The organism is Silvania sp. (genome assembly GCF_051656365.1).
Classification (GTDB): Bacteria; Pseudomonadota; Gammaproteobacteria; order Enterobacterales; family Enterobacteriaceae; genus Enterobacter; species Enterobacter hatchlandensis.
Window position 1 is genome coordinate 1 of sequence record NZ_JBOGBT010000013.1, and the last position, 44,839, is coordinate 44,839.

A 44,839-nucleotide genomic window follows, 5' to 3' on the forward strand; every position below is an offset into this window, starting at 1 on the left:
ATTGCGGTAATGAACGGCACCCCGACAGCGCAGCAGACATCCCTCATTAGCCCCGAAGATACCCGGCAGCTGGTGGGACAGTTTAACGCCGTGGATCCGGAAGGTGATGTACTGACCCTGCTCTCCGTGACCATCGACAATGTCACCACGCCGCTTAGCGGCGCGAACGATCGCGTGGTGGATATTCCGGGTGTCGGCACGTTGCATGTCTTCGCCAACCGCGACTTTACCTTTACTCCGGTGGCCGACTGGAACGGCGTGGTGCCGCAGATCACCTACACCGTCACCGACGGCAAAAACAACGGGATGACGGACGGCACCCTGTTTATCGTGGTGACCCCGGAAATCGACGCCGTCGCCGACAGCTACACCCAGCACGCCGGGGATTCGGCCCTGCACAGCCCGCTGGATAACGACAGCTTCAGCAACCCCGATAAGCTGATTACCGGCGTTACGCAGGGTCAGCACGGGCGAGTGGAGATTAGCCCCGACGGGCAGCATACCCGCTATATCCCCGATCCGACCTTTGTCGGCCAGGATGTCTATTCCTACACCGTCACCAGCGGCGGGCGCATTGAAGTGGCGTATGTCACCGTTGAGGTGACCAACACGCGGCCGGTGCTGACCCCGCTGGTTCCGGTCAGCGGGCCGGAGGACAGCGTGCTGGCGGGCAACGTGATTGACAACGTTACCGACGCCGACTCGAGCGACAGACTGACCGTGGTGAGCTGGAACCTGCCGGGCGAAACCCGTCCGCATCTGCCGGGTGTGGGCTACGCCATTCCGGGCCAGGGCACCTTCACCCTTAACGTGGACGGCAGCTACACCTTTGAACCCCTGGCGGACTGGAACGGCAGCGTGCCGACCCTCACCTTTGTGGTTAGCGACGGCCACGACGGCGGCCAGGTGACCGGGGAACTGAACCTGACGGTCACGCCAGTGGCGGATATCCAGCCTGACTATGCGCGGATCCACGCGGGCCAGCCGCTGATTATCGATGCTCTCGCCAACGACAGTTTCAGCAACGGCGACCGACAGATTGTCGCCACGGGTAACGCCCTGCACGGCCAGGTCACGATCCAGAACGGCAAAATCACCTACCTGCCGGAGCCGGGCTACGTCGGCATCGACACCTTCACCTACACGGTGATGAGCGGCGGGGTGCGGGAAACCGCAACCATCACCGTTGAAGTGACGAACGCCGCCCCGCAGCCGCGACCGGATCGCGATGTGGTGGCGGAAGATACCCAGGCCCGCGGCAACGTGCTGACGAACGATCAGGATAACGACGGGGATGCCCTGCGGGTAGTGGACTTCCGCGTCGGCACTCTGGCGGGGGTGTTCCTGCCGGGCACCACGGCGGTGATTGCCGGGGTCGGTGAAATCACCCTGCAGGCCAACGGCGACTATCTGTTCCGTCCGGTAGCGGACTGGAACGGCGACGTACCGCAGATTATCTACACCGTCTCGGACGGTAATCAGAACGGCCTGGCCTCGCAGACCCTCGATCTGAGCGTCAGCCCGGTGGCCGATGCCCGACAGGATGTAGCCTATATCCACTCCAGCTTCCCGGGCACCCTCGACGTGTTGGCGAACGACACCTTCAGCAATCCGAATGCCACCCTCGTCGGGGTCACAACCCCGATGGAAGGCTCGGTGACGATTGTGAACGGCAAAGTGGTCTACACGCCGCGCCCGGGATTTGTCGGCTTTGACAGCTTCGAATACACCGTGCGCAGCGGCGGCGTGGAGGAGACGGCGGCCGTGGTGGTGTGGGTCACCAACCAGGCACCGGTCGCCCGTGACGTTAGCGTGCAGATGGATGAAGACGGTGGCACGGTGCAGGGCTCGCTCCCGGTGACCGACGCCGATAACGACGCTCTGCGGGTGACGGGCTTTACCCTCGACGGCGACGCCACCCAGTATGACGTCCCGGCCAACGGCAGCCGCACGATCCTGATCGCAGGCAAGGGCACATTAACCCTCACCAGCGATCGGCAGTTCACCTTCAAGCCGCTGGCGGACTGGAACGGCACGGTGCCGGTCATCAGCTGGCAGGTCACCGACGGCAACGATAACGGGGCCACCGGCGGCAGGCTGGCGATTGTGGTAAATCCAGTGGCCGACGGCATCGACGACCGGGGCGCACTGCTCAAAGGCGGAGAGCTGATTAGCGACGTGCTGGCGAACGACACCTTTGAGGATCCGACCCGCCAGGTGACCGCCGTCAGCCAGGGCGCACACGGCGCGGTAACGCTGCTGCCGGACGGGCGCATTCGCTACGTGCCGGATCCGGCCTACGTGGGGCCAGACAGCTATACCTATACGGTGACCAGCGGCGGCGTGACAGAGACCATTACCGTGCAGGTGGTCGTGAAGCCAGTGCTGGAACTGACCGTCCGCGAGCAGGGCCTGCGCGACAGCAGCGGGAGCCAGACAGCCAGCGGTTCGCTGCAGGTGACCGCGTTCGACCCGGCGCAAATCCTCACCATCAACGGCAAATCCTTCACCCTGGCCGAGCTGCAGCAGTTCACGCTTCAGCGGCCGGGGAGCGTGGACTTTGGCTTTGGACATCTGGAGCTGACCGGCTATCAGGCGACTGACGCCACCCACGGGGTGCTGAGCTATCGCTATGTGCAAACTCAGGCAGTAGCGCATCAGGAATCGCAGCCTGTTCAGGTGACCTTTAGCTTTACGGTGAACGGCGAAATCGGCGGCCTGCTGCGGGTCAATATTGTTGACGATGCCCCTCAGGCGCAGCCCGATACCGCCGATATTTATCAGGATCGGGCCCAGTACAGCCAGAGCGGCAACCTGTTCGCCAACGATACGGTAGGCGCAGACGGCCCGGCCATTCGCGGTCCGGTGGTGGATGTGATGTCCCAAAACACCGGCGCGGCGGGACACATTAACGGCGTGACCACGGGCCAGTACGGTGTGCTGCGCCTTGATGCCAACGGCAACTGGCAGTATGAGGTGAACCGCAGCGACCCGCGCGTCGCCGCGCTGGACGCCAACGCCAGCCTGCAGGAGGTGTTCGTTTACACCCTCGAAGATGCGGACGGCAACACCCGCCAGTCCACGCTGACGGTAATCATCCACGGCGTGACGGCAATGCCGCAGGTGGCCGATCGCGACGGCTGGCACGAGCTGCTGTTTGGTCTGCGCGACGAGCCGGAGCAGCCGCGTCTGAGCTTTACCCCGGGGCTGTTTATCCTGCCGATGATCTATGGCTTCGAGAGCAGCGAACATCGTCACGCCGTACAGGCCAACGTCAAAATGGCGATGCTCGGCTACGGCGTCGAGCAGGCCAACGCCCCGGTGCTCGAGCAGGCGGTGCTGTTCCCGCGCTGGTTCACCAGCACTCGCGAGCAGCGCGATATCCGCGAGTTGGGCGCCAACGGCATCGGGCAAAATATGCTGCGGGATGCATTTAGCCCGTTCAGCATTCGCCACACCGATGAACGCGAAACCCTGCACGCACCGGCAGAACCGCCGGTGCCGGTGGTCAACGCGCCAACCCTCGAATCCGCTCAGGGAGCCTTATCGCTGACAGCGCAACTTGCCGCGCTGCACCGCCAGGCTCCGGAAACAACCATCGTCCTGCCCGCTGTGTCGGCTAAGCAGGTGAAGTGATGAATTATGGGAATGTAGACATGCTAAATGCTTCTGTGCCGGTCATGGCCGTAACGCCGCGCCGTTTTCGTTTTGCGCCTCTCGGGGTGCTGGTGGCCGCGGTGATCCTCAGCGGATGCGGCACCATCAAGCCGACGCCGCTGACTCAGGATGAAATTACCGCCCGGGTGAATCAGGATCGCGCTGCCATGTACCAGGGGCAGGAGGCCGTAACGGGCACCCTGACCCTGTCTGATGCGATGGCGCGGGCGCTGAAATACAACCTCGACTACCGCCTGAAGATGATGGAAACCACCCTGGCGCGCTCCCAGCTGGATCTCTCTTCCCAGGACATGCTGCCAAAATTAATGACCGACGCGGGCTACCGCTGGCGTAACAACGACTCGGGCGGCACCAGCGTCGGCATTGACGACGGGGTGATCAGCCTGCGTCCGTCCACCTCCGAAGAGCGTGAGCACTACCTTGCCGACGCGACCTTCTCCTGGGACGTGCTCGATTTTGGCATGAGCTATTTCCGCGCCCAGCAGCAGGCCGACGAGGTTAACATTGCCGAAGAGCGCCGCCGCAAGGTGCTGCAAAACATCGTCCAGGAGGTGCGGGACGCCTACTGGCGCGCGCTGGGCGCCCAGCGTCTGCTGAAAGAGACCGAGCCGCTGGCGGACCAGATCGCCTCGGCGCTGGCGAAAACCCGCGAAGCAGAGCAGGCGGGTATTCTGCCGCCGATTGAAGGGCTGGAGTACCAGCGCGCCCTGCTGGATGCGATGACCACCCTGAATCAGAAACGCCAGCAGATGCAGATGGCGAAAAGTGAGCTCAACGCGCTGATGAACGTCCCACCGGGGAGCAACATCACCCTCGACGACAAACCGCTGCCGCTGGCGAGCGTCCCGCAGGACATGGACAAGCTCGAGCAGATGGCGCTGGAACGTCGGCCTGAACTTCGGGAAGAGGATTACAAAGCGCGCATCGACAGCTATGAAACCAAACGGCAGATCGCCTCGCTGCTGCCGAACCTGAATCTGTTTGCCGGGGTTAACTACGACTCCAACGACTACCTGTACAACGACAGCTGGGTGCAGGGCGGCGTCGGGGTGTCGATGAACCTGTTCAAACTCCTGAGCATTCCGGCGATCAACAATAACAACGATGCGCGCAGGATGACGGACGATGCCCGCAGGATGGCGCTCAGCATGGCGGTGATCACCCAGGTGCGGGTGGCGACAGAGCGCTATAAGCTGGCGGTGTACGATTTCCAGATTGCCGACCAGTCCGCGCAGGTCGATCAGCGCCTCGCCAGCATCTCGCGCGCCGGGTCGGATAACTCCCTGACCAGCGATCTGGAAACCCTGCGCACCGAGGCGCGCTCGATTGTCTCCCGCTTCCAGATGGCCGGTTCCTACGCGGAAGCTCAGGCCGCCTATGGCCGGGTGCTGAACTCGGTGGGGATCGACCTGCTGCCGGATCAGGTCCAGCAGACCGATGTCGCCAGCCTGTCGAACGCCATCGCCAGCAGCCTGCGGCGGGAAGAGCAGACCGTCTTCGCCAGCGTAGCCCTGAAAAGCGCGCCAGTGCAGGCTGTGCGGGTGGAAGTGGGTCGCCTGCCGGGCGGTGCGGATCGCGCGGCGATCACCCGCTCGGTGAGCCAGGTGCTGACGGCCAACCAGATCGAGATGGGGGAGACCCCGCAAAGCCTGCGCTTGCGGATGCAGTTTAAAACCGTCAGCAGCAGCACGGCGCGCAAAGGGCAGTGGACGATGGACGTGATCGACAGTGACGACAACGTGCGCCTGTCGCGTCAGTACCAGAGCTATTTGCCGGATGACGCCAGCACCCGTACCTTAAGCGCCCTGGCCCAGGCCGCCGCGCTGTCGGTGACGGATGATATTCAGCGGATCAGCGGCGCACGTACGGCCCCGCTGGCTCGCCCTTAATGGCATGACAGGAATTGCGTATGAAGTCGATGTTTATGGTGGTATGTGCGCTGATGGGGGCCACGGCCCTGCCGCTGCAGGCCGAAGAGACGCTGCCGGGCAACAGCCCGGTGCGTTTTCTGGTGCAGGCGAACCGCGAAAGCCCGCTCTCGAGCGTGGTGGCGGGGCGGATGGCGAAAGTGAACGTGCAGCTCGGCGATAAAGTGGCAGCAGGTAAAGTGCTGGCGACGCTGGACTGTAGCGATCTCACCGCCCGACGTGCGGCGGCGCAGGCCGAGTATCACGGGGCACAGCTGCGCTACGAGGCGAAGGCCAAACTCCAGGGGCTGAACTCCGCCGCCCAGCTTGAAGTGGGGCTGGCGGCAGCGGAGGTTAACCGCACCAAAGGCCAGATGGGGATCTTCGATGCCCAACTGGCTCAGTGCCGCTTTGTCGCACCCTTTGATGGCCGGGTGGCACGCGTCTACGTCAAAGAGGGGCAGGGCGTGGCGGCAGGCGGCGGGGTGGTTGATCTGGTCGGCAGCGGCACGCCAAAAGCGCGACTCAACGTGCCGTCAGGCTGGATCGTCTGGCTGAAACCGGGCGTCACCCTTGAGGCGACGGTCGGGGAAACCGGAAAAAAATACCCGCTGACGGTGACCAATATCAGCGCCCGGGTGGACGCGGTAAGCCAGACGGTGGAGATCGAGGCCCGCTTCCCGGATAACGTCGACGGCGTGCTGCCGGGCATGAGCGGGCAAGCGGTGCCGCTGTGCGCTGCGGGGGATACTGCCTGTCCGGGCAGCGGGGCCGCGTCGTGATCGCAGGTGCTCAGGGCTGGCGTCTTGCTGCACGCATCGCCCGCATCAAAGAGTACAGCGAGCTGGGCTTTGTTATCTGCAACGATACGCGCCAGCTGGTGGAGTACCGCCAGGCGGCGCTGATGCGCGTCACGGGTGAGAAGCAGGCCCGGCTGGTGGCCCACTCCGGCCTCAACGATGTGGATCGCAATACCCCTTACGCCCTCTGGCTTGCGGAGGTCAGCGCCGAGATTATCCCACGCTGCCGCAAGCTGGCCGAGGGGGCGCGGCTGCTGCCGCTCTCCGCTGTGATGTTGAGTGAGCCGCTGCAGGCGGCGTGGAACGAGTGGCTGCCGGAGTACGTGTGGGTCTTTCCGCTGACCGGCCCGCAGGGCGAACTGCTGTCGCTGCTGTTTTTAGGCCGGGACAATCCCTGGCCGGGCACCCTGACGCCGGATTCCGCCGAGTTTGCCCTGCTGCAGCTCTGCGGCCTGTACGGTTACGCCACCTGGGCGCTGACCGCCAGACCCTCAGCACTCAAGCGGCTGTGGCAGCGCAGCGGCGGCAAACGTCTGCTGTGGGTGCTGCTGGCGCTGATTGCGATTTTCTGCATTCCGGTGCGGGAATACACCCTGGTCCCGGCGGAGATCGTCTCCCTGGAGAGCGAGGTGATCGCCTCCCCGGAACAGGGAGTGATCCAGCGGATGGTGACCATGCCAAATGCGACGGTGAAAAAAGGCGACGTGCTGGCCGTGCTGGACGACACCACCCTGCGCAACCGGCTGGCGGTGGCAACCGCAGAGCTGGCTACGTCGGACACCACGCTGCATCAGGCAACGCAGAAGGCGATTGAAGATCAGCAGGCTAAATCCGAGCTGGCGATGGCGGAAGGGCGCTGGCGCGAGAAGCAGGTGGAAGTGGCCTCCCTCCAGCGCGAGCTGGATAAACTCACCATTCGTGCGCCGCGCAACGGCGTGTTTGTCTACTCCGATCCCGACGACTGGGCCGGGCGTCCGGTGCAAACCGGGGAGCGCATCGGCCTGCTGGCGGATCCGGATAAGCCGGGCGTCAGGGCCTGGGCCCCGGCCAGTGAATCCACCAACCTCAAGCAGGGCGCACCGATGACGGTGTTCCTGAAGGTTGCCCCGCTGAGCCCGCTGAGCGCGACCCTCGACTATGCCGGGTATCAGGCCGTCGAAGCCCCTAACGGGGTGGCGAGCTACGTTCTGCGCGGCTCGCTGCAGGGCGATACCGCCGAGGCGCGGATCGGCCTGCAGGGTACTGCCCGCGTCTCCGGCGACTGGAAGGCGCTGGGCTATCTGCTGCTGCGCCGTCCGCTGGCGACCCTGCGCGCCTGGGTGGGCTGGTAATGGCACAGATCCCTGGCCTCAGCCCGGTGTGGCCCGCCCTGCGCGAAGAGCTGCAGCTGCGCGATGCTGGAATCAACCGCGACGGCTCCCCGGCCTGGCATCTGAACGATCCGGTCAGAAACCTGTGGTTCCGGCTGGGGTGGCTGGAAATTGAGATCCTTAAGCGCTGGCCGCTGGGCAAACCGCAGGCGATTGCCGACGACATCAATGCCCGGACCACCCTGCAGGTACTGCCCGAAGACGTGGACGAATTCGTCGGCTTTTTGCAGCAGCACCAGCTGCTGAAAATCCCGCGCTATCGCCCGGAAAAGAGCCTGTGGACGCACCTGCTGCACAGTTATCTGTTTATCCGCATCCCCCTGGTTCATCCGGGCAAGATGCTGAAAACCCTCCTGCCGTGGGTGAGCTTTCTCTTCTCGCGCACCTTTTTACTGCTCACCGTCCTGGCGGGCCTCACCGGGCTGACCTTAGCCGCCCGGCAGTGGGATTCCGTTGAAGCGACGCTGCAAAATGCGGTGAGCTGGCAGGGGGCGCTGGGCTTTATGCTGGCGTTGGTGTTGTCCAAATGCTGGCACGAACTGGGGCACGCCTTTATGGCGACGCGCTACGGCGTGCGGGTTGGGCATATGGGCGTGGCGCTGCTGGTGATGCTGCCGATGGCCTATACCGATACCGGCGAAAGCTGGAAGCTCAGCCGTTCCCGGGAGCGGCTCAAAATTGCCTGCGCCGGGATCATGGCCGAGCTGGTGCTGGCGGCATGGGCGACACTGCTGTGGTCGTTCGCGCCGGAAGGGGCCTTTAAAAATGCGCTCTTTTTCCTTGCCACCACCGCCTGGGTGATGACGGTAGCGATCAACGCCAGCCCGTTTATGCGCTTTGACGGCTACTTTATTCTGTGCGACTGGCTGGACTTTCCGGGGCTGCACGAGCGGGCCGGGGCGTGGGCCAAACGGGCGATGCGCAAGGTGCTACTGGGGCTGGAGGATCCCCTCCCGGACAACGTCTCGCGCGGGTTTTCCCGCGCCCTGACCCTGTTTGCCTTCGCGACCTGGTTCTACCGGCTGATGCTGTTTATTGGCATCGCCATTGTGGTCTACCACGCCTTCTTTAAGGCGCTGGGCGTGTTCCTGTTTGTGATTGAGATAATGACTTTTGTGGTGCTCCCGATGATCCGAGAATTAAAAGTCTGGTGGCAGCGTCGGGCGGAGATCCGCCGTACCCGGCGGCTGCGTATCGTGCTGGTGCTGGCGGCCCTCTTCGCAGTGCTGCTGCTCCCGTGGTCGCGCAGCGTCTCGATGCCTGGCGTGATTGACGCGGCGCTGGTGCAACCCCTGTACACCCCGTTTGGTGCGATGATGCTCAAAGCGCGGGTGCAGGATGGCGAGACGGTCAAAAAAGGGCAGTTGTTGTTTGAGCTGGATGCCCCACAGCCCGAAACGGACGAGCATAAGGCCATCGCCATGCGTCAGGCCTGGGAAGCCAGCGCGCGCGGGGCGCAGGGGCTGGATAAAGAGAGTGCGGCCAGACAGGTGCTGGCCGAGCAGATGGCGCGCCAGTTCGCCCTGCAGCAGCGGGCGGGCAACATGGAGCTGCGTCGGCTTCAGCTGTTTGCCGCCATCGATGGCCGCATCGAGGAGCGTAATCTGACCTTGCAGGAGGGGAGTTGGGTTTCGCCGGGCGATCGGATTGCCACCGTGATCGACGCCAGCCGCTGGCGGGTGGATGCCCTGGTCACCGAGGACGATCTGCAGCGCATTAAGCAGGGGGCTTCTGCTAACGTCTTCCTGCCCGGCCAGATCCAGCCGTTAAGCGGAACCGTTGTTTCCGTGGACCAGCACAGCCTGGCGAAGCTGCCGTCAATGGCGCTGGCGAAAGAGTTTGGCGGCACCATCACGCTGGCCCCGCGAGTCCCCCCGAAAGAGCTGAAGCCAGAGAAGGTCTGGTATCGGGTGTCGATTCAGGGTAACGACGGGCAGCCGTCGATCGCCCGGGAAATGCCGGTGCAGGTGGTAGTGAAAAGCGACGGTCAAAGCCTGGCCCATCGCTGGATTAACAGCGCGATGCTGATGCTTATCCAACAGAGCGGGATGGGGAAAGAGGGCTAACATTTTGTAAAAAAAGAAATGTTCCCACAGCCTGGATTTTTTCACCCTTCTTTATCATGCTGATTAGACCTTACTCACCCGAGTGGGGGAGCCGTAGCGCATATTCACAACAAGGAATCAGGTTATGAAAAAGTCGATCGCCATTTTGCTGGGAACTGCTGTGCTGTTTACCTGCAACGTCTTTGCTGCTGAGCTGATCACGCGTGAGAACTTTAAAAAAGTCGAAACGCAGTATGAAAAAATCGGTACGGTGTCGACCTCGAATAAAGTGTCGCCATCCGATGCGAAGAAAGAGCTGATTGAAAAAGCCGACAAGAAAGGCGCTGACGTGCTGGTGCTGACGTCCGGCCATACCGAAAACAAAATCCACGGTACGGCGGATATCTATAAGAAGAAATAATGCTGATGCCACCCCTGTGCGGGGTGGCACTTATTCACCCCGCAGCAACCTGATGAATCAACTCACTGGCCGATAACGGCTTGCTGAAATAGTACCCCTGCAGATAATCGATATGTTTGTTGCGCAGATAGTCGGCCTGCGCCTTGGTTTCCACCCCTTCGGCAATGATCTTAAGGTGCATGTTTTTCGCCAGATCAATCAGGCTATCCACCAGTCGCGTATCGTCACTGACCCCAATCTGGCTGACAAACAGCTTATCAATCTTAATGAATTCCGGATTGAGGGCAGAAATATAGGCCAGATTGGAATAGCCGGTACCAAAGTCATCCAGCGCCAGCGAGATATTGGCCCGGCGCAGGGCGGCAAACCATTCACTGAGCTGCGGGGTAAAGTGCAGCGGGTGCCGCTCGGTGATCTCTACCACCACATGGCTCTGATTGGCGTTAAGCTTGCGCACCATGTCGCGGGAATCGCATTCAAAGCCCGGATCGAGGCAGTTCTGGGCGCTGATGTTGATACAGATATAGGTCCCGAGCGGGAAACGGTGGATCTGATGCTGCAGATCCGCCACCACCTGCTCCATTAGCAGGTGGGTCAGGGGCACAATCAGATGGTGTTGTTCCGCCAGCGGAATAAAAACATCCGGCGAGACATAGCCGTACAGCGGGTGACGCCAGCGGGCCAGTACCTCAATCCCGGCAATCTGCCCGCTGCGGGCATCCATAAACGGCTGGTAAAATGGCGTAATCTGCCGCTGGGCAATCGCCATGCGCAGCGTATTAACCGGTGAGCGCAGGTGCCGGGAAAAATAGCGCGCTAACCCGGCGTTGAGCCCCGCCAGCACCGCGTTGACGCTTTTATGTGCCCGCTTCATCCCGCTACCCTCTGTGGAAATCAAAATTTGACCCAGTCGGCTGGTGAGTGAGCAGGGGCCTTTTTCATGAGTGCCGTGGCCGGGGCCCGGACAGGGGCGCGAGGCGCTGCGTCCGGCACCTGGAAAATCGCCACCACCTGTTCCAGCTGAACGGCCTGATCCTCCAGCGAACTGGCGGCGGCGGAAGACTCTTCCACCAGGGCGGCGTTTTGCTGGGTGGTGGTGTCCATCTCGGTCATCGCCTGGGCAATCTGTGAAATTCCCCGACTCTGCTCGTCGGTGGCGGCGGCAATCTCGCTCATGATGTCGCGCACCTGCGCCACGGAGGTCTCGATGCGTGACATCGCCTCCCCGGCGCCGCTGACCAGGGTGAAGCCGCTGTCCACGTGCTCCACCGATTCCTGGATCAGGTTTTCGATCTCTTTTGCCGACTGGGCGCTGCGCTGGGCAAGGGTGCGGACTTCTGCGGCCACCACCGCGAAGCCTTTGCCCTGATCGCCCGCGCGGGCCGCTTCCACGGCGGCATTCAGCGCCAGAATATTGGTCTGGAAGGCGATGCTGTTAATGACGGTGGTGATCTCAGAGATGCGGTGCGAGCTGCTACGCACGTTCTTCATGGTGTCGATCACCTTCTGCGAGATCGCGCTGCCCTCGCTGGCATGGGTCGACGCCTCCTGCGCCAGCAGGCGTGCGTGGTTGGCGTTTTCGGCATTCAGCGCCACGGTGGACGTGAGCTGCTCCATGCTGGCGGCGGTTTCGACCACGGCGGCGGATTGCTGCTCGGTACGCGAGGAGAGATCCATATTCCCGGCGGCAATTTCGGATGCCGATCTCGCCACGCTTTCCACCCCTTCACGCACGTCATAAATGATGCTTTTCAGGTTCTCATTCATGGTGGCGACCGCCTGCATCAGCAGGCCCGGCTCGTCCCGGCGGGTGCTGGTGAGGGTACTGGTGAGATCGCCTTTGGCAATCAGCCCGGCTACCCGTAAGGTTTCACTCAGCGGACGGGTGATCGACAGGGTGATCCCCAGCGCCAGCAGTACGCCCAGCATGATGCCGATAGCCGCGACAATGCCCATCTGGATCTGAATGCTGTCGACGGTATCCGCCACCTTTTTCTGCTGCAGGTCAAACAGGCTCTGGATGGCCTGAGTCAGGCCGACCGCTTTTTCGGTTAAGGCGTCGGACAGGGCCGACTGGGTTATCCAGACGGTGCGGTAATTTTCCAGCTCCGGCCCGATGCGTTGCATATTGTCGATGCTCGCCTGCAGCATTGGCTGCTGGGTTTCGGGCAGCATCGGCAACAGCTGAACGGCATCGATTTTACCGGCCTCCAGACGGGCCTGAACCGCTTTTTGCAACTCTGGCGTCGGGTGCTGTTTATAGAGCGCCATCTGGGAATCAATGTCGCTCATGATAAAGGCCACCTGCGCGGCCAGCAGCGACTGTGATACGGATAACGACGGGTCCCGGCTCAGTCTGATAACCAGCTCGGCGTTATCACATAACACCTGAGAAGAGAGGGTCTGCTCACTGTGTTTTTTTTCCGACAGGGCTTTGGTAAACGGCGTCAGCGTAACAATGTAGCTATTAACGGCACTGGCGGTGTTGTCCAGCGCCGATTTGCCCTCTGGCGACCAGCTAAAGGTATTAAGTGAGGCAATTGTCGCCTGCATCTGCGCCGTAGCGGCATTTGTTTGATCCAGGTACTGTTGATCCAGGGTGTACTGGAAATTTGTACGCCCCAGACGCACTGACGAAAGAGCGTTAAACAGATTGGTGGTTAAGCCATTTTTTTCCACTTTATCCTGAATATTATTCAGCCCCAGTAAACCCGATGCCAGAATGGCCAGTGTTACCAGTAAGACGACGGAAAAACCGAAAAATAATTTCCGGCTGACTTTTAAATTTACAAAGTGATTTATTATATTCATGTACTCTTCCAGTATCGACGCAGATCGAAGAAAAGGTTTTTGCTATTTCGCCATCATTAAGCGGGCAGGAATTGTGGATCATACGATGTAAAAAAAAGCCCTTTGCACAGCGTGCTCAGGGCAAATGTCTGAGTTGACATCACTCACTCAGACTATCTGGGTTCTCCTCTTTTTTATCAGGGAGAGTAGGGAGCTCACTCAGTCTGTAATAAACGGGAGTGACGTTGTTATAATTAATCATATAACCGCGGCCTTTAATGTTGCGGATAAAATCATCCGGCAAACCGAGCAGGCACAGTTTTTTATTCAGGTTATGCAGCACTTGCCATAAACGCTGGGTGGAAGGCGATAAATTATTTTCCTCCCAGATTTTTTCGAACAGCTCTTCTTTGGCGATAACCTTTCGGCGGCCATGCTCCAGCAGATAGAGAAATAGCCTGAGCATCGTTTCATTAAAATAGATCGACGCAAATGCCATGCTTTTGTCGGTGTGGCTACCCGTGAGTCGGTACAATCGGCGATTAGAAATATCAAAATGAATTTCTTCGCCAATCATAAAGCCATAGAGTCGATAACCCATCTCATTTATTCCTGCATGATGTTAAATCGGATAACCACCCCAACATTGATTCCACACATTTACCCACATCATTTATGTGGTGGATTATATGGTTGCTATGAATGCTTTCCAATACACACCCCTGTGCACTATAAGAAACGGGTGAGCAAACCCCCCGATCTCGTGTTTTCGTTTATGTAATTCATATCCACAGAACAAAAATCTGCTATTCATCACTATTGTGTGTTTTTGTATTGGGTTCAGGTGATGGGTCCATGCATCAAGATGAAATGGCGAATTTACGCGCCGAATCAGCATTTCACGCTGATGACGAGAGGAAGATGCGGTGCTGACTCGCCATCACCTCTTCAGCTGCATACACAATGTGTTCTGGCGGGTGAAAAGAGGAGTGAAGTTATATGATTTATACTGAATCAGACGCGCTTCGTTACCCTCTGGCCACGCTTTGCATTGGCGGGAGATGACGGCTATATTTTTGATAACTAATCTAAAAAAAATGAATCAGAAATTTGATTAACCGTATCCCTTTGAAATGCAGCCTGTGGTCACAACATGAAAAATGCTTTTTTGATTAACGAGATGGTGCTTTTTGAACCCGATGCGCGACGAGTTTGCTCGCGGACCCATTACCCTGAACGCGCAGTGATCATGCATGGCCCGGTGAGTGAGTGCCTGCTTCAACTCCTTGAACACAATGACCAACTGCTGACCCAGCGCTATCTCTTTGCCACGGTATGGGAGAAACAGGGCGCCGTAGTGACCACTAACGCGCTGTATCAGACTATCGCCTCAATCCGCAAAGCGCTGAAAACAGCCGGGCTGGCGGACAACGTTATTATCACCGTTCCTAAAGCGGGGTTTAAATCCATCGCGCAGCTGCGTACCGGCACGGTAGACGAGCTAATGGAACGGAATAAAACAGTTCCTTTACCGGTTTTACCCGACATATATACCGAAGAACAGCAACACGTCGCCACCCCAGCGGCGTCGCGAGTCTGGACCTCCCGAATAGCATACTGGCTGGCCGCAGGCTTATTTTTACTCTCGTGCAGCGTGCTGATTCTTACCCTTAGACAGGGCGGGTCGGTATTCGCCCGCTATCAATCGATCGGGAAGAGTGCGGGTTGCGAGGTCTATTCTTCCTGGCATGATAAAGAGAAAAGTCACAGCATATTGGCCGCGCTGTCACAGCGCTTTCCGCTACCCTGTAAAAGCGGGGATGTTGCGTATCTGACGCTGAATCATTCGCAGCAGGGGATATCGGTCATTATTTGCGACCGGATACCGGTAAACAGCGCCGCCCGCTGTCAGTCTATTTTTTACAGGCAGCCGTATGATGAAAATGAATAACTTAACTCTCCGCTGGGGACTGATTATTCTGGCGATTGTCGCCCCACTGCTGACAGCGGGATATATTCATTATCAGCGCGATAATTTTAGCTGCGAATCGCACATCACCATTGTAGAAAATCATGCTGTTGTCGATGTGCTGATGAATTTTTCTTTCAACGATGGCAGCGGTATTTATCAGACCACCGGTGAATATAGTAAAGAGAATCAGCCGCCGATTTCGCTCAGTAATAATGTGACCTTTGATTACTGGCGTGAAGAGGGCCGAATGATTATGGTCTCCAGCGAAACCAATGAATTACCGAAAGTAACCTTACCCTTCAGATTATCTATTCCGGATTTCTTCCGGCACCGGGAGCGTGGAATAAGGCTGCAGATCGTCCCGGCCAATTCCGCCAGCTATTATTTTATCTACAAGAATTCCCCGGTCTTCTATTGCACTAAAGGGTAATAAGGCGCGGCAGGGGACTGCTTTACTTGGCTTTTTTTACCTTGTTGCGCATATTTACACTTGATCACAGATAGATAATGAGTATAGTTCTCATTCTCTTTAGTGTTTGCGGGCATGTAAGGATATTTCCCGCACGTTAAGTGAGCGTCGATCTCACATGGAACACAGAGTGTTAACGGTGGACGCTAATGGCCTGACGGCCTCATATCACAATCCTAATCGCAACGCATAAGCGGCGCAGGCGTCCTCCTCAAATTCGATTTGTACGGTAAAGGATGTTCCTGATGACCAAAAAATTGTCTGCCCTGGCGCTGCTCGTCGCCGTCTCCCTGAGCGGCTGCGCGGCTCAGCACACCGCGACAACCACGCCTGCCGCCGACGCGCCGAAACCGGCAACGGCCCCTGCGCAAACCAACGTTGTGAAGCGCGATCTCGCTGATGGCCTGTATGAGATGGTGCTGAGCCCGAAAGGCGATGCGCTGTACGTCGCCAGCGCTGAAGGCTTTAAGGACGTGCAGGGCGGGGTGGTCTACAAGCTCGACCCGAAAACGCTGAAAACCCTGGGCCGCAGCCATACGGATCTGAAAAACTTTGCCCTCGCCATCTCCCCGGACGGCAGCACCGTATATGCCACCAACTCGCTGGACGGCGGGATCAGCGCCATCAGCACCGCCGACGGCAAAGTGAAACAGCGCCTGCTGTTTACCGAACGCAACAAAGAAGGCTACCCGTACGGCGCGCGTCAGGTGCTGCTGCATAACGACGTGCTGTACATCGGTGGCGTAGGCGACCCGGCGGTGGTTTGGGTAGTGGATGCGAAAACGCTGAAGCTGAAAAAGACCATCAAAAACGCCGGACAGTGGGTCACCGGCCTGATGTGGTCTGAGCAAACCCAGCGCATTTACGTCGCCAACGGCGGCGGCGAAATTCTGGTGCTGGATCCCGTGCGCAACCGCATCGAAAAACGCTGGAAGCCGCTCGGCGACAAACCGGCCCTGCTGCTGAACCTGGCAGAAGACAAAGCCACCGGCCGCCTGTTCGTGACCGACAACTCCAAAGCGAAAACCACCCTGGTGCTGGACATCCGTACCGGTGAGGTGATTAAGCAGCTGGATGTCGGCGACTCGATGGGGGTGAAATTCAACCCGGCGCGTAACGAGCTGTACATCACCCAACGCGAAAGCGGAAAAGTACTGAGCCTTGATGCCACCACCTTTGCCGTGAAGCAGAGCTGGGATCTGCCGCCGAACCCGAACAGCCTGCTGCTGTCGGCGGACGGTCAGACTCTGTACGTCACCGTCAAGCAGGCGTTCAACAAAGATCACTCGACTAACGGGCCGGACAGCGTAGTGCGTATCGCCCTGAAATAATTTTATTACCTATAAAAATTAAGGCCCGGCAACGGGCTATTTTGCGCTGATTTTGAACGAGTTAATTATGAACCACACCAGAATAATGAACAAAACGCTGCTGGCGCTCGCCATCGGTGCCATTACCTCTTCCGCTATGGCGGCGGAGAGCAAAAAAGAAGACACCATCGTGGTGCAGTCCGCTGCCGCCACTGCGTTCAAACCCGGCGGCGACCAGCTGGTGCCGGCCTTCCTTGACGGGCAGGTGGCAAACGGCGGACGCATGGGGATGCTCGGTCAGCAAAATGCGATGGATGTGCCGTTTAATATCATCAGCTACACCTCCAAACTGGTGGAAGATCAGCAGGCGCGCACCATCGCCGACGTGGTGGCGAATGATGCGGGCGTGCAGTCCGTGCAGGGCTACGGCAACAGCGCCGAGAGCTTCCGTATTCGCGGCCTGAAGTTCGATGGCGACGACATGACCTTTGGCGGCCTCTCCGGCGTACTGCCGCGCCAGGTGGTTGACGCCCAGATGGTGGATCGCATTGAGATCTTTAAAGGCGCCAACTCCCTGATGAACGGCGCGGCCAGCTCCGGCGTGGGCGGGATGATCAACCTTGAGCCGAAACACGCGGGCGCGACCCCGCAGGCGAAGGTAGGGGTCGATTACACCTCTGAATCGCAGATTGGCACCACCCTGGATGCCGGTCGTCGCTTTGGCGACAGCGACCAGTTTGGCGCGCGCGTTAACCTGGTTCACCGGGAAGGCGAAGCGCCGGTCGAAAACGATCGCCGCCGCACCACGCTGCTCTCGACCGGTCTCGATTACGCGGGCGAAGACTTCCGCACCTCCGTGGACCTGGGGTATCAAAAGAAAACCTTCCACGGTTCAGAGACCGGGGTTAACGTTTCCGGCGTCAACTTCGTGCCAGAGCCGCCGAAAAACGATCGCAACTACTCCCAGAAATGGGCTTACAGCAATATCGAAAACGAATTCGGGATGTGGCGCAGCGAGTACGACATCACCGACAGCTGGACCGCCTATACCGGTCTGGGTGCGCAGCACGCCCATGAAGAGGGGCTGTACAGCGGGGCGAAGCTGGTGGACGCCAGCGGTAAAGCCACCGCCACCCGTCTGGATACCAACCGCATCAGCGACAGCGTGAGCGGCATGGCGGGCATTCGCGGCAACTTTGATACCGGATTTGTTTCGCACAAGGTTAACGTCGGCTACTCGGCGATGACCAAAAACGAGAAAATCGCGTGGAAGATGTCAGCGGCGGCGAATAACCCGGTGACCAACATCTACCACAACACCGGCGTCAATGCGCCGCCAAGCACCAACTCCAACGGCGCAGGTGGCAACTACAGCGATCCGCTGACCAGCGGCCGGACCCGCACCCAGGGCTGGCTGTTGAGCGACACCCTGGGCGTGCTGGACGACAGCCTGCTGTTCACCGCCGGTGCCCGTCATCAGAAAGTGGTGATCCGCGGCTATAACAAAGTCACCGGCCTGGAAAACGCGGGCGATAGCTTCGACGGCGACCGCTGGATGCCAACCTACGGCGTGGTCTACAAACCGTGGGAGCAGCTGTCCCTATACGCGAACCACACCGAAGCGCTGCAGCCGGGTAAAACCGCGCCCAACACCGCCACCAACTACGGGCAGAGCACCGGGATTGTCCACTCTAAGCAGAACGAAGTGGGCCTGAAGGCCGACTTTGGTCGCGTTGGCGGCTCGCTGGCGCTGTTTGAAATTAAAATGCCGACGCCGATCCTCGACAGCAACAAACACTATGGTCTGGATGCTGAACAGCGTAACCGCGGCGTTGAGCTGAACGTCTTCGGCGAGCCGATGCTGGGCCTGCGTCTGAACGCCAGCGCCACCTGGCTGCAGGCGGAGCTGACCAAAACCAAAGACGGGATCAACCAGGGCAACGATGCGATTGGCGTGCCGAACTTCTACGCCGTACTGGGCGCGGAATACGACATCAAGCCTGTTGACGGTCTGACCGCCACCGCCCGCGTCAACCACTCCGGTTCCCAGTATGCGGACCTGGCAAACAGCAAAAAGCTCGACAGTTACACCACTCTGGATCTGGGCATGCGTTACCGCTTCGCGGTCAACAATAACCAGAACCAGATGACCGTCCGCGCCGGTATCGAGAACGTTACCGACGAGAACTACTGGTCAAGCGTAGATGACAGCGGCACTTACCTGTTCCAGGGTGAGCCGCGTACCGTTAAGGTTTCCGTCGGCTACGAGTTCTGAGTTCCACCCTCGTTATCCGGGGCAAGGATGCCCCACCTTCATACCCGCGCCTTTACTTGCTACCACCTGGCTGAAGTGTTAAAAGGTGCCCCTTCCATAGAAAGAGACAGGGGTCAGACGTGAAAAACGCGTCATCCGCTTCAGACAACGGTGTTGCTGAAGCCTCGTCGGAACAGATTCCGACGCTGCATCGTGGTTTACAAAACCGACATATTCAACTTATCGCCCTCGGGGGCGCTATCGGCACCGGGCTGTTCCTCGGCATCGGCCCTGCCATTCAGATGGCAGGGCCTGCGGTGCTGCTGGGTTATGCCATTGCGGGCGTTATTGCGTTTCTGATCATGCGCCAGTTGGGTGAGATGGTGGTTGAAGAGCCGGTATCAGGCTCCTTCGCCCATTTTGCCTATAAATACTGGGGACCGTTCGCCGGCTTCCTCTCCGGCTGGAACTACTGGGTGATGTTCGTGCTGGTGGGGATGGCGGAGCTGACCGCTGCCGGTATCTACATGCAGTACTGGCTGCCGGACGTGCCGACCTGGATCTGGGCGGCGGTATTCTTCATCATCATTAACGCCGTCAATCTGGTGAACGTGCGCCTGTACGGCGAGACTGAGTTCTGGTTTGCGCTGATCAAAGTGCTGGCGATTATCGGCATGATTGGCTTTGGCCTCTGGCTGCTGTTCTCCGGCCACGGCGGCGAGCGCGCCAGCATCGACAACCTGTGGCAGCACGGCGGATTCCTGGCCACCGGCTGGAAAGGGCTGGTGCTGTCGCTGGCGGTGATCATGTTCTCGTTCGGCGGGCTGGAGCTGATTGGCATTACCGCCGCCGAAGCGCAGGATCCGCATAAAAGCATCCCGAAAGCGGTTAACCAGGTGGTGTACCGCATTCTGCTGTTTTACATCGGCTCGCTGGTGGTTCTGCTGGCGCTCTATCCCTGGGTGGAAGTGAAATCGGACAGCAGTCCATTCGTGATGATTTTCCACGACATGAACAGCAACCTGGTGGCTTCTGCACTCAATTTCGTGATTCTGGTGGCGTCCCTGTCGGTGTACAACAGCGGCGTGTACTCCAACAGCCGAATGCTGTTTGGTCTGTCCGTGCAGGGCAACGCACCGAAGTTCTTAACCCGCGTCAGCCGTCGCGGCGTGCCGGTGAATTCGCTGCTGCTTTCCGGGGGGATCACTTCGCTGGTGGTGCTGGTTAACTACCTGCTGCCGCACGAGGCCTTTGGCCTGCTGATGGCGCTGGTGGTGGCAACGTTGCTGCTGAACTGGATTATGATCTGCCTGGCGCACCTGCGTTTTCGCGCGGCGATGCGGCGCAAAGGGCGCGAGACGCAGTTCAAAGCGCTGCTCTATCCGGCGGGGAACTATCTCTGTATCGCCTTCCTGGCGATGATCCTGGTGCTGATGTGCACCATGGACGGGATGCGTACTTCGGCAATCCTGCTGCCGGTGTGGATTGTGTTCCTGTTTGCGGCGTTTAAATTGTCCAGAAGGTAAACGCAAAACGGCAACGCCAGTTGCCGTTTTTGGTGTTTGCACCCTCTCCCTGTGGGAGAGGGCCGGGGTGAGGGCATCAGGCCGCACAACACTCTGTTCGCCGGGTAAGTGAAGCCGCCACCCCATTCCTTTCCACACCGAATTTCATCTTTATCGTGATCGCCTTCCCAGATCTCCATCAACGTGCAGGATCTTTATTTTGTAATCGATTACTTTATGTTTGATACGGTTTGTAATCGATTACTTTTTAAGGGTGGGGATCAACATGGTGTCAACAACTGAAAGTAGTGGAAAGGTGATGGGGCAGCATCGGCTGCTGGTTCCGCGCCTCTCTTTAATGATGTTCCTGCAGTTCTTTATCTGGGGCAGCTGGTCGGTCACGCTTGGGCTGGTGATGACCCAGCACAACATGTCGCTGCTGATTGGCGATGCATTCTCGGCGGGGCCAATTGCCTCGATTTTGTCACCGTTTGTCCTTGGGATGCTGGTCGACCGCTTCTTTGCCTCGCAAAAGGTGATGGCGGTGATGCATCTGGCAGGCGCGGCAATCCTGTGGTTTGTCCCGGGCGCGTTGATTGCTGAAAACGGTGCCCTGCTGATTGGCCTGCTGTTTGGCTACACGCTTTGCTATATGCCAACTCTGGCGCTGACCAACAACATCGCTTTCCACAGCTTGGCGAACGTCGACAAGACCTTCCCGGTGGTGCGCGTGTTCGGCACCATCGGCTGGATTGTGGCTGGAATCTTCATCGGTGTCACCGGTGTGGCCTCCAGCGTCACCATCTTCCAGGTGGCGGCGGCCAGCTCCGTTATTCTGGCACTCTACAGCCTGACGCTGCCGCATACACCCGCCCCGGCCAAAGGCCTGCCGGTGAAGATGCGCGATCTGTTGTGCGCCGACGCCTTTGCCCTGTTGAAAACCCGTCACTTCTTCATTTTCTGCCTGTGCGCAATGCTGATCTCGGTCCCGTTGGGCACCTACTACGCCTACACCGCGTCATACCTGGCGGATGCCGGTATCGCTGATGTCAGTACCGCGATGTCGTTCGGCCAGATGTCTGAAATATTCTTCATGCTGGTGATCCCGCTGCTGTTCCGTCGTCTGGGCGTGAAGTACATGCTGCTGATCGGCATGCTGGCGTGGTTTGTTCGTTACGCCATGTTTGCCATGGGCGTGAGTGAAGAGGGCCGCGTGCTGCTGTATCTCGGCATCCTGCTGCACGGCGTCTGCTACGACTTCTTCTTTGTGGTGGGCTTTATCTACACCGACCGCGTGGCGGGCGACAAGGTGAAAGGCCAGGCGCAGAGCATGATCGTGATGTTCACCTACGGCATCGGCATGCTGCTGGGCTCACAAATTTCCGGCGCGCTGTACAACCGTCTGGTGGCCGGCCAGCCCGTGCCTGAAGCATGGGTCACTTTCTGGTGGATCCCGGCGGTTGCTGCTGCCGTGATTGCACTCGTTTTCCTTGTCTCGTTCAAATATGAAGACGACAAGGCGTAATATCTGGAGGTGGTATGAGGACAATTAAAGGTCCGGGGATTTTTCTGTCGCAGTTTATCGGGGGGGACGCGCCATTTAATACCCTCGATGGACTGGCAGGCTGGGCAGCGGAAAAGGGCTACAAAGCCCTGCAAATTCCCTGCAACCATAAAGCGATTTTTGACGTAGAGCGGGCGGCAGAAAGCCAGGCCTACTGCGACGAAATTCGCGGTACGCTGGCGGCGCACGGGCTGGTCATCAGCGAGTTGTCGACCCATCTGGAAGGGCAGCTTGTTGCCGTGCACCCGGCCTACGACGAGGCCTTTGATAACTTCGCTCCACCGGCGGTGCGCGGTAATCCCGCCGCCCGTCAGGCGTGGGCGACCGATATCATCAAAAAGGCGGCCGTGGCATCGGCCCGGCTGGGGTTAACCGCCCATGCGACCTTCTCCGGATCGCTGGCCTGGCCGTTTATGTATCCCTGGCCGCCGCACAATGAGGCGCGTTTTGAAGCCGCATTTGGCGAGCTGGCCCGTCGCTGGCGGCCCATTCTGGACCTCTTCGACGAGCAGGGCGTTAACGTCTGCTTTGAACTGCACCCGGGTGAAGACCTGCACGATGGCGTGACCTTTGAGCGTTTTCTGGCGTTAGTGGATAACCATCCCCGCTGCAATATTCTGTTTGATCCCAGCCATCTGCTGCTCCAGCAGATGGATTACCTGGCGTTTATCGACCACTACCATACCCGCATCAAGGCGTTTCACGTCAAAGATGCGGAATACCGCCCTAACGGGCGCAGCGGCGTGTACGGCGGGTATCAGAGCTGGATTAACCGCGCCGGACGTTTCCGCTCGCCGGGCGACGGGCAGGTGGATTTCAAGGGCATTTTCAGCAAGCTCACCCAGTACGACTATGACGGCTGGGCGGTGCTGGAGTGGGAGTGCTGCATGAAAGATGGCGACACCGGCGCGCGCGAAGGACGCGAATTTATCTCCCGCCACATTATCCCGGTATCCGCCCGGGCGTTCGATGATTTTGCTGCAGGAGAGCGTCATGATTAACGTCGGCATTATCGGCAGTGGTTTTATCGGCCCGGCGCATATCGAAGCCCTGCGCCGCCTCGGTTTCGTGCAGGTCGTCGCCCTGTGCGACGGCTCGCAGACGCTGGCGGAAGAGAAAGCCAAAGAATTAAACATTCCCCACGCGTACGGCAGCGTTGAGGCGCTGCTGGCGCACCCGGATCTGCACGTGGTGCACAACTGCACCCCGAACCATCTGCATGCCCAGATTAATCGTCAGATCCTGCGCGCCGGGAAGCACGTGTTCTCGGAAAAACCGCTGTGCATGACCCCGGAAGAGGCGCGCGAGCTGGTGGCGCTGGCGGAGCAGGCGGGGGTGATCCACGGGGTCAGTTTTGTCTATCGTCAGTTTGCGATGGTGCGCCAGGCGGCCAGCATGCTGGAAGCGGGTGATCTCGGACGCTTGTTCGCCGCCCACGGCAGCTATCTGCAGGACTGGATGCTGCTGGAAACCGACTATAACTGGCGGGTTGATGCGGCGCTCGGCGGGGCGTCGCGTGCAGTGGCGGACATCGGTTCCCACTGGTGCGATACCATCCAGTTTATCACCGGGCGACGCATTACCGCGGTGATGGCCGATCTCTCTATCGTCTGGCCAACCCGCAAGTCCAACGTCGCCGGGAACCAGACCTTCAGCGAGGCGCAGGAGGCGGTGTACGAAGACAAGCCCGTCAGCACCGAGGACTTTGGCTCGGTATTGTTCCGCTTTGACGACGGCAGCAAAGGCAGCTTTAACGTCTCGCAGGTCAGCGCCGGGCGTAAAAACCGCCTGAGCCTGGAGGTCAACGGCAGCGAAGCCTCCGTGGCCTGGGATCAGGAAGTGCCCCAGCAGCTGTGGGTCGGGCATCGTGCCCAGCCGAATCAGACGCTGACCGACGATCCGAGCCTGATGAACCGCGACGTCGCCAACAGCGCCCACTTCCCGGGTGGGCATATTGAGGGCTGGCCTGATGCCTTCAAAAATATGATGGCGCAGTTTTATCGCGCAGTGCAGGCAGGTTTTATGCCTGAGAAACCGGTGTTTGCCACCTTTCATGACGGAGCAGATGTGATGTATATCATTGATGCAATAGTGAAAAGCCATCGGCAGCAGGGCTGGGTGAGCGTCGAACGTTAACCCGTTGCCCGGTTCGCCGGGCTGCGAATTTATGGTAGCCTGCACGGAACGCTCATTGCAGGATTTTTCGTCGCTATGTCAATTCAGAAAATCGCCCGGCTTGCGGGCGTCTCGGTGGCGACGGTATCGCGGGTGTTGAATAACAGCGATACCGTTAAAGCCAAAAACCGCGATCGCGTCTTGCAGGCCATCAAAGAGGCCAACTACCAGCCCAACCTGCTGGCCCGTCAGCTGCGCACGGCGCGCAGCTCCATGATTCTGGTGATGGTGTCCAATATTGCCAACCCGTTCTGCGCCGAAGTGGTGAAAGGCATTGAGGAGCAGGCGGAGAAAAACGGCTACCGTATTCTGCTGTGCAACTCCAGCTCGGACATCGAACGCTCCCGTTCCGGCCTGAGCCTGCTGTCCGGCAAAATGGTTGACGGCATTATCACCATGGACGCCTTCTCCCGCCTGAACGAACTGGCGGCGCTGATAGGCGATGCACCCTGGGTGCAGTGCGCCGAATACGCCGACGCCGGGGCAGTATCCTGCGTCGGTATCAACGATGTCGACGCTTCCCGGCATGTGGTCAGTCGTCTTGCTGACGCGGGCCGCCAGCGCATTGCGCTAATCAATCATGACCTGAGCTATAAGTACTCCCGCCTGCGCGAAGACGGCTATAAAAGCGTGTTACATCAGCGGGATTTTGCCTGGCAGGCGGTGGAGTACGCCAGCGATCTGAGCGCCGCAGCCGGGATGGCGGCAATGACCAGACTGTTGGCCGCCGAGCCGCGCCCGGATGCGGTATTTGCCGTGTCGGATATGCTGGCAGCCGGAGCCCTGCGTGCCATTGAACAAGCGGGTTTGCGGGTGCCGGAGGATATCGCCGTCGTGGGATTCGATGGCACTGAACTGGCCGGGCTGGTTTCGCCGCCGCTCAGCACCATTGAACAGCCGTCGCGGGATATTGGACGCAAGGCAGTGGATCTGCTGCTGAATAAAATTGATAACCCCGATGCGCCCACCGAACGGGTGATGATGAACTGGCGCTATATCGAACGCGCCAGCTCCTGACTTATTTCGCCAGCACGCCAGCCAGGGAGCGAATATCGTTCCCGGTTGGCGTCTGGTGAATACGCAGACCAAATTCATCGATCACAGCGAAAATATGGTCGAAGATATCGGCCTGAATACCTTCATATTCCGCCCAGATAACCGTATTGGTAAAGGCATATATTTCAATCGGTAAACCGTTGGCGTCCGGCGCAAGCTGGCGCACCATTAAGGTCATATCGTTGCGGATCCACGGATGGTTGCGCAGATATTCATTCAGGTAGGCGCGGAAGGTGCCAATATTGGTCATTTTGCGCAGATTCAGTGCCGATCCACCTTCACTATTCTGCTGATTCCATAGCGTAATTTCTTCATGCCGCGCGGCCATATAGGGCTTTAACAGCCGGGCCTGAATCAACTGCTGCTGCTCATTGGCATCAAGAAAATGAATGCTGGTGGTGTCAATGTTCAGGCTGCGCTTAATGCGCCGCCCGCCGGAGGCTGACATTCCGCTCCAGTTGATAAAGGCGTCTGACACCAGCGCCCAGGTGGGAATGGTGGTGATGGTGTTATCAAAGTTACGCACCTTGACGGTGGTCAGGCCGATATCCGTTACCGTACCGTTGGCACCGTATTTGGGCATCTCCAGCCAGTCGCCGAGCTTGAGCATATCGTTGGCCGAGAGCTGGATCCCGGCCACCAGGCCAAGGATCGGGTCTTTAAACACCAGCATCAGCACCGCGGCCATTGCCCCCAGGCCGCTAATCAGAATAGCGGGGGACTGACCAATCAGCAGGGAGATAATCAGAATCCCCGCCAGAATGGCGCTCACCAGCTTAATGCCCTGGAAAATGCCCTTCAGCGGCAGCTGCGAGGCGGTGGCCATTTTTTGCGACAGATTGAAAATCACGTCCAGCAGCGAGAAGAACGCCAGCAGGGCGTAAACCATCACCCAGAGCCTGGCGCAGGTGGTGAGGATTTGCGCGGCGTCGCTGCCTTTTTGCAGCCACAATACCGCCTGAACGTTGACAATAATTCCCTGCAGGGTAAAGGCCAGACGGTGAAATAACTTATTCTGGGTAATGATTTGCAGCCACAAATGGCTGCTGGCCCGGGCGCGTTTTTCAAAAGCGCGCAGCACCATTTTATGCAGAATAAAATGAATAACGATGGCGGTAAGAAAAATAATACCAAAGATAATCACAAGCGAGGTGGTGTGATTAATTTCAAGGCCTGACTCTTCTAACTGGGCAATTAATTCCTGCATAACGTCTCCTGTATTGATGCAGCCGCCATAATGGCGGCTGTGGATCTATTATGCAAATTCGCAAGAGCTTACTTTGCCGCGTGGCAGGGCTTCACCACCGACAGACAGAGACGATGGCGCATGCGCAGCGTGGCGAGCGCCAGCACGACCATCATCACCGTTTCCACCACCAGGAACAGCGTGATTGCCTGGGCATAATCCCCGTGATGGTTTTGCAGCGCATGCAGCAAAATGGCCCCAAAAATGGCCGGACCAAGGCCAAGCGCCGCCTGCTGGAGGGTGCTCAGAATCGCGCTGGCGGCACCGGCGTCGTCGGGCTGAATGTCGCGCATCCCGATGCGGTAAAAACTGTTCACGATCAGCGCCTGACCGTAGCCCACAAGCCCGGTGGCCGGGGCCAGCGTCAGGGCGGTGTTAGCGTTGCCCCAGACGCGGAAGGTGACAATCAGCGCCAGCAGGCCGGTTATCTGGATTGCCAGGCCCATCAGCAAAATGTTACTGGTGCTGTAGCGGGCAATCAGACGCGGGGCGAACCACGCCGAGATAAAATAGGTCACCCCGAGAGCGATAAAGCTGTTGCCGGACTGCCACGGGGCCATACCGAGACCGGTCTGCATGGTCAGCGCCATGCAGAACATAAACCCGGACCACACGCTGAAAAACAGCACCGCAATCAACACCCCAAAGCGGATGCTGCTGAGCTGCATTAAGCGCGGCGGGATCAGCGGGTGGGCGTTCTCACGCTCTTTCTTGCGCGCATTGGCGGCCATCAGCAAGGCCAGCGGAAGAATGGCGAGAAGCATCGCTTTCAGCGGCCACGACCAGTGCCACTGCGGGCCAAGCGCCATCGGGAACAGCAGGCAGCACAGGATCGCTGCAAGCCACGCAGTGCCCTGCCAGTCAATGCGCGACGGTAGCTCCCGGCGGGTTTCCGGCACGTAGCGAGGACTCAACGCCAGCACCAGCAGACAGATGGGGACGTTAATAAAGAAGGCGTTGCGCCAGCCGAGCCCGGCGATATCCGCCGACACCAGCCAGCCGCCGCCCATCTGTCCGACGATAAAGGCGATCCCGCCGATACCGCCAAACAGGCTGATGGCTTTGGCGTGAGCAGAGCCTTTGAGCGTCACGTGCAGGGTGGCGAGGATCTGCGGCATAATCAGCGCTGCACCCGCGCCCTGAACGATGCGCGCGGCAAGCAGTTGTTCGATGTTGCCTGCCATCCCGCACAGCAGCGAGGCCAGGCCAAAGCTCGCCACGCCCCACATAAACAGACGACGACGGCCAAGGTTATCCCCGAGCTTGCTGCCGAGCGCCAGGCAGACGGCAAACGCCACGCCGTACAGGGCGACAATTAGCTCGAGTTCCGTGGCGGTGGCATGCAAAGATTGCGTGATAGATTCCAGCGCCACGTTGGTTATTGAGGTATCAATCAGCGGTAGCATCTGGCCGGTTAACAGCAACATCAGTCCGGCGCGACCCGGTGAAACAGCAGACGAATTCATGGTAACTCCATTGCGTCATTCAGCTAAGAGCCGTAGCATCGTCTATCTTATAAACGGGTACCAGTTCCTGCTTATACTGGTATTGGCACTACCCTGCTGGAGGGCTTATGTCGCAGATTATTGAACCCGCCCTGTCGTTACAGGAAGAGAATCGCCGGCAGCTGGGGGCGTTTTTGCGCGCCCGTCGGGAGAGTCTCGACCCGCAGCGCCTGGGCCTGCCGCGCAGCGGACGCCGCCGCACCCCTGGCCTGCGCCGGGAAGAGGTGGCGATGCTGGCTGACGTGGGTGTGACCTGGTACACCTGGCTGGAGCAGGGCCGGGACGTGAACCCGTCCAGCGTGGTAATGACGGCGGTGGCAAAAGCGCTCCAGTGTTCGCCGACCGAAGCCCGCCACCTGTTTGTGCTGGCCGGGTTACCCCCGGGCGAAGCACCGCAGGCGGCCTGCTGTGAAGGCATCAGCGAGGGCACGCGGCGTCTGCTGGATACCTTGATGCCGAAACCCGCCAGCATCCAGAAACCGAACTTCGACATCGTGGCGTGGAACGACAGCTTCGGCCATCTGATGGGGGTCGACTTCAATGACATCCCGCCGGAAGATCGCAACTGCATTTACCTCTTCCTCACCCATCCGGCGTGGCGAGCCCGGCTCGGTAAACGCGATGACGTACTCGCAATTTTTGTCTCTTATTTTCGCGCGGCGATGGCCGAACACCGGGGTGACCCGGCGTGGGAAGCTAAACTGGCGCGTTTCTTTGCCGTTTCGCCTGAGTTCGAAGCGCTATGGCACCAGCGTAACGACGTGCGCGGCGTGGAAAATCAGCTTAAGCTGTTCTCGCATCCGCAGCTCGGTGATTTTCAGCTCCAGCAGATGTACTGGTATTCCGCCCCGCGCAACGGTTCGCGCCTGCTGGTCTATCTGCCGGTGGATGACGCCGGAGAAAAGGCGCTGGCATGGCTGGAGGAGCAGGCAAAATGAAGGTTACCCGCAAACAGGAACGCACGATCCGTCGCGCACTCGACGAATGGGAGCAGGAGGGGGCGCTGAGCGCCGCCGATGCGCAACGGCTCACCGGCACGCTTAAGCGCGTCGTCCTCGACTGGCAGCGCCTGAGCCGCTACGCCTTCTGGACGGCACTGGCCTGCGCCATGATTGCGCTGGGCAGTCTGTTCGCTGACAGCGAGCTGATGACGTGGATTATCGATCTCATTTCCTTCTCGTCCTTCGCCCGTATCGGGCTGCCTGCGCTGCTGGCCGTCGGGTTTTATCTGTGGGGGTTCAGCCGCCAGCGACAAGAAAGCCAGTGGCACTACAGCACCGAAGCCATTTTGTTTCTCGGGGTGCTGTTTACCGCTATTGCCCTGTGGCAGCTGGGGGAGCGACTGGATAACGGCAGCGGCCATATCGCGCCGCTGTTCCTGGCGGGCTGTGCGGTGTACGGGCTGGTGGGCTACTTTGGTCGTTCCGGGCTGGTATGGCTGTTCTTCCTGCTGTCGCTCGGCAGCTGGCTGGGTGCCGAAACGGGCTACATGTCCGGCTGGGGCGCCTACTGGTTGGGGATGAACTACCCGGTGCGCTTTATCTTCTTCGGCGGTGCGCTGCTGGCGCTGTGCTGGGGATTGCGAAGCATTCTGCACCGTCGGCATCTCTACACCACCAGTAAAGCGACGGGGCTCATGTACCTGTTTATCGCCCTGTGGATCATGTCGATTTTCGGCAATTACGATATCGATAGCTGGTACGGCACCACCCGCGCGGCCTTACTGCCGTGGGCGCTGCTGTTTGCCGTGGCGGCGGTAATCTGTATTTACATCAGCCTGAAAACCGACGACGGCATGCTGCGCGGTTTTGGCCTGACGTTTCTCGGCATCAACCTGTATACCCGCTACTTCGAATACTTCTGGGACGGCATGCACAAGGTGCTGTTCTTCCTGCTGCTGGCGGTATCGCTGGCGGTGATAGGACGCTATGCGGAGCGGATCTGGCATGCGGGGAGTGGGGGGAAGTAAGGTTTTTGCGAGGCGCTTTCAGGGAATTGCGGTGATTTCGTTCTGGCCTGGATAAAGCGTGTAAGGTAAACCACGAAAGGCAAAATTAGCCTTTAATGCAAATTGCCTTACATGCTAATATCTTCAGGGATGAAAAAACGTGTTCAGACTCATCGTTCATCAGGCAGTCAGAGAAGAGATCCTCTCGCTGCCTGCAGGTGTACAGGCGAAGCTGATTCGTCAGCTTGATAAATTGCGCGCTAATCCAACGGCGCTTCGGGAGCCCGACAGCAAACCATTACCGCACGGTTTGTTTGAAATAAGAACTGTTGGCCTGATCCATAGTCGCGGGATCTATGTGTATCAGCGGGAAAAAACAATTTATCTGCTGCGTGTATTTATCAAGAAAACGCAGAAAACGCCTTCTGCTGAAATCCGTCTGGCACTGAAACGAAAACAGGAGATGTTGGATGAGCAAGAAGATAATTGACTGGGACGAGTTACGTGCTGAGTTGCTGAGCGATTCTGACGTACAGGCAGTGTTCGATGCCGAAGCGCGTAAAGATCGCTTACAGCAGATGCTGGCGCAGTGGCGTGAGCAGGCCGGACTGACGCGCGCGCAGGTTGCGGAGCGAATGGGTGTGAGTGCGCCCACTGTTTCCAGAATGGAGGCCAATATCACCCGCGCCAGTCTCGATACTCTGACCCGCTACGCGCTTGTGTGTGGAGTGAAACATCCGCAGGTCTTACTTTACTGACTCTGGCACGCCGCAGAACGGCGTGCACAGAACCATTAGCACTCGGTAACGGTGGTGCTTAACGGCAGGCGGGATTTTGGCAGTGCGGCGTTAAAATCTTCCACGCTGTGATGGCCAACCGGCACCACTACTACGCTGGTGAAGCCCTGTTCGGTCAGGCCGAACTCGGCGTCCAGCACCGCGGCGTCAAAGCCTTCGATCGGCACCGCGTCCAGACCCAGCGCGCCTACGCCCAGCAGGAAGTTACCGACGTTGAGGTACACCTGTTTTGCCATCCAGTGATGATCGTCTTGCAGATCAACACGGTGCATGTCGGCAAAAAAGGTGCGGCCTTTGTGGTTCGCGGCTTTCGCTTCCGGGGTAGCAAAACGGCCGTCGGCCTCTTCCTGATCCACCACGCGTTCCAGCCAGGCGTCGTCCATTGCAGTTTTAGCGCAGAACACCACCACGTGAGACGCATCCAGCATTTTGCGTTCGTTAAACACAAATCCACCCGCCGCTGATTTGGCGACCCGCGCTTTGCCTGCTTCGGTGCTGGCAACGATAAAGTGCCACGGCTGTGAGTTGGTGCTGGACGGGCTGAACTGCAGCAGGGTTTTGATTTTTTCGGCCTGCTCGGCGGTCAGTTTTTTTGTTGGATCAAAGGCCTTAGTGGAGTGACGTTTTAAGGCAACCGAAATGATATCCATAACTACTCCTGGGGTTAAGTTCGCCCGGTAGGGCGCAAAAGGAAAAAGTAGACGTGCTTACCCGCCGGGGCGCATCTGCTTCTGGGTGCGTTTAGGCAGTTTATCCACCACCTGATTCCAGGAATCGTTCACCAGGTCGGCAATCAGCCCCGGGCTGATGTCGTCTCCGGCGTAGACTGAGATCCAGTGTTTTTTATTCAGGTGGTAGCCCGGCTCAATGCTGCGGTAAATCTGCTGATTAAGCAGCGATTTTTGCGGATCGGATTTCAGGCTGACGTGCGGGCGACCGTGCACCACACCCATCAGCATAAAAATTTTGCCGCCGACTTTGAACACATCGTACTCCGGGCCAAAAGGCCAGCAGTGCTCGGTAAAGGGCAGCTCCAGCGCCAGGCGTTGGGCGCAGGCCAGCAAGGATTTACTGTCCATTGCCATCCTCGTCGGCGAGGGCGCGCCACATGGCTTCAAACCCCAGCGCTTTAAATTCGTCGGCGCGCGCCGGCTCGCGGGTGGCAAAAGACATGGTGGTCTCGGCCAGCGACAAGAACAGGGCGTCGCCAAACAGGCGGAATTCTTCGGACATAAATACCGGGCGGATCTGGCGACGGCAGAGCTCATGCAGCTCCGGAAACATCTCATGCACCGCCTGTTCGGTTTCGGCGTTGATCTTCTCACTTACCCCGAGCTGGCGAATGGCACCGTGGGCGACGGGATTGCGGATCCCCCAGTCAACGTAGCTGTTCCAGATATTGCGGGTATGTTCTTTCGGTTGGGTGAGGGCGCGATCCATATTCGCCAGCATGGTCTGGCACAGATCCTGTTTCAGGTGCAGATAGAGGGCATTAAGCAGATCGTCTTTGGTGGCAAAATAGCGAAACAGGGTGCCTTCAGCGACACCTGCGCTGCGGGCAATTAACGCGGTAGAAGCCGCAATGCCCGAGTGGGCAAAGGCGGCGGTTGCCGCGTCCAGCAACGCCAGTTTTTTATCTTCACTCTTCGGACGAGCCACTGCATTTCCTCCAGTAATGTTCAAAAACCTTGATTGAATCATGCCGTTTGCGCACCTGCAACGCGGAATGTCAAAGAATTAAAAGCTTCTTGACGACTTTCACATCCCTCCTATAATGAGTGCTTACTCACTCATAAGCAAGTTTTTGCCCGCGCAGGCCATCGGATGGGGCGCGAATTCGGGTCGGGATATGAAAAAGCGTTTCATTGTTTGCATGGTGGTAGTGATGATTATAGCGTCAGCGGCGAGTTTACCCTTTGTCCTGAATCCCGGATTCGGCCAGCCGCCACAGGGTGTGCAGTTGAGTGAGATTGAGACCTCGCCGCAGTATCGCGACGGTCAATTCCATAACGCGTTGCCGACGCCGGAATACACCGGCAGCAAGAGTCTGCTGGCGGCGTGGTGGGGCTTTTTGATGACCAAAACCCAGAATGCCCGGCCTGCCGCGCCGTTGCCGCTGGTGAAGACCGATCTCGCCAGCCTGCCGCTGGAGCAGGAGACGCTGGTCTGGCTGGGGCACTCGTCGTGGTATCTGCAGCTGGCAGGCAAACGCATCCTGATCGATCCGGTCTTCAGCAACTATGCCGCGCCGTTCTCATTCCTGAATAAAGCCTTTGCCGGGGAGTATCCGTGGCGCGCAGAGACAATGCCCGATATCGATCTGCTGATTATCTCTCACGACCACTACGATCACCTCGATTACGCCACCATCAAGGCGTTGATGCCAAAAGTGAAGCGCGTCGTCACGCCGCTCGGAGTGGGATCACACCTGCGCTACTGGGGAATGGATCCGACCCTCATTGAGGAGCGCGACTGGGATCAGTCGGTGCGCATCAGCGACGCCTTAACCGTACACGTGCTGCCCGCGCGCCATTTTTCCGGTCGTGGACTGAAACGCAACCAGACCCTGTGGGGCAGCTTTATGTTTGTTACCCCACAGAAAAAGGTGTTCTACAGCGGCGATTCTGGCTACGGCCCGCACTTCCGCGCCATTGGCGAGCAGTTCGGTCAGGTTGATCTGGCGATCATGGAGAACGGACAGTACGACATGGACTGGAAGTACATCCATATGCTGCCCGCCGAAACGGCGCAGGCGGCGGTGGATCTCAATGCGCAGTCCGTGGTACCCGGTCACTCCGGCCGCTTTGTGCTGGCCAAACACACCTGGAACGATCCGCTGATTCAGCTGACGCTGGCGAGCAAAGATAAAAACTATCGGCTGCTGACGCCTGAGCCCGGCGAGCCGATTCGGGTGGATGATGCAACGCAGCAATTTCGCACATGGTGGGAATAATGTTAAATCGAAGAGCAGAGGGGGAGAGCGATATGACAATTTCCGCTCAGGTTATCGACACCATCGTCGAGTGGATCGACGACAATCTCCATCAGCCGCTGCGGATCGACGAGATCGCCCGGCATGCGGGCTACTCCAAATGGCACCTGCAGCGGTTATTTATGCAATACAAGGGCGAGAGCCTGGGGCGCTACATTCGCGAGCGCAAGCTGCTGCTGGCGGCGCGGGATCTGCGTGAGTCAGATGAAAAGGTGTACGACATCTGCCTGCGCTACGGCTTTGATTCCCAGCAGACCTTTACCCGCATCTTTACCCGCACTTTTAACCAGCCGCCCGGCGCGTATCGCAAGGATAACCACAGCCGGGCGCACTGAGCGCATCGAACACAGGCCGGGTAATGACCCGGCATTTATGTTGGCACGGTGCCGACATTGCCCGTTGAGGTCTACCAGCGATAATTCACGGTCGCCGTTACCGTACGGCCAATCCCGTAGAAGCATGCCGTATCGCTTGCGCATGATGCCACATACTTCGTATCCGCGACGTTATTCACGTTGAACTGCACGCTGGCGCCTTTCAGACTGCGGTTCATCTCACCCAGATCGTAGCTCAGCATCGCATCGTACAGATCCACTGACGGTACTTTGAAGGTGTTCTTCGCGTCGCCGTAGCTGGTGCCGATGTAACGCATCCCCACGCCTGCGGTCAGACTCTTCAGCGCGCCGCCCGGAATGGTGTAGCTGGCGAAGGCAGACGCCATATGCGCCGGAATGCGCGCAGGCGTTTTACCTTCGGTTCCCGCCACCGTGGTGCTCTCGGTTTTCGCGTCGGTGTAAGTGTAAGAGCCAATCAGGTTGATATTGTCCATCAGCGTGGAGTGGATCTCCGCCTCAACGCCTTTCGAACGCACCTTGCCCGCGTTCTCGAACCAGCCTTCCGCGCTGTTATAGGTCGCCACGTTATCCTGGGTTAAATCATACAGCGCCAGGGTCATCAGCGTGGAATCGACCGGCTGATACTTCAGGCCAACCTCCGTCTGCTCGCCGATGGTCGGTTTAAACGGTCCCACGCCCGGTGCGCGGTTGGTTTGCAGATTCGGTTCAAACGAGGTGCTATAGCTGATGTACGGCGACAGACCCACGTCGAACGCGTACAGCAGGCCGGTACGCCAGGTGAACTTGCTGTCGTTCTGCTGGGTGACGCTGCTGTCGGTGAAGTCGCTGGTGCGCACTTCGCTCCAGTCATAGCGCCCGGAAACCAGCCATTCCCAGCTGTTCCAGCTCATCTGATCCTGCAGATACAGCCCCATCTGATCGAGATTTTGCTGTTCGTCCGTCGCCGTTCTGAAGGTGCTTTCATCCACGTTTATGCCGTAAACCGGATGCTGCCAGTCCAGGTCGTACTGCGAACCGCTCCCACGCGCCAGCAGCTGTTTATCTTTGCTGGTCTTGTAGTCGAATCCGCCGAGCAAGGTATGGCTGACGCCAGCGGTATCGACCAGATATTCCAGCTGGTTATCGAGACCAAACTCGTTGGTGGTGCGTTCTTCATGCTGGGCGCGGCGGGTCAGCACCGAGCTGTTGGCGGCGCTGGTGGCATAGACCAGATAACGATACTTCTGCTTGATGGCGGCGTAACGCGCGTTCTGGCGGAAGGTAAGGTTATCGGCGAACTGATGTTCCAGCTCGTAGCCGATCGTCGTTTGCTCGCGCCAGGATTGATCGTAATCCGGATCGCTGACGTTAAAGTCGCGCGGGATGTATTGACCGTCGACGCTCTTCACCGTGCCGTACACGGGAAGGAAGTTTCGGTAGCCCGCATCGGGATCTTTCTGGTAGCTGGTCAGCAGCGTAAAGCGGGTCTGATCGTTGGGATACCAGGTGATCGCTGGCGCAATCGCCATCCGCGTCTCTTTGTAGTCGTCCACCTGATTATGCTGGGTGCGGGCGATACCGTTCACGCGATACAGTACGCGGCCATCGTCGCTGAGCTTGCCGCCGAAATCAAACGCCCCTTCAGCGAGATCGTTATTGCCGGTGCGGAACTGAACGTTGTGGATGGACTCCGTGGTCGGACGTTTACTGGTCATGCTGATCAACCCACCCGGGTTCACCTGGCCAAACAGCACCGAAGCCGGGCCACGCACCAGCTCCACGCGTTCCAGCAGCCAGGGATCAACCGTGCCCGTCTGTGACGAGGCGGTGGCCCCGAAGCTTAATCCGTCGAGGAATTTCGGCACATAGCTAAAGCCACGGACAAACACCTCATCGTTACGGTTGGACGAGCCACGGTACTCGGTAAACACGCCCGCGGAGTAGCGCAGCGCCTGCGAAACCGACGTCACGTCCTGCATCTCCATCTGATCGCGGGTGATCACCGACACCGACTGTGGCGTCTTCACGATCTCCGCGCTGGTTTTGGTGGCAGAGAGAGTTCTGGTCGCCACAATTCCCTTAACGGGGGCGGTGGGTTCTTCACGTGTTCCCTGCGTCACGGTAATGGTTTCTTCTTTTACATCTGCCTGAGCCGCCACGCTAACCGTGGTCAGACTCAGAAGCCAGAGCTGCATTATCTTATTATTTTTAAACATTTTTATTTAACATCCTTGGTTGCTATCGCCATAAAACACCGGTAAATCCGCTTTGATGATATTGCAAATCATTACCATTTGCATTAGCGTTGGTAACAAATTTCGTCGGGGAACATGCGGTAATGAAGAGGGTATGGAGTGGGTTGTTGTTAGGGATTGGCACGCTGCCTGCCGTGGCGGCGACCTGTGAGCAGTCTTCCCTGCAGGGCGACGTGCGGGGGAAGTTTGATGCCAGCGGCGAAGTCTGTTTTGTGCTGCCTGAGCTCAGTGAAAATTATGTCTCTGCCACGCTGAACGGCGTGACAGATGCGCGCCTGCTGGATGAACAAAACCGCCGTATTCGCACCCTGATCGAGAAGGGGCCCGCCGACGGTGAACATACCCTGCTGTTTGCCCTACCGGTGAAGCAGAACAGCTCGCTGGTGCTGCACGGCGAAGCAGGTAAGCCCTGGCGTTTTCAGTGGCGGATGAAAGAGACCTCTGCGCTAGCGCGCGGACAAATGCTGGAGCCTGAAAGCCCGACGCTGCAGGCGCTGGCAAAAGCAATTTCTGCCGGTGGGAGTACCGATGCGTTCTGGCAGGCGCAGATTCGGCAGGGAACGCCGATGGTGGAGCCGGTTGACGCAAGCCACAAGCGCGTGACCTTTCTGTGGCGCGGGGCCCGAGATAACGTCTTTATTCTCGGCTCGCCGGCGGGCGACCACGATCCGCTGTTCCGTCTGGGCAACAGCGACGTCTGGTTTCGCAGCTACGTCGTGCCCGCCGATACGGTGATGCAGTACAAGCTCGCGCCGGATGTGCCGCTCATCGACGGCTCCTCGCGCGATCAGCGACGGGCGATCCTCGTAAGCGCGCAGGCCGATCCGCTCAATCCGGACACCTTTGGCGAACAGCAGACGGATCGCTGGAACCGCTATTCGCTGCTCGATCTCAGTCCGGCTCGCTATTGCTCCGTTCAGGCCAGGACGCAACCACTCGTGCACGGCACGCTGAGCCACCAGATGCTTAACAGCAGAATCCTCGGCAATTCACGCGAAGTGACGATCTATAAACCGCGTGGCGCACAGCCTGCACGCTGGACGTTAATTCTCTTTGATGGGCAGATTTATCAGGACGACTACCATTTTGCCAATGTGCTGGATGGGTTAATTGCCCGCCATCATCTCCCAGCGGTTAATGTGGTGTTTATCGATAGCCTCGATCACGCCCGACGCAGCAAGGAGTTACCGCCGAACCCGGATTTTGCCGACTTTATGGCCCATGAACTGCTGCCATGGCTGCGTGGGCAGGGGATTGCGATACAGCGGCAGAAAACGGTGCTGGCGGGGTCAAGCTACGGGGGCATTGCCTCTTCATGGGTGGCGTTGCGCTACCCGCGACTGTTTGGCAACGTGCTGAGCCTTTCTGGCTCATACTGGTGGGCGCCGAAAGGTGAAGCACCAGGCTGGCTGACGCGTCAGTATCAGCAGTCGCCGCAGTATCCGGTACGCTTCTGGCTCCAGGCCGGGAGGTTTGAAACCACCGGGCCGGGGGGCGGAATCTATCGCACCACACAGGATTTTGAACAGGTCTTACGGGAGAAAGGCTATCGCGTCAGTTTCCATCCGTGGTCCAGCGGCCACGACTACGCGGCCTGGTGTGAAGCGCTGATCCACGGAATGCGCGATTTCACCGGCTTACGCCGCCCGTGAAAACCAGCGGCGCCAGATGAAGCGGGCAACAAAGTATTCGATGGTGCCGAGCAGTAAAAACCACAGGCAGAACAGAATGGTGTAGAGCTGGTTCAGATCCATCAGATGGAAGGTGCTCATCAGCTTTTGCGCCACCACCAGTCCCAGCGATGGGGCGGGCAGCAGCAGGACGGAGAGAAAGGCCATCAGCAAAATGCCGCCTGCGGTTAACAGCGATTCTAACGGGTGTTTCATAGGGATGTTGATTGTCGGTTAAAAACCGCATTGTCCGGGATATGACGGCGTAAAGCAATGTGGGCCTCAGGGCGCCGAGGCCCACAGCTCGCAGTGGCGCTCCACCAGGGTGATGAGCGAACCGCCGTCGGCGAGGAAATCACGCATCTTTTGCGCCTCACTCCTTTCCTGCTTCAACCTTAATGTGATGGCCTCAATGGCACTCCCGGCACCCAGTTTGCGGGCAGACGGCGCGACGCGTTCAAGCAGCCAGGCGACATCCTCCGCGATGGTTTTCTGCTCACCGGTGTGCACATCGGTGAGTACTCCCGCCATACCGTAGCGGCACGCCTGAAAACGGTTAAAGCGATACAGCAGAAAATCCTGCTCCTGATGCTTATAAGGCCGGGTGGTCAGCAGCCAGTGCGCGGTGGCCTGAATCAGCCCGGCGATATTAATGGCGTGCGCCAGTGTAAGTGGCGTATCCATCACCCGCACCTCGACGGTGCCAAAGTGTGGGCTGGGACGAATATCCCAGTGCAGATCTTTAATGCTGTCGATCATGCTGGTCTGGGTAAGGCGACGGAACAGCCCTTCAAACTCCTGCCAGGTATTGACCCACGGCATCTGCCCGTTATCCGGGAACCCGGAGAAAATATTGAGCCGCGAAGAGGAGAATTGAGTGTCGGTGCCCTGCATATAGGGCGATGACGCTGCCAGGGCGATAAAATGCGGCACAAAGCGTGACAGGCCGTGCAGCAGGTAAATTGCCTCATCTCCGCTCCTGCAGCCGATATGGACATGCTGGCCGAACACCGTTGCCTGTAGGATCAGATAGCCAAAGCGCTCCAGCGTGACGTTATAGCGCTCGTCGTTGCATACCTCCTGACGTTGCCATGTCTGGAAGGGATGCGTACCGCCGCCGCAAATCTGAATGTGCTGCTGCGCGGCTGCGCGCAGGATGCTCTGCTGCATCGTCGAGAATTGCGCTGCAGCCTGGTCAATGTTCTGGCACACCCCGGTGGCGATTTCGAGCATGCTTTCGGTAATATCGTGCTTCACTTCACCGGCTTTGATGTCGTTCTGGACGGCAGCAATAAGCGCAGAAGAGTCCTGGCTGAGATCGTATCCGGGTGGATTCACCACCTGCAGTTCCAGCTCAATGCCAAGGGTAAACGGGTCGGATACGTGAAAGTCGGGTAAGGGCATGGCGCGCTCCGTTGTCGGCAGTGCTTTGAGTATAGACAACGGCATTCAGAACTCGCGTGGGGTGAAATTATTGTCCAGACTTAAGCCAAAGACATGGTCTGCGCAGGCATTGTGCATTACACTGCGCGCTGCAAAAATTGCGTTGATAAATGATTAATTAGGCGGTAATGGCGATGAACGGAACGATCACAACCTGGTTTGAAGACAAGGGTTTTGGATTTATCAAAGATGAAAACGGTGATAACCGTTATTTTCATGTGATTAAGGTCGCCAACCCTGAGCTGATTAAGAAAGACGCGGCGGTAACGTTCGAACCGACGACCAATAATAAAGGCTTGTCCGCGTTTGCGGTGAAAGTGGTCCCGGATAGCAAATACATCTTCCTCGACGGTGAGCGCCATAAAATCACCGCCATCAAGTCTTATCTGGTTTACAGCGAAGAAGAGCCTGTCGACAGCCAGATCGATAAAGAAAAAGGCGTGCTGTCGGTGAAGAGCCTGATGGGCAATATTGCCCCGAAAGCCACCGCGAAAGCGGGCGAAATGCGCACGCTGAAAAAACTGGCTATCACCACCTTCCAGGGGAAAACCTTTATCTTCTCAGAAGATGAAATTGACCTGGACGCTACCGTGAAAATGCTCAAGAACCTGAAGTAGTCTGTACAAGGCCGGGTGGCATCTCTGCCTTACCCGGCCAAAAATCCTACCCCATCCTGTGCTCGCCATTTTGCATGGCTTCCCGGTCAAACATCCGCTGAATGATCCCATTCGCCATAAACGCCGCCCGATCGGACATATGCGCAACCACATCCGCATCGTGGCTGACCAGCAGATAGGTCATCCCGTGCTGCTGCTTCAGGCGGTTAAGCAGATTAAGGATCTCCGCCTGCACCGACATATCCAGCGCGGAGGTGGGCTCATCCAGCAGCAGCAGGCGCGGACGCAGCAGCAGGGCGCGGGCAATGGCCACGCGCTGGCGCTGCCCGCCGGAGAGCTGATGCGGGTAGCGTTTCCCGGCATCCTGCGTCAGGCCAACCTCCTGCAACGCGACGGCCACTTTCTCTGCTACGCCGGTTTCGCCATGAATATTCAGCGGTTCCGCCAGGGTGCGCAAAATGGTGTGATTCGGATGCAGCGACGCCCAGGGATCCTGAAACACCATCTGCACGTTGCGCCGCAGCGCGCCGGTAAAGCGCGCGCCGGGCACGAGGGATTCCCCCAGCAGCGAGATGTCGCCGTGCCACTCCCGCTGCAGCCCGGCCAGCACCCGCAGAATGGTCGATTTGCCGCAGCCGGACTCCCCAATCAGGCTAAAGGTTTCGCCCTCTTCAAGGGTGAACGCAGCACCGGCCACCGCCGGTTTATCGCCAAAACGAACCTGCAGCTGATTAACATTAACGAGCGCCATTGTTCACCTCCGCGCGATCCAGGGTCGGCAGCATCTGCCCGTAGGTGTCGGCCCCGGGCCGACAGGTCCACAGCGTGCGGGTGTACGGATGCGTAGCGTGCGGCAGTTGATTCGCCGCCATCTCATCGACTTTCTCCCCGCGATACATCACCAGCACCCGGTCACAGTGCTGAGCCACCAGCGGTAAATCGTGGCTGATAAGCAGCATCGCCATCTGGCGCTGCTCGCACTGGTCCACCAGCAGCTCGAGGATCTGGTTACGCAGGCGCGCGTCCAGCGCCGATGTGGGCTCATCGGCAATCAGTACCCGGGGGTTATTGATCAGCGCGATGGCAATCATCACCCGCTGTCCCATCCCGCCAGAGAGTTCCCCCGGGTAGCGGCTCAGCACCGCATCGGTCAGGCCGACGGCGTTGATGACCGCCCGAATGCGATCCAGACGCTCCCGGCGCGGCAGCGTCTGGTGCAGGGTCAGGGCTTCATCGAGCTGGGCCTGCACGTTTTGCACCGGATTGAGGGCGTAGCGCGGATCCTGCAATACCATCGCAATGTCGTTGCCGCGCAGCTGCCGCCAGCCGCGTGGCGAAAGGGTGGTGAGATCCTGCCCCAGCACGTTCAACTGCCGGGCGTTGACCACACCGGGTTTACGCACCAGTCCCATCAATGCCCGGGCGGTCATCGATTTGCCCGACCCGGACTCGCCGACCAGCGCCAGCCGTTCGTTGCCAAGCGTAAAGCTGACCTGGTTGACCACCCGCGCGGCGGGATAATCAATGGTCAGGGAGTCGACAATAATGCGTTGCTCAGTCATGTTGTGGCTCCAGCACGTCGCGCAGGCCATCGCCCAGCAGGTTAAACGCCAGGCTGGCAATCAGGATCGCCCCGCCCGGAATGGCGGCAATCCACCACTGGTCGAAAATCACCTGCATCCCGTCGGCGATCATCGCCCCCCACTCCGCCATCGGTGGGCGAGCGCCCAGGCCAAGGAACCCCAGCCCGGCGGCGGCCAGAATAATGCCCGCTAAATCCAGCGCCAGACGCACAATCGCCGAGGGCAGGCACAGGGGCAGGATATGCCCCAGCAGCAGTCGCCCGCCGCGAATGCCCATCATCTCGGCGGCGGCCAGATAGTCGCTGTGACGCAGGCGCTGAATTTCGCTTCGCGCCTGGCGGGCATAGGCCGGCCAGGTGGTTAAGGCCAGCGCCAGCGCGCCGTTGACCAGGCCGGGGCCGAGCATGGCGACGAAGGCAAAGGCGAGGATCAGGCGCGGCATCGACATCACCACGTCGGTAAAGCGCATTAAAATCCGCTCCAGCCAGCCGCCGTAATAGCCCGCCAGAATGCCCACCAGCAGACCCGCCGGTAGGGTAATGACCGTCACCAGCGCCACCAGTCCCAGCGCCGGACGGCTGCCGTAGATCAGGCGCGACAGCAGATCGCGCCCGTAGCTGTCGGTGCCCAGCCAGTGCTGCGCGCTGGGGGCCTGCAGGCGCGCGGCGGCGTCCTGCCAGTTAGGATCTACGGGTGCAAGCCAGGGGGCAAACAGTGCTACCAGCAGCAGCAGGGTAATAATCACCAGCCCGCAAAATGCCGCCGGTGAGCGGCGCAGGCGGCGTAAGAAAAGATAAAATGGCATCAGCGCACCCTTGGATCAGTGAACCGCACCAGCAGGTCGGTCAGGTTGTTGATCAGCACAAAGCAGACGCCAATCATCAGCGTCCCGCCCATGATGGCGGTGGTGTCCCCGGCGAACAGGGCGGTGGTGAGATAGCGACCGATCCCCGGCCAGGAGAAGACCGTTTCGGTTAGCACCGCCCCTTCAAGCATGCTGGTATACGCCAGCGCAATTACCGTCAGCAGCGTGCTACGAATATTGGGCAGCACGTGGCGCAGCAGGATGGTCATCTCGCCCGCGCCTTTGGCCCGCGCCAGCAGGATGTACTCTTTGTTCATCTCGCTAAGGCAGGCCGAGCGGGTCAGACGGGTAATGCTGGCCAGCGAATAGTAGGCCAGCAGCAGCACCGGCAGTACCAGATGGCTGGCGGCATTTTTGAATGCCGCCATGTCGCCGGAAAGCCAGGTGTCGATCAGGGCAAATCCGCTTCGTGGTTCGACGGTGTATTGCCAGATATCGTCCAGCCTGCCGGGACCTGCGCTCCACTGCAGCTTCGCGTAGAACAGCGCCAGCATCAGCAGCCCGAGCCAGAAGATGGGCACCGAGTTACCGAGCAGGGTAAGGGTGCGAATCGTGAGATCCAGCGGTGAGCCGACGAAGCGCGCGCACAGCACGCCCGCCATCACTCCCAGCAGTGCGCCGATAATCAGCGCCAGCGTGGCCAGTTCAAGGGTCGCCGGGAAGGCGTGCAGCAGATCCTGCAGTACCGGCTGCCCGGTGGCGCTGGCGGTGCCCAGATCGCCGTGCAGTAAATCGCGCAGATAGTGCCAGAACTGCACCGGTAAAGGTTGATCCAGACCGAGCTGGTGGCGCACCTGATCGTAGGTAGACTGGCTGGCATGGTCGCCGACAATCTGCAGAACGCGGTCGACCGGCGAGAGCGCCGAGAGCGCAAAGGTCACGAGCAAAAGCCCGAGCAGGGTGAGCAGCAGGGTGAAAAGCCCCTGTAGCGCCCGCATCAGGCTGTGGGAAATGTGTGGCATGACAAACTCTTCATTTAGCGCCCCCTCTCACCAGAGAGGGGGAAAAGCCCATTACTTGGTGACGTTGTCGTACCAGACCATGTCGGCATTCAGCCCCTGCTGGTAGCCTTTAACGTTTTCGCGTACCACAATCTGCGTTTTGCCTTGATCGACAAACACATACGGGGAGTTATGCTGCAGCGTCTCCTGCATCTGCTTGTAGAGATCCAGACGTTTAGCCGGATCCGGTTCGGCTAACGCCGCCAGCGTGGCTTTGTTCAGCTCCGGGATTTGCCAGCCATTCAGCCCGGCCACGGTGCTTGATTTGCCGTCGTTCCACGCGAAGGCGCTGGCGTTGGAGTGGGCATCGAAGTAGTCCGGGATCCACAGGCGAATAGCGGCCTGGTGCTGTTTGGCACGCACGCGGGCGTAGACCTGGCTACCGGCGGCGGGCAGCAGGTCAACCTTCACGCCGCCCTGGGCAAAGCTCGCCTGCATCGACTGGGCGAGGGTAATGAACGGCGGCTTGTTCTCGACATCCAGCGTGAAGTGGGCATCTTTGATGCCTGCTTTGGCTAAAATTGCTTTCGCTTTTGCCGGGTCAAATTTGAACGGGTTGTTCTCCAGCGCGCCCGGCAGACCGACCGGCAGGAAGCTCTGATGAACAAAATACTGACCTTTCAGCAGATCTTTGGTAATGCCTTCATAATCTACCAGCCAGCGTGACGCTTCCCAGAATGCAGGATTATTCAGCAGCGGGTTGGCGCTGTTCCCGGCGTTAAACACCAGGTAGTTCTGCTCCGCCGACGGGATGCTCAGCACCTTGACGCCTGGCTTGCCGGTGAGGGCGCTGATCTGGTCGGCACCCAGATCGCGGGCAACGTCCGCATCGCCCTGCTCAATCAGCAGGCGACGGGAGGCCGGGTCCGGCACGTTTTTAATAATGATGTTCTTCAGCTTCGGCGCGCCACCAGGGGCGGTGTCGTTGGCTTCCAGCACGATGGCCTGATGCGGCTGATAGACGCGCATTTTGTACGCGCCGCTGCCTGCGGAGTGCATTTTCAGCCAGGCGTTGCCAAAATCGTCATTCTTCACGTTTGCCGCAACCTGTTTTTCATCAACGATCGAGGCAATCGGGGTGGAGAGAATGTTCAACGCAACGGAAGGGCTGACGTCCGCCGTCCAGCTCAGTTGCAGGGTGTGGTCATCCACTTTTTTCAACTGGCTGGCAATATTGCCCGGCTCCCAGCCCAGCACGTTAAGAATAAAGGCCGGTGATTTGTTCAGCGTAATGGCGCGGGTATACGAGAAAATAACGTCTTCCGG

At 58.8% G+C, this 44,839-nt stretch carries 39 protein-coding genes; 23 read left to right on the plus strand and 16 right to left on the minus strand.

What is annotated here, in order from left to right:
• The 6 genes from ACRDD5_RS02205 to yahO all read left to right on the plus strand — a co-directional run.
• Nucleotides 1–3,636: Ig-like domain-containing protein (locus ACRDD5_RS02205; protein WP_438675774.1), on the plus strand; the 3,636-nt coding region annotated here is incomplete at its 5' end.
• Nucleotides 3,636–5,567 carry a TolC family protein gene (locus ACRDD5_RS02210; RefSeq protein ID WP_438675775.1) on the plus strand — a complete coding sequence of 644 codons (1,932 nt, stop codon included), beginning with the start codon at nt 3,636–3,638 and terminating at the stop codon, nt 5,565–5,567. The genes ACRDD5_RS02205 and ACRDD5_RS02210, both read left to right, overlap by 1 nt.
• A gap of 20 nt (nt 5,568–5,587) precedes the next feature.
• Nucleotides 5,588–6,367 (plus strand): efflux RND transporter periplasmic adaptor subunit, encoded by a 780-nt coding sequence (locus tag ACRDD5_RS02215; protein WP_271283409.1) that lies wholly within the window; start codon nt 5,588–5,590, stop codon nt 6,365–6,367.
• Complete coding sequence (locus ACRDD5_RS02220; RefSeq protein ID WP_438675776.1) at nt 6,364–7,716, plus strand: efflux RND transporter periplasmic adaptor subunit; 1,353 nt, start codon at nt 6,364–6,366, stop codon at nt 7,714–7,716. The genes ACRDD5_RS02215 and ACRDD5_RS02220 overlap by 4 nt, the downstream gene beginning before the upstream one ends.
• The gene (locus ACRDD5_RS02225; RefSeq protein WP_438675777.1) at nt 7,716–9,821 is read left to right on the plus strand and encodes an HlyD family efflux transporter periplasmic adaptor subunit; all 2,106 of its coding nucleotides are present in this window, start codon (nt 7,716–7,718) and stop codon (nt 9,819–9,821) included. The genes ACRDD5_RS02220 and ACRDD5_RS02225 overlap by 1 nt, the downstream gene beginning before the upstream one ends.
• A 124-nt stretch (nt 9,822–9,945) precedes the next feature.
• Nucleotides 9,946–10,221 (plus strand): DUF1471 family periplasmic protein YahO, encoded by a 276-nt coding sequence (gene yahO, locus ACRDD5_RS02230; protein WP_438675778.1) that lies wholly within the window; start codon nt 9,946–9,948, stop codon nt 10,219–10,221.
• Nucleotides 10,222–10,255: 34 nt separating this feature from the next.
• Here yahO and ACRDD5_RS02235 read toward each other — a convergent pair whose 3' ends face one another.
• The 3 genes from ACRDD5_RS02235 to ACRDD5_RS02245 form a co-directional block, all read right to left on the minus strand.
• Nucleotides 10,256–11,095 (minus strand): EAL domain-containing protein, encoded by an 840-nt coding sequence (locus tag ACRDD5_RS02235; RefSeq protein ID WP_438675779.1) that lies wholly within the window; start codon nt 11,093–11,095, stop codon nt 10,256–10,258.
• A gap of 20 nt (nt 11,096–11,115) precedes the next feature.
• Nucleotides 11,116–13,032 (minus strand): methyl-accepting chemotaxis protein, encoded by a 1,917-nt coding sequence (locus ACRDD5_RS02240; protein ID WP_438675780.1) that lies wholly within the window; start codon nt 13,030–13,032, stop codon nt 11,116–11,118.
• A 139-nt stretch (nt 13,033–13,171) separates the two neighbouring features.
• On the minus strand, nt 13,172–13,612 hold the full coding sequence (locus ACRDD5_RS02245; protein ID WP_438675781.1) for a winged helix-turn-helix domain-containing protein: 441 nt from the start codon (nt 13,610–13,612) through the stop codon (nt 13,172–13,174).
• 552 nt (nt 13,613–14,164) lie between these two features.
• Between ACRDD5_RS02245 and ACRDD5_RS02250 the strand changes: the two genes are divergently transcribed.
• From ACRDD5_RS02250 to ACRDD5_RS02290, 9 genes are all read left to right on the plus strand, one after another.
• The gene (locus ACRDD5_RS02250) at nt 14,165–14,962 is read left to right on the plus strand and encodes a winged helix-turn-helix domain-containing protein (protein ID WP_438675782.1); all 798 of its coding nucleotides are present in this window, start codon (nt 14,165–14,167) and stop codon (nt 14,960–14,962) included.
• Complete coding sequence (locus ACRDD5_RS02255) at nt 14,946–15,413, plus strand: hypothetical protein (RefSeq protein ID WP_438675783.1); 468 nt, start codon at nt 14,946–14,948, stop codon at nt 15,411–15,413. Before ACRDD5_RS02250 ends, ACRDD5_RS02255 begins: the two co-directional genes overlap by 17 nt.
• A gap of 284 nt (nt 15,414–15,697) precedes the next feature.
• The gene (locus tag ACRDD5_RS02260) at nt 15,698–16,783 is read left to right on the plus strand and encodes a YncE family protein (protein WP_438675784.1); all 1,086 of its coding nucleotides are present in this window, start codon (nt 15,698–15,700) and stop codon (nt 16,781–16,783) included.
• A gap of 67 nt (nt 16,784–16,850) precedes the next feature.
• The gene (locus ACRDD5_RS02265; RefSeq protein ID WP_438675785.1) at nt 16,851–19,037 is read left to right on the plus strand and encodes a TonB-dependent receptor; all 2,187 of its coding nucleotides are present in this window, start codon (nt 16,851–16,853) and stop codon (nt 19,035–19,037) included.
• A 119-nt stretch (nt 19,038–19,156) separates the two neighbouring features.
• Nucleotides 19,157–20,542: a phenylalanine transporter gene (gene pheP / locus ACRDD5_RS02270; RefSeq protein ID WP_438675786.1), complete on the plus strand. Its 1,386-nt coding sequence runs from the start codon at nt 19,157–19,159 to the stop codon at nt 20,540–20,542.
• Between the two features lie 265 nt (nt 20,543–20,807).
• Nucleotides 20,808–22,046 (plus strand): MFS transporter, encoded by a 1,239-nt coding sequence (locus ACRDD5_RS02275; RefSeq protein ID WP_438675787.1) that lies wholly within the window; start codon nt 20,808–20,810, stop codon nt 22,044–22,046.
• 14 nt (nt 22,047–22,060) lie between these two features.
• Nucleotides 22,061–23,086, plus strand: a complete 1,026-nt coding sequence (locus ACRDD5_RS02280) for a sugar phosphate isomerase/epimerase family protein (RefSeq protein WP_271283424.1) — start codon at nt 22,061–22,063, stop codon at nt 23,084–23,086.
• Nucleotides 23,079–24,221, plus strand: coding sequence for a Gfo/Idh/MocA family protein (locus tag ACRDD5_RS02285; protein WP_438675788.1), 1,143 nt, complete (start codon nt 23,079–23,081; stop codon nt 24,219–24,221). Before ACRDD5_RS02280 ends, ACRDD5_RS02285 begins: the two co-directional genes overlap by 8 nt.
• 75 nt (nt 24,222–24,296) lie before the next feature.
• The gene (locus tag ACRDD5_RS02290) at nt 24,297–25,277 is read left to right on the plus strand and encodes a LacI family DNA-binding transcriptional regulator (protein WP_438675789.1); all 981 of its coding nucleotides are present in this window, start codon (nt 24,297–24,299) and stop codon (nt 25,275–25,277) included.
• A gap of 1 nt (nt 25,278) precedes the next feature.
• On the opposite strand, the gene ACRDD5_RS02295 is transcribed toward ACRDD5_RS02290, so the two are convergent.
• Nucleotides 25,279–26,523 carry a mechanosensitive ion channel family protein gene (locus ACRDD5_RS02295; protein WP_438675790.1) on the minus strand — a complete coding sequence of 415 codons (1,245 nt, stop codon included), beginning with the start codon at nt 26,521–26,523 and terminating at the stop codon, nt 25,279–25,281.
• A gap of 68 nt (nt 26,524–26,591) precedes the next feature.
• Nucleotides 26,592–28,028, minus strand: a complete 1,437-nt coding sequence (locus ACRDD5_RS02300; protein ID WP_438675791.1) for an MFS transporter — start codon at nt 28,026–28,028, stop codon at nt 26,592–26,594.
• Between the two features lie 107 nt (nt 28,029–28,135).
• On the opposite strand from ACRDD5_RS02300, the gene ACRDD5_RS02305 reads away from it, so the two are divergent.
• The 4 genes from ACRDD5_RS02305 to ACRDD5_RS02320 all read left to right on the plus strand — a co-directional run bounded on the left by ACRDD5_RS02305 (nt 28,136) and on the right by ACRDD5_RS02320 (nt 30,773).
• Nucleotides 28,136–29,005 (plus strand): helix-turn-helix transcriptional regulator, encoded by an 870-nt coding sequence (locus tag ACRDD5_RS02305; RefSeq protein ID WP_438675792.1) that lies wholly within the window; start codon nt 28,136–28,138, stop codon nt 29,003–29,005.
• Nucleotides 29,002–30,036, plus strand: coding sequence for a DUF2157 domain-containing protein (locus tag ACRDD5_RS02310; protein ID WP_438675793.1), 1,035 nt, complete (start codon nt 29,002–29,004; stop codon nt 30,034–30,036). The genes ACRDD5_RS02305 and ACRDD5_RS02310 overlap by 4 nt, the downstream gene beginning before the upstream one ends.
• 139 nt (nt 30,037–30,175) lie before the next feature.
• The gene (locus tag ACRDD5_RS02315) at nt 30,176–30,505 is read left to right on the plus strand and encodes a type II toxin-antitoxin system RelE/ParE family toxin (protein ID WP_438675794.1); all 330 of its coding nucleotides are present in this window, start codon (nt 30,176–30,178) and stop codon (nt 30,503–30,505) included.
• Nucleotides 30,486–30,773, plus strand: coding sequence for a helix-turn-helix domain-containing protein (locus ACRDD5_RS02320; protein WP_438675795.1), 288 nt, complete (start codon nt 30,486–30,488; stop codon nt 30,771–30,773). The genes ACRDD5_RS02315 and ACRDD5_RS02320 overlap by 20 nt, the downstream gene beginning before the upstream one ends.
• Before the next feature lie 35 nt (nt 30,774–30,808).
• On the opposite strand, the gene nfsB is transcribed toward ACRDD5_RS02320, so the two are convergent.
• Genes nfsB through ACRDD5_RS02335 form a run of 3 tightly spaced genes read right to left on the minus strand, consistent with a single transcriptional unit; the run spans nt 30,809 to nt 32,471 of the window.
• Nucleotides 30,809–31,462 carry an oxygen-insensitive NAD(P)H nitroreductase gene (gene nfsB, locus ACRDD5_RS02325; RefSeq protein ID WP_438675796.1) on the minus strand — a complete coding sequence of 218 codons (654 nt, stop codon included), beginning with the start codon at nt 31,460–31,462 and terminating at the stop codon, nt 30,809–30,811.
• A 57-nt stretch (nt 31,463–31,519) separates the two neighbouring features.
• Nucleotides 31,520–31,891: an MmcQ/YjbR family DNA-binding protein gene (locus ACRDD5_RS02330; RefSeq protein WP_438675797.1), complete on the minus strand. Its 372-nt coding sequence runs from the start codon at nt 31,889–31,891 to the stop codon at nt 31,520–31,522.
• Nucleotides 31,881–32,471 carry a TetR family transcriptional regulator gene (locus tag ACRDD5_RS02335; protein WP_271283434.1) on the minus strand — a complete coding sequence of 197 codons (591 nt, stop codon included), beginning with the start codon at nt 32,469–32,471 and terminating at the stop codon, nt 31,881–31,883. The genes ACRDD5_RS02330 and ACRDD5_RS02335 overlap by 11 nt, the downstream gene beginning before the upstream one ends.
• A 190-nt stretch (nt 32,472–32,661) precedes the next feature.
• Here ACRDD5_RS02335 and ACRDD5_RS02340 point away from each other — a divergent pair, with 190 nt between their 5' ends.
• Both ACRDD5_RS02340 and ACRDD5_RS02345 read left to right on the plus strand, forming a co-directional pair.
• Nucleotides 32,662–33,765 carry an MBL fold metallo-hydrolase gene (locus ACRDD5_RS02340; protein WP_438675798.1) on the plus strand — a complete coding sequence of 368 codons (1,104 nt, stop codon included), beginning with the start codon at nt 32,662–32,664 and terminating at the stop codon, nt 33,763–33,765.
• Between the two features lie 32 nt (nt 33,766–33,797).
• The gene (locus tag ACRDD5_RS02345; RefSeq protein ID WP_271267834.1) at nt 33,798–34,139 is read left to right on the plus strand and encodes a RamA family antibiotic efflux transcriptional regulator; all 342 of its coding nucleotides are present in this window, start codon (nt 33,798–33,800) and stop codon (nt 34,137–34,139) included.
• A 71-nt stretch (nt 34,140–34,210) separates the two neighbouring features.
• On the opposite strand, the gene ACRDD5_RS02350 is transcribed toward ACRDD5_RS02345, so the two are convergent.
• The gene (locus tag ACRDD5_RS02350; protein ID WP_438675799.1) at nt 34,211–36,355 is read right to left on the minus strand and encodes a TonB-dependent siderophore receptor; all 2,145 of its coding nucleotides are present in this window, start codon (nt 36,353–36,355) and stop codon (nt 34,211–34,213) included.
• Between the two features lie 122 nt (nt 36,356–36,477).
• On the opposite strand from ACRDD5_RS02350, the gene ACRDD5_RS02355 reads away from it, so the two are divergent.
• On the plus strand, nt 36,478–38,046 hold the full coding sequence (locus tag ACRDD5_RS02355) for an alpha/beta hydrolase-fold protein (RefSeq protein WP_438675800.1): 1,569 nt from the start codon (nt 36,478–36,480) through the stop codon (nt 38,044–38,046).
• Here ACRDD5_RS02355 and ACRDD5_RS02360 read toward each other — a convergent pair.
• On the minus strand, nt 38,032–38,280 hold the full coding sequence (locus ACRDD5_RS02360; RefSeq protein WP_438675801.1) for a DUF1158 domain-containing protein: 249 nt from the start codon (nt 38,278–38,280) through the stop codon (nt 38,032–38,034). The genes ACRDD5_RS02355 and ACRDD5_RS02360 overlap by 15 nt on opposite strands.
• A 66-nt stretch (nt 38,281–38,346) precedes the next feature.
• Nucleotides 38,347–39,468 (minus strand): YbdK family carboxylate-amine ligase, encoded by a 1,122-nt coding sequence (locus ACRDD5_RS02365; RefSeq protein ID WP_438675802.1) that lies wholly within the window; start codon nt 39,466–39,468, stop codon nt 38,347–38,349.
• Between the two features lie 167 nt (nt 39,469–39,635).
• On the opposite strand from ACRDD5_RS02365, the gene ACRDD5_RS02370 reads away from it, so the two are divergent.
• The gene (locus ACRDD5_RS02370; protein ID WP_438675803.1) at nt 39,636–40,124 is read left to right on the plus strand and encodes a cold-shock protein; all 489 of its coding nucleotides are present in this window, start codon (nt 39,636–39,638) and stop codon (nt 40,122–40,124) included.
• Between the two features lie 46 nt (nt 40,125–40,170).
• On the opposite strand, the gene ACRDD5_RS02375 is transcribed toward ACRDD5_RS02370, so the two are convergent.
• The 5 genes from ACRDD5_RS02375 to ACRDD5_RS02395 all read right to left on the minus strand — a co-directional run.
• A complete protein-coding gene (locus tag ACRDD5_RS02375; protein ID WP_438675804.1) occupies nt 40,171–40,875 on the minus strand; it encodes an ABC transporter ATP-binding protein in 705 nt (234 codons plus the stop codon).
• Nucleotides 40,862–41,686: an ABC transporter ATP-binding protein gene (locus tag ACRDD5_RS02380; RefSeq protein WP_438675805.1), complete on the minus strand. Its 825-nt coding sequence runs from the start codon at nt 41,684–41,686 to the stop codon at nt 40,862–40,864. Before ACRDD5_RS02380 ends, ACRDD5_RS02375 begins: the two co-directional genes overlap by 14 nt.
• Entirely contained in the window at nt 41,679–42,512 is an 834-nt protein-coding gene (locus tag ACRDD5_RS02385) for an ABC transporter permease (RefSeq protein ID WP_438675806.1), read from the minus strand. Before ACRDD5_RS02385 ends, ACRDD5_RS02380 begins: the two co-directional genes overlap by 8 nt.
• A complete protein-coding gene (locus tag ACRDD5_RS02390; protein ID WP_438675807.1) occupies nt 42,512–43,534 on the minus strand; it encodes an ABC transporter permease in 1,023 nt (340 codons plus the stop codon). The genes ACRDD5_RS02385 and ACRDD5_RS02390 overlap by 1 nt, the downstream gene beginning before the upstream one ends.
• Before the next feature lie 51 nt (nt 43,535–43,585).
• Nucleotides 43,586–44,839, minus strand: a 1,254-nt coding sequence (locus ACRDD5_RS02395) for an ABC transporter substrate-binding protein (protein ID WP_438675808.1), incomplete at its 5' end; no start/stop codon positions are given.

Coding starts and splice junctions, on each gene's coding strand:
- ACRDD5_RS02365 (WP_438675802.1), bottom strand. CDS start 39,468: ATGCCCTTACCCGACTTTCACGTATCCGACCCGTTTACCCTTGGCATT.
- ACRDD5_RS02310 (WP_438675793.1), top strand. CDS start 29,002: ATGAAGGTTACCCGCAAACAGGAACGCACGATCCGTCGCGCACTCGAC.
- ACRDD5_RS02245 (WP_438675781.1), bottom strand. CDS start 13,612: ATGGGTTATCGACTCTATGGCTTTATGATTGGCGAAGAAATTCATTTT.
- ACRDD5_RS02305 (WP_438675792.1), top strand. CDS start 28,136: ATGTCGCAGATTATTGAACCCGCCCTGTCGTTACAGGAAGAGAATCGC.
- ACRDD5_RS02385 (WP_438675806.1), bottom strand. CDS start 42,512: ATGCCATTTTATCTTTTCTTACGCCGCCTGCGCCGCTCACCGGCGGCA.
- ACRDD5_RS02255 (WP_438675783.1), top strand. CDS start 14,946: ATGATGAAAATGAATAACTTAACTCTCCGCTGGGGACTGATTATTCTG.
- ACRDD5_RS02285 (WP_438675788.1), top strand. CDS start 23,079: ATGATTAACGTCGGCATTATCGGCAGTGGTTTTATCGGCCCGGCGCAT.
- ACRDD5_RS02260 (WP_438675784.1), top strand. CDS start 15,698: ATGACCAAAAAATTGTCTGCCCTGGCGCTGCTCGTCGCCGTCTCCCTG.
- ACRDD5_RS02235 (WP_438675779.1), bottom strand. CDS start 11,095: ATGAAGCGGGCACATAAAAGCGTCAACGCGGTGCTGGCGGGGCTCAAC.
- ACRDD5_RS02380 (WP_438675805.1), bottom strand. CDS start 41,686: ATGACTGAGCAACGCATTATTGTCGACTCCCTGACCATTGATTATCCC.
- nfsB (WP_438675796.1), bottom strand. CDS start 31,462: ATGGATATCATTTCGGTTGCCTTAAAACGTCACTCCACTAAGGCCTTT.
- ACRDD5_RS02345 (WP_271267834.1), top strand. CDS start 33,798: ATGACAATTTCCGCTCAGGTTATCGACACCATCGTCGAGTGGATCGAC.
- ACRDD5_RS02320 (WP_438675795.1), top strand. CDS start 30,486: ATGAGCAAGAAGATAATTGACTGGGACGAGTTACGTGCTGAGTTGCTG.
- ACRDD5_RS02350 (WP_438675799.1), bottom strand. CDS start 36,355: ATGTTTAAAAATAATAAGATAATGCAGCTCTGGCTTCTGAGTCTGACC.
- ACRDD5_RS02340 (WP_438675798.1), top strand. CDS start 32,662: ATGAAAAAGCGTTTCATTGTTTGCATGGTGGTAGTGATGATTATAGCG.
- ACRDD5_RS02250 (WP_438675782.1), top strand. CDS start 14,165: ATGAAAAATGCTTTTTTGATTAACGAGATGGTGCTTTTTGAACCCGAT.
- ACRDD5_RS02370 (WP_438675803.1), top strand. CDS start 39,636: ATGGCGATGAACGGAACGATCACAACCTGGTTTGAAGACAAGGGTTTT.
- ACRDD5_RS02240 (WP_438675780.1), bottom strand. CDS start 13,032: ATGAATATAATAAATCACTTTGTAAATTTAAAAGTCAGCCGGAAATTA.
- yahO (WP_438675778.1), top strand. CDS start 9,946: ATGAAAAAGTCGATCGCCATTTTGCTGGGAACTGCTGTGCTGTTTACC.
- ACRDD5_RS02275 (WP_438675787.1), top strand. CDS start 20,808: ATGGTGTCAACAACTGAAAGTAGTGGAAAGGTGATGGGGCAGCATCGG.
- ACRDD5_RS02210 (WP_438675775.1), top strand. CDS start 3,636: ATGAATTATGGGAATGTAGACATGCTAAATGCTTCTGTGCCGGTCATG.
- ACRDD5_RS02295 (WP_438675790.1), bottom strand. CDS start 26,523: ATGCAGGAATTAATTGCCCAGTTAGAAGAGTCAGGCCTTGAAATTAAT.
- ACRDD5_RS02280 (WP_271283424.1), top strand. CDS start 22,061: ATGAGGACAATTAAAGGTCCGGGGATTTTTCTGTCGCAGTTTATCGGG.
- ACRDD5_RS02330 (WP_438675797.1), bottom strand. CDS start 31,891: ATGGACAGTAAATCCTTGCTGGCCTGCGCCCAACGCCTGGCGCTGGAG.
- ACRDD5_RS02375 (WP_438675804.1), bottom strand. CDS start 40,875: ATGGCGCTCGTTAATGTTAATCAGCTGCAGGTTCGTTTTGGCGATAAA.
- ACRDD5_RS02290 (WP_438675789.1), top strand. CDS start 24,297: ATGTCAATTCAGAAAATCGCCCGGCTTGCGGGCGTCTCGGTGGCGACG.
- ACRDD5_RS02225 (WP_438675777.1), top strand. CDS start 7,716: ATGGCACAGATCCCTGGCCTCAGCCCGGTGTGGCCCGCCCTGCGCGAA.
- ACRDD5_RS02265 (WP_438675785.1), top strand. CDS start 16,851: ATGAACCACACCAGAATAATGAACAAAACGCTGCTGGCGCTCGCCATC.
- ACRDD5_RS02215 (WP_271283409.1), top strand. CDS start 5,588: ATGAAGTCGATGTTTATGGTGGTATGTGCGCTGATGGGGGCCACGGCC.
- ACRDD5_RS02300 (WP_438675791.1), bottom strand. CDS start 28,028: ATGAATTCGTCTGCTGTTTCACCGGGTCGCGCCGGACTGATGTTGCTG.
- ACRDD5_RS02360 (WP_438675801.1), bottom strand. CDS start 38,280: ATGAAACACCCGTTAGAATCGCTGTTAACCGCAGGCGGCATTTTGCTG.
- ACRDD5_RS02390 (WP_438675807.1), bottom strand. CDS start 43,534: ATGCCACACATTTCCCACAGCCTGATGCGGGCGCTACAGGGGCTTTTC.
- ACRDD5_RS02355 (WP_438675800.1), top strand. CDS start 36,478: ATGAAGAGGGTATGGAGTGGGTTGTTGTTAGGGATTGGCACGCTGCCT.